The organism is Helicobacter sp. L8 (assembly GCF_003660355.1).
GTDB lineage: Bacteria > Campylobacterota > Campylobacteria > Campylobacterales > Helicobacteraceae > Helicobacter > Helicobacter labacensis.
In genome coordinates this window covers 1-56367 of the sequence record NZ_QXQR01000009.1, presented here as the reverse complement: position 1 = coordinate 56367, position 56367 = coordinate 1, and the positions used below count along the sequence as shown (strand labels likewise).

Here is a 56367-nt window from a genome sequence, read left to right as displayed (position 1 = left end):
TCCTTTTTGGGTGCTAGCTGGCGCGCTCATGCCCTCTGTGCTCATTGAGATCGGGTATAATTCCAACCCCGCTGAATCCAAGCGCATCCAAAACAAAGCCTACCAACAGAATTTGGCTAAGGGGATCGCCAATGGCATCGATAGTTTCGTAAGCAAGAATTTTTAATGCTTTCTAAAAAAACCAACCCCTATAAGGTCTTTGTGGCGTCTGTGTTCTTTGTGTTGGCTGTATGCAACGCCCTCTCTTTGTTATTCGCGCGCTTTAACCACGACTTTTCCCAATTGTTCGCGCTGTTGAACGCGCGTTTTTACCCCCTATTAGTGCAGGCGATGTACATTGTGGGTGCGCTAGGTTCACTCTTTTACTTTGTGCGCGCTTGTGCGCACAATGTGCTAGCCCCCAAGCTTGCCGCCTTGGGGTGTTGTGTGGGCTTTATCTATTTGAGCTTGCTAGGCGCGCATGGGTTTTATCTTTGGGGGGGGTATGCTTTGGTGGCAGGCACGCTTATAGGGCTGTGGACTCGTTATGCGCGTGTGGGGGTGTTTTTGCGCTTTGCGCCTTCTTTTAACACCTGTCTTATTTGGGTCTTTGCATGCGCTTTTCAAAGCTATCTATACCCCCAATGTGTGGGGTTGGATTTTGGCTTTTTTGTTGGCGCGCTCTTAGGGCTTGTGGGGTTGGTTATGCGGCGCAAGGAATACTTGGGCTCTTATGAATACGCCAATTTGCTCGTGCTGTGCGCGGGGTTGGTGATCTTCATGCTGTGCGCGCCCGTCATTGTAGAACAGGCAAGCGCGCGTGCGGCGTTCTTTTGGTTGGGGGTGTTAGCGTGGGTAGGAGAGTGGATGCATGAGAGTGTGCGCACGCTTTTTGCCTAATCACTGGCAATGGTGGCACTCTAGGGAGCGATCCAGCACGCTCTTGTCCTCTAAACTAGGGCTTTGGGTGCGTAGATAATAGGTAGATTTTAAACCTAATTGCCATGCCAAGCGGTAAATTTCATGCAAAAGCTTCCCATGGGCTTGTTCGATGCGCAAAAAGAGATTCAAGCTCTGCCCTTGGTCGATCCAACGCTGGCGCACAGCGGCTAATTCTATGATCTTTTTGGGATCAATATCGTAAGCCGAAGTGTAATACTTCCAAGTGTCCAAACTCAAATGGGGCACAACCACAGGGATAAACCCGCTTAAATTCTCTTCCACCCATTTCTTTTTGTAGATGGGCTCGATGGTTTGGGTCGTGCCCACCAAAATAGAGATTGAACTCGTGGGCGCGATCGCCATTAAGTAGCCATTGCGCAAACCGTATTGCTTGACGCGTGTTTTTAAATCCTCCCAATCGCAACTAGGCGCGGGGAAATTTCCGCGCGCATGATCCATAGGAAAGACCCCACAACTCCACGCTGAACCCTTAAACAAGCTATAAGCCCCGCGTTCTTGGGCTAGAACACAACTAGCGCTAATGGCTTCAAAACTAATTTTCTCCATCACATGGTTGATTTTTTGCACATGTTCTGCACTCCCCCATGCAATGTGCGCGCAAGCCAACATCTGTGCTTCCCCCATCACGCCCAAGCCCACCGCACGGCTTTTCAAATTGGCGTGTTTGGCTTTGGCGATGGGATAGAAGTTCAGATCGATAATATTATCTAGCATGCGCATCGCAATGGGCACCACGCGCGCGATGTCGCTATCGCTATGCACCTTGCTAAGATTAATGCTTGCCAAATTGCACACCGCCACATCGCCCCCCAGCGCGCTCTTTTGAGTCATAAAAATTTTTCTACCCCCTAAAGAGTCATTACTGCAGAGTTTATTCGCCTTTTTTGTAATGCCCGCGTCCGTGCAGACTCGATCCTCCTCTTCAAAAAACGCCACGCTTTGATCTTCAAAGCGCACCTCTACGCGGTAATGGCTACTGGCGGTGTTTTGGTAAATTTCCGTGCAGAGGTTAGAAGAGCGGATAATGCCCGCATGGGCGTTGGGGTTAGCCCGATTCGCGTTGTCTTTAAAGCCCAAGAAAGGTAACCCGCTCTCAAAGTAGTTGGTTAAAATCTTACGCCAAAGATCTTTAGCTCTGATTTTATCTTGGGGAATCTCTGGATTGGCTTCATAGGCTAGGTATTTTTGGTTAAACTCCTCTCCATAACACTGCGTGAGATCCGCGCATACATAGGGGTCAAGTAGCGTCCACATCCCATCTTGTTCTAAACGCTCCATAAAGAGATCGCAAATCCACAGCGCGGGGAAGAGATCATGCCCACGGCGGCGCTCATCCCCGCTATTTTTGCGCAAATCGATGAATTCGAGCACATCTTTATGCCAAATTTCCAAATAGACCGCAATCGCCCCCTTGCGTGTGCCCAGCTGATCCACGGCGATTGCCACATCGTTGACAATCTTTAAAAAGGGGATCACCCCCGCGCTCGCGCTCTTATGCCCATCAATATAGCTCCCCAAACAGCGCACTTGGCTAAAATCCCAGCCAATCCCCCCCCCGTATTTGGAGAGCAAAGCCATGTCCTTGTAGCTTTCAAAAATGCCCTCAATATTATCAGGGGTGCTCCCCACATAGCAAGAGCTCAGTTGGTGGTTGGGGGTGCGCGCGTTTGCCAGCGTGGGCGTGGCGCACATCATCTCAAACTTGCTCAACACCTCGTAAAACTCTAGGGCGCGCGCGTCCGGGTCGTTTTCATTTTGGGCTAAAAACATCGCGATCGCCATGAACATGTGTTGGGGTAATTCAATGGGCTGTCCCTGTGTGTCCTTGAGTAAGTAGCGATCGTAAAGCGTTTTAATGCCCAGATAGTTGAATTGCAGATCACGCGTGGGCACGATGGCTTTATCGAGCAAATGCAAATCAAATTTCTCTTTAAAGCCCGCCACAATGCGCCCGGCTCCTTCGCCCTTTTGAAAATAGCTTTGCAGGCTTTGATAGTGCATGCACCCATTGACGCGGTGGTAGAGATCATAAAGAAACAAGCGCGCGGCGACAAAGCTCCAGTTAGGCGCGTGGGTGTCGATCTTATCTAGTGCCTTGTGAATCAAAGCCTTGACAATATCCTTAGTCTTCATCTTATCTGTAAAGAGATGTGTTTCTAATTCCAACTGCGCGCCATCGATCCCCTCTAAATCTTGGGTCGCGCTTTGGATGCATTTGTGGATTTTGCGCGTGTCTAAGGGTTCAACACGCCCATCGCGCTTGGTAACCATCTTGATTTTCATGTGTGTTCCTACAAGATTCATTTTTTGGCGCGCCGCCGCGCAGTGGGGTCTAGCACCTTTTTACGGATTCGCAAACTCGAAGGTGTAACTTCTAAAATTTCATCGTCTTCAATCCACTCTAGCGCGCGCTCTAAAGCCATATTTCTAGGAGGGGTGAGTTTGATAGCCTCATCTGAACCACTAGCGCGCATATTGGTTAAGTGCTTGGATTTAATGGGATTGACCTCCAAATCATTATCTCGGCTATGCTCTCCAATCACCATGCCCACATAGACCTTTGTCTGGGGCACAATAAAGAGCGCGCCACGCTCTTGGATATTAAAAAGCGAAAACGCGGTCGCTTCGCCATTTTCCATGCTCACCAACGCGCCATTTTTGCGCGCCTCCACACTCCCGCTAAAGGGGCGAAATTCTAAAAAAGAATGATTCATCACTCCCTCGCCCTTAGTGTCGCTTAAAAACTCGCCTCGATACCCAATGAGCCCGCGCGCAGGGATTTCAAATTCCAAGCGGGTATACCCATCTCCTATGGGATTCATCGCCTTCATTTCTGCCTTGCGCTTGCCCAGTCTTTCAATCACCACGCCCCCAAAATCCTCAGGCGCGTCAACCACTAGGTGCTCAAAGGGCTCTAATCTCATGCCATTTTCTACTTTAACAATCACCTCAGGGCGGGATATACTAAACTCAAAGCCCTCGCGGCGTAAATTTTCAGCTAAGATCGTGATTTGCAATTCCCCACGCCCGCTGACCTTAAATTTGCCCTCTCCCATTTCTTCGCATTTCATGGCGATATTGGTTTGCATTTCTTTGAGCAGGCGATCTTTGAGTTTATTGGCAGTAACATGCTTACCCTCCAAGCCAGCCAAAGGCGAATCGTTAATGCTAAAATACACGCTCATGGTGGGTTCTTCTAAATGCATGGGGTCTAGGGGTTGGGGGTTATTGGGATCTACCACGCTATCGCCCACATCCACAGCATTAAAACCAGCAAGCGCTACAATATCCCCCACGCGCGCCTCTTCAATCTCCATACGCGCCAAGCCTAAAAAACCGATGAGCTTAGTGATCTTGCCCATTTCTTTTGACCCATCGCTCTTTACCAGTAACACACTTTCCCCCTTGCGCACCCGCCCGTTAAAAACGCGCACAATACCAATTTTCCCCACATAATTATCATAATCTAAAGTGAAAACCTGCATTTGTAGGGGGTCTTCTAAGGAGCCACTGGGAGCATGTACATGGGATAAAATGGTTTCAAAGAGGGGTTCTAGATTTTTCTTTTCTGCGCTTAGGTCTGTGATCGCATAGCCTTCACGCGCAGCAGCATAGACCACAGGGAAGTCTAATTGCGCATCGCTAGCTCCCATCGCCACAAAGAGATCGAATACTTCGTCCACTACCCTATCTGGTTGTGCGGCCGGTTTGTCGATCTTATTGACCACCACAATAGGGCACAATCCAAAGCCCAACGCTTTTTTAACCACAAATTTTGTCTGGGGCATCACGCCCTCTTGGGCATCTACAAGTAGCAACACTCCATCAACCATTTTTAACACCCGCTCCACTTCGCCTCCAAAATCGGCGTGTCCGGGGGTGTCAATGATATTAATTTTAACCCCCTTGTAGTGGATTGCCGTGTTTTTAGAAAGAATAGTGATCCCGCGCTCTCTCTCTAGGGCGTTGCTATCCATCATGCGCTCATCTAATTTATCACGATCGCTAAAAGTACCCGACTGGGTGAGCAAACCATCCACCAAAGTGGTTTTTCCATGATCAACATGCGCAATAACGGCGATGTTTCTAATCTCTTGCATTAAAAATCCTTCATTGAAAGGCGGAGTATAACCAAAAATTACTTAAAAGGGTGAGCGAAAAAATCTCGAAAGAGCGAGGGTTTTTGAATCTGAGCGGTAGTCCAACACCCGATGCTAAGGTCGGTTGAGAAGCGTGCTTTAGACATAGCGTTATCTAAATTTGGCTAATTTAATCAACCGCATCATCCGCCCTACCTCCACCTACACAGGCGCGCCCAAACGCCCCTTTGTGCGCGTTTAATCCCCCTTCACTGCCTCAAAAACCCAAACCCCCGCACTTTGGGGGCAATTTGTGTTCCAAGGTTTGTTAAGCTCTCTTGCAACGCGCTATAGAGTCCCTTCAAAAATGCGTACCCAATCGCGCTTAAAACCTATGTGCTTAAGCAGGGTTGTACATTCTAAGGGCGGGGGACTTTTAAGGCTGAATTTTAAGGCATTAGGGGGGATTGGGGTTATTTGGGTGAGTTGGGAGCCATGGGGTTGCCAAGTAAAGCAGTGCGCGCCTTGTGTATCGCGCGCGATCAAATTACCCCGCGCGTTGAGTTCCCAAGTATAGTTATTCTCAAGTGGTTTAATTTCTTGTTCAAACAAGAGAAAGTTTTTTAAGTCCAAAGAGCGCACTAAGACTATTTGCCTTAATTGCGTGCAGGCGTGCAAAGCGATCTTAATGCGCGTATTGTAGATATTTAATAGAGCTTGCCCCGTTTGGGCTAAATTTTCTTGCTAAGGCATTTGGTAAGAATAGGGGGCTAGCCCTTCCAATGATCAAACGTGCGCTTTTTAGCGCAAAGGGGGCTTTAGTTTTAATTGTTTTCGCGCTATAGCCTACCTTACCATTTTGCAAGTCTAGCAAACCCAAAGGACTAAAATGTACGGGGACTTTAAAAGCCTCGCCCAAAGCGCGTACAAAATCATCGCCACTAATTTCTCCCTTAAGCGCGATCCAATAGATCAAATGCCCCGCTAAATCCACAATGAAAGCTTTAGAAAAGACATTGAGCCCCCTAAGAGGGCGATTGTCCCTTAACTTAGGCGCATTGGGCATACAAGAGACTTACTAGGCGTTGCGCTAGGGATTTAACGATGGGCACACAAACAGAGTTGCCACATTGGGCGCGCAAATGCCTAGGACTTACCACGATTTTAAAGTCTTTGGGGAAACCCATTAAGTTTAAGAGTTCTCTAGGGGTAAAATGGCGCACACCATTGACCAATTGGTAATTATGCGAAGCGTTTGCCCTTAGCGCGCAGGCGTGATCTAAAATACTCACATTCCCGCTTTTGTTTTCATGCCATACAGAGGGGCTAAACACCCTTTTATGTTGCACGCTAGCCATTCTTTTAGCGCGGATATACTCTGAGGCTAGGCTAGAGATCGGGGGGTTTGATTCTAGCGCATTGTTTAAATCATAGGGGATTTTAGGGAAGTCAAAGCTAAAGGCGTTAGCTAAATGGGGGTTTAAAAAGCCCACCAAGAACAGCCGCTCGCGCTTTTGGGGGATACCAAAATCTAGGGCGTTGAGCACACCATAGCGCACGCTATAGCCTAGGCTTGTCAGAGTGTCTAAGATGGTTTTTAAGGTGTGTCCTTGTTGGTGGGTGCAAAGTTGCTTGACATTTTCTAGCAAGAAGGCTAGGGGTTTGTGGTGGGCTAGAATGCGCACAATTTCAAAGAATAGCGCGCCTCTGTCATCTTCTAACCCCCCTTGTGCGCCCATAATGCTAAAGGATTGGCAGGGAAAGCCCGCACAAAGAATATCAAAAGTAGGGATGTCTGTGGCTTGAATCTGAGTAATGTCGCCCGCGGGGCTACCTTTAAAATTAGCCTTGTAGGTTTGGCAGGCTAAAGGATTAATCTCACTAGAAAAGACACAGCGCGCCCCGGCTTGTTCAAAGGCCAATCTAAACCCCCCAATACCGGCAAATAAATCTACAAACGCCAACATAGCACTATTATAATTGATTAATGTATTTGCTTTCAAGAGCTAGGCACTGGTATCATCGATATTTAGGACAATGTGTTGCGCGCCTCTCATACTACTTACTGCCCCTCATTTTCATCAAACCAATTACGCTGGCTGATGGGCTTACTCAAACTACGACACAGACTATCTAGGGAGCTCAAGGGGCGCACTTGCTGGGGCATTTGCCCAGAATCTAAAACCACGCATGGTGTCCCTCTAATGCTTATCATCCTATACCTATCTAAATAGGTTTTCAAAGCAGCCACATCGTAATTTTGCTTGGCAAACATAGCCACGCATTGTGCTTGGGTGCTGGAGCGCAGATATTCAGGGTGCAAACACGCGCTAGGGTGTTTAGGCAAGTAAAACACGCTATCCTCAGCGTTTTGATCCATTAAAACCACCTCCAAGCCCTCTAAGAATTGGGCGATGCGCTGGAGGGCAAAAAACTTTAGCTCGCCCGATGGACTTCTTTGCTCAAAGAATCTAGCAAGACTTGCAGCCGAGAGGTCTAGGGGACCTACATGCCCTGCTTGAAACTCTAAAGAGATGGACTCTTTAAAGGCTGTGGCTAAATCCCAACTTAGTACATCCGTGGGGATTTCGCGCACCATTTGATAGGTTAGCAAAGCGATTTTATAATCTTGATAAAGCGCGTGGGCGCGTTTGCCATTGTAGCTGTTTTCTTCAAATTTATGCGCATCCATAAGGGGGGCTAAAATACGCGCCCATTGGGCTTGGGGTCTATCCTTGGCACGCTTGGCAAGAAAACTCACATATTCAGAGGCATCATAGACAGATAGCAGAGGTTGGTAACGCAGGGGTTTGTAGAGAAAGTCTAGCACACGCACCAAGGTTTGGGCGATCTCTTGGATAGAGAGGGGGTTTTGCTGGCACGGAGCAGAATTACCCTCCAAAAGGGCAAAGAGAAAGACGATCGCTTGGGTTTGCATGTGTTTTTTTAAGGCGACAGCTTCGCTTTCTCTGAGCTGTTTTAAGTTGGTAACATCGCTGTATTTATCGTATTTCTCTAGTGTAGTTTTAAAATGCGCAAATAGGGGTAGGGATTCTAGGGCATTTTGGGCTTGTTGTTCTAAGCTGGGGAGGAGGGGTTTAAGGGTGCGATTTTGCTTGCAGGGGGCATTTTGCAGGGCATGTCGAATCTGGGTGTGCATAGAATCTAGGTTTTGTAAGAATGTAGCGGGTAAAGTGGGCTCTTGGGGCGGGGTGTAGAGTGCCCAATCTTGCAGGGCAAGGCATGCGGGCTCTTTGGAGTCAAAACCGCTTAATTGTTCCTCAGCATCCAAATACAAGCAGGGGCTATTGCCTATGCTTAAAAGCCTAACACTTCTTATGTAATCCTTAAAATAGCGGGGGTTAAAATTCTGGGCTTTAAAGATATTTTGGCAATTTTGCACACTCTGTTCTCTCAAGTATTGGGGAGCAAAGCAGGGGGTGGGATTAGCGCGCAAACGCTCCCCTGAAATAAGCTCAGACCTTTGGATACTATCCATATAAAACTCTTGGTTGTATAAAAACGCTTCTACACGCCTCTTAGCGTGCAAATCCCATAATTGAAAGACTTCTTGGGTGTGTGTATCCATCCTTTTAAGCCATTGGCTAGCGATATCCCATTGGAGATCGTCCCACTCTATACAATAATCAGTAGAGTTACGATTGCAAGGCTTGGGGACTATTCTTTGGTGTAAAGCCAATTTTTGGGCTAAACCCATGCCCATTAAATCTTTAGGATACGCCCTAGAGGCAATATCAGGGGTGGGGTTACAGAGGTTTTTACAAGGTCTAGCTTGCAGGGGTTTAGAAACTTGCAAGGCTTTTAAATACAAGCTAGGATCAAGCCCTTGCTTTTTGGCTTGGAGCAAAGGGGGGTAGATCAAATCTAGCATGTGTAAATAGTCTTGTGCGATGAAGGTAGCGGGGCGTATGATGCGGTGGAGATCGCCACTTATCTCATTGACTTTGCGCATATAAGCTTGCAAGAGAGTTAAAAGCTGGGATTGTGTGTAATCTAGCAGGTGATCCCACTCTTTATTTTTAAGGGGGGCTAGTAGGGGGGTGGCTTGGATAATGGCTTGTAGATGTTGGCTTAGGGCGGGTTTGATCTGTGCAAGGGTAATCCCCTTATCCTCGTGATCATTGAAAGTTTGTATGAGAAAATCTTGGGCGTTTTGGAGGGCTTGTAGCAAACCCTTAGGCAAAGGCGCGCTGACATTGGGGAGGTTGTCCTTGAGGATTTGGCAAAGGGGTTCTTTGGAGGGGAAGGTTTGGATTGTGTTTTGGGGAGTGAGATAGAGGCAGGGTTGCTTGAAAGCAATTAAGCGAAAATTATGCAAAAAATCTTGTACCATTGTGGGTAAGCTATATTCGAGCATGGGACTTATCTCCCAGCTACCTCCAGTGATCCCCTCTAGGCGCGCGTGGATAGCAAAGAGATAGGCATGGCTTAAAGATCGCATGCTGGATAAGGACAGACCTAAAGGCTGATTAATTTCAGAATAATAACTATCTCTCTCATACCTACCTAAGCCCCCTACACTCCCATAGCCATCCCATGAATTTTGTTCTCCGTTAAAGAGGTAAGCCCGCGTGCTAAATTGCAAAGCTTGCAAATGTGCGCTAAAAGTGCCCTTTTGGGGCGCATCTATTTTATTTTTCTTTAAATATGCGTCCAAATCGTTTAAAAAAGCGGGCATGCCAGACTTTTCGCCCAAAAAGCGCAGATACGCCTTTAAATCTAAGTCCTGTTTGAACGCCTGTATGAGTAGGAGATAGACCACCTCCAAACTGGTAGAAAAATTTTCTAAAAAGGTTTCTGTGTGGAGGGGTTGGATTTGAGGATCTCCAATTATCGTGTAAAAACTAGGATCTTCATAGCAATTCATGTTGGGCAATTTGTAGCGCATGAGCGCAATAGCATGCAAAATCTCAAAACTTCTAATCTCTTGGGCTAGAGATGGGGGCAACTGCGCTTGGATGGCTTTGATCGTGGGGAGCGCATCTACCATGCTACTAGCTAGATTAATCCAAGTGGGGGCATATTTTTTAACCATATCCACGGAGTAGATGTCTGGATCAAAGCCCTTAGGGCATAGCATCCCCTTAGTGGTTTCTTTAAACGCCCCCAACATGGAGTTATAAAGCTCTTGTGAGGCGTTTAAAAACACGCCTCTATCCAAGCTCCATTTAGGGGACTGGGGAGGGCTAGCAGGGGTGCGCGTGATGAGCCATATACCTAGCACAAAGGCTAGTAATAACAATGCCAAAAGCGCGCGTGTCAGGGTTTTATGCATGAGGAGAGATGAAATCTTAGGATTGTGCTGCTTGTTCGCATGTGCTTTTTGTGTGGTAATCCATATACTTTAAAGGGAAGACTTGGGCGCATTCTTTGGGGAAGTGTTGCAAACACAGATCTAAAAAAACTTTTTCTAAAAAGACATCGCCACACAGATAGACTTTATCTAAGTTAAATTTAATATGCGCTTCATAAATCACATTGCCTAAAAACTCCGCTAAAGAATCCAAAATCCCAAAACCCATAGTGGGCGCGTCCGTGCCTCCTAGCGTGTAACTGAGCGCGCTTCTGAGTGTGGGGGTGGGGTTGAGATTGGGGGGGTCTTTGGTGAGCTTGAAGTCAATATGAGGACCCTTAGGGCGCAAGAAAGCCTTAGCGTGGGTAAAAAGCGCGCGCGTGTCATGCGTGCTACTTAGCCCTAAGAGCTGGGCTAATCCAGCTAAAAAGTCTAGCAAATTCGCACTAGAGGTAGAGATGGGGGGTTCTTGCTCCAAGCGCGCGCATAACTCCGGGTAGGCTTTTTGGTAGTTAGCATAGAGTTTGCGCCCCTTAGCATTGCTTTGGACTTGCTTGATGAGCGCGCTAGGGCAAGTTGGCAAACTAAGGCGCATAAGCTCCTTATAATTCTCATCATACACCCAAAAACAGTTAGGACGCTCAAAACTCAAATACAAAAGCAAATGGGGTTCTTTGGGGGCTTCTTGGCTGACAAATTCTAAAGTGGGGCTCATTTGGGTGCGCGTGTGGGGCAATAAAAGCCCATTTTTAGCCACGCTAAAAGTGCGCTCAGGGGCACTAGCCAGCGTGCAGGTGTAGCTTAAATCGCTTTGATCGCTTTGGCTATCTTGGCAGAAGAGATAAGAAATCTCCTTGTTGAGCAAGTGGCGTGCCAAGAGGGCTAGCCCAAAATCATAGGGCAGACACGCACAAATTTCTAAACTCTTAAACTCTGAGACAAACACCTCTTTAAGCGTGGCGATGATGCTGGGCTTTTCAAAGGTGCATAGGGCTTGCGCGCCTTTGGTGTCCATGCGTGTTAGAGAAAGCACACTGGCTAAGTCTAAAAACAAAACCTTAGCCCCCTCTATGTATTTGCAAGAGAGGGTTTTAAGCCCCCTAGAGGTCTGCACGCTAAGAGCCCCCCCCTCTTGCAAGATACGCCCCATGTCCTCTAAGGCGGCTTGCACTTGGGTGGGGGTAGCGCATTCTTGATTGTGGTAGATGAAGGCACTAAGATAGGGTTCTATGCTTCCCTGCTCTAAAGCCTTGCTCTCTTCTAGCACACCAATGGGCGCGCAAGCCCTATCTTGATTTTGCCACTCCACACCCTCTTGGCTAATGCGCACACCCACAAAGCGCAAACTCAAAGAGAGGGGGAGGCGATTGCTTAAAATTTGGGCAAAATCCTTAGCTTGCTCTGGAGTTGCCTCTATATAGAAATGTTCTAAAGAAGTAGCATAGGACAAGTTAAGCGCATGGGCATGGTGGGCTAGAAAGTCCATAAATAACGCGCTCATACGCGCGCCAAACTCCCCTACCAACTCAAAATCAAACACAAAAACCATCACAAAGCCTTCTTATAAGAATGGTGCGCAATCTCTTGTAAATCCTGCGCTTGGGCTTTGAGGGTGGCGCGCACGCCCCACTCAGATAAGAGTTTAAGCGCGTGTTCTTTGGCGCGCTGTGCGCCCTCCAACATGCCAACACTGAGCTCAAAGGTTGTTTGCTCTTGCACAATGGAGGGCACAAGCCCAATAATGCTAGTAGGGGGCAAATCGCCCATTAAGGCGGTGAGTCTTAGAGTTTGTAACATCTCCACCTCATGCGCGCTCCCTGCCCAAGTAATTTGCGGGGGGATATTTTCAAATTCAAAGCAAAACACTTCGCCCACGCGCGCGCCTACTACACTCACACAATCTAAAATCAAGAGGCGATCGTATTGCACAATCCAAGGGATCAAGGCTTGGGCGAGCGTGCCCCCGTCCATAAACTCCAATTTATGCGGATAGGTAAAATCGTAATTATGGGCTAATTGGTGGCATAAATGCACCCCCACGCCCTCATCGCCTAGCAAGATATTGCCCACCCCCAGCACCAAAATATCCACGCTAGCCTTTCAAATAACGCCGTCCGCTGATCATCACATCCGCGCCCCCATCGGGGAATTTGAGCGAATGGAAGACCACCATGTAAATGTGCACCGGGATAAATAAACAGATCCCCCAAGTGGCTAGGTGGTGGATGTAGCGCACATTAGAAAGCCCCCCGCAAAGCACTTCAAACCACTTAAAATAGGGTTCTAAAAATCCCCCCAATCCGCGGTGGTAGACATTGTAGTAAAGCACGATCCCGCTCAAGGCAATGACAATGAGCAACATGCACAAAGAAAAGTAAGCCACAAACTGCAAGGGGTTATAAACCCCCTTGATCTCAGGGCGATTGCCCACAAGAAAATAAACCTTGAGTTGCCTAATCCACGCATGGATGCTAAAAACCCCCTTAATAGACACGCGCTCCGCACGGCTTTTTTTGTCAAAGAAAAAGAGATAAGCCCGAAACAAAGATATGGCAATCAAAATCAAGCCTAGCATGACATGCGCGCTGCGGATATAGGCTTGCAAAAAATACATGCTATGGTAGACGCTTGAGCGGGGCTCTAAAAAGGGGTAGGCGATGTAAAAGCCCGTGAGCATCAAAGCAAAAATGGCTAACGCGCGCACCCAGTGGAACAAGCGCACCCAACCTGAATATTCTTTATGGGGGTGGTAGTAGGCACTATTGGGGGTAAGCATGGCACACCTCCTCTTTTTTAGCCCTATCAAAGCGCGCAAAACTAGGATCCACTCTAAACTCCCCAAAATCGCGCCCCTTGATGTCCATCACATGCACCGAGCAGGCAATACAGGGATCAAAAGAGTGAATGGTGCGGATGATCTCTAAGGGCTGGGTCAAGTCAGCTAGCTTCGTGCCAATCAAACTCATCTCATAGGGTCCTCCCTGTCCCTTTTCATCGCGCGCCCCGGCATTCCAAGTAGAGGGCACAACCGCTTGGTAATTCTCCACCACCCCATTTTTAATGCGCACCCAGTGGCTTAACATCCCTCTTGGCACTTGCCCGATGTAGCGTCCCTTATACTCCTTATTTTTGTCAATCTCATAGGGCGCGCAGGTGCTTTGATCGGATTTGAGGTTTTCAATTAAAGATTCTAGGGTAGTCAAACCATTTTCTACTAAGATTTTAGCCTCCAAACAGCGCGCGGCTGTGCGCCCTAAGGTGCTAAAGATCGCCTCTATAGGTAGCCCCGTGTCTTTTAAAAACTGGGTGGCAACTTTAGTTGTGTGGGGGTTTTTAGCCGCCAAGCCCACAGCTAAAGAGGCTAAAGGTCCTACCTCCATGGGCATGCCATTGTAGCGCGGGGCTTTAATCCAAGAGTATTTGCCCTGCGTGTCTAGCACCTTGCTAGGTTCTAACTTGCCACTTAAGCCCACACTCTGCCCATCTTTAAAGCCGGTGTAATGGGGTGTGGTTTGCCCATCATAGGGATGTAACTGCGCCTCTTTTGTGCTGTATTGGTACCAAGAGTGTGTCACATCTTCTTTGATCCAATCCTCATTAATGGGGTGCAAAGTGGAGAGATCGCCATTGAGCACCACGCCTGAGCTCAATAAATATTTGCCCCGACTAAGCAAAATCTCCTCATGGGCGATGAAATTTTTCACCCCGCAACCATGCAAAACGCTCTGTTCATCTTTAAACATTTTAGCTGCCATCACCAGATCCGGATAATACGCGCGCTCCACAAAGTTTTTCACGGTCTCAAACTTGCTTTTCCACTCGGCTAGACGGGTTGGATCGAGCACATCTCTTACAGAGGTGATCCCCCCCACGGTGAGGCTTTGGGGGTGGGGTTGTTTGGCTCCAAAGATGGCTGTCATCTTTGCTGCCTCTCTTTGGATGGCTAAGAGATTGAGGTAGTGCGAGAGCACGATCAAATTTTGCTCCGGGCTCAAGTGGTAGGTTTTATGCCCATAATAGCCATTGGCAAAGGGACCTAGCGCGCCCTGTTTGGCAAAGTCGCCCACGCGCTTTTGCACCGCCTTGAGCGCGTCCTCACCCGTGTCCAAGGGGTAATCGCAATATTTAAAGGCAATTTGGCTTGCTTTTTTAGGATCGGCTTTGAGCGCGCTTAACAGATCGCACCAATCTAGCCCATGCAAGGTGTAGAAATGCACCACATGGTCATGCAAAATCAGCGCGATATTCATTAGTGATCGCACCAATTGGGCGTTTAAGGGGGGGGTGATCCCTAGCGCGTCCTCCACTGCGCTAATGCCCGCCTTGTAATGCGAATAGGTGCATACCCCACAAATTCTCTGCGCAATAAAGCCCGCATCGCGCGGATCGCGATGCTTGATGATGGTCTCTAACCCCCTAAAGAGGGTAGAGCAAGAATGCGCGTCCGTGATGACATTATTTTCATCCACCACCACCTCAATGCGCAAATGCCCCTCAATGCGGGTAATGGGATCCACAATGATTTTTTTAGGCATGGGTATCTCCTTGATCATCTTTTTTCAGCCCGGCTAAGAGCGCGTGCATGGCAATGCCAATCCCAGCCACGCTTAGGGCGATCACCCCTACGCTATCTGCTACTCTGTCCGCTCCTGCCCCTCCAAAGGCACTTGTGATAGGCACGATCAAGCGGTTAGAAATGGGCTCTTCAAAGGGGCTCATGGTGTCCCAAAAATTAGGCTCAGAGCACCCAATGCAACCATGCCCGGCTTGGATGGGCCAGCTGGTGTGGGAGTTAAAGCGCAGGGTGGAGCAATTATTAAAAGTATAAGGTCCTTTACAGCCCACTTTGTAAAGACAAAAGCCCTCTTTGGCGTTTTCATCCCCAAAATGCTGCACAAATTCGCCCGCATCAAAATGCCCGCGTCTTTCGCATAGATCATGGATTCTGCGCCCATACGCCCAAGTGGGGCGGTTGTAAGCATCAAGCCGGGGCAGTGCATCAAACATCAAAAAGTAGATGATATTGCCCACGATGTTTTTTTCACTAGGGGGGCAACCGGGCACATTGATAATAGGCTGTGAGATGATTTTACTTAGAGCCTGCGCGTTAGAGGGGTTGGGGTAAGCTGCCTGCACGCCTCCAAAGCTTGAGCATGTCCCAATGGCAAAGATGGCTTTGGCATGTTTGGCGGCATGGATACACTCTTGTGCGCCCGTGCGCCCTTGTGCGCCCATGGTTAAAAAGTATTCTGTGCCCTGAGGGATCCCCCCCTCCACCATTAAAATGTAATTGCCTTTGTGCTTTTCAATCGCCTGTTCTAAACTCAAATCCGCTTGGTGTCCGCTAGCCACCATGATGGTTTCATGGTATTCTAAATTGATGTAATCAAAGATGATGCTATCAATGCTAGGGTCTTCACTCCTAAGCAAGCTCTCACTACAGCCCGTGCATTCAGCCATGTGCAACCAAATCACAGGCAAGCGGTTAGCCATCTCCACAGCTTGGGCGACAAGGGGGGTAAAGCTAGCCGGTAGGGCTAAAGTCGCGCTCATCGTCCCCACCCATTTCATAAAGTCGCGCCGATCCACGCCTTTTTTTTTCTAGCTCTGTGTGGATATTTTTGTCCGCATTGTGCGCGCGCAAACCCTTTAGGGCTTCAAGCCGTTTTGAGATTTGATCAAAAAGGACATTGTTGTCATCTGCCATGCTAATCCTTGCTCGATAGAGTTTTTTATTTTAGCCTAATTGTGATTTACCAACGATTTAAATAGCCTATTGCGCTATTTGGTTAAAATACGCGGTGATTTTAAAGCAAGGTTGCTTATGGACCTATCCCTCATTCTAGCTATCCACTTTATCGCCTTGCTCACCCCCGGACCAGATTTATTTTTGGTGAGCACTTATGCGCTTAAAAGTAATTTCAAACACGCTTTTAAGGCGGTGTTAGGGATCAGCGCGGGGGTGTTGGTCTGGATCGTGCTGTGTTTATTTGGGCTCAAACTCTTTTTTGAGAGTTTTAGTTTTATGCGCACCCTCATCGCGCTTTTAGGCGCGCTCTATTTGTTCTACCTAGCCTTTAGTTGCCTTAAATCCCTGAATAAAAGCTTAGAGTGGCAAAATAGCGCGCCTAGGGGGGCTTTTTTAAGTGGGTTTTTGACTAATTTGCTCAACCCTAAAGCAGCTCTTTATTTTGGGAGCATTTTCTCTAGCCTAGATTTTGCTTCTGGCTTGTTATGGGTGATTCTAGCCATCAGTGTAGAAACCTGCTTGTTTTTCAGCGCGATCGCTTTATTATTTTCTAAAGACTCTATGAAAAAAGCCTACACGCGCTATTACAAAGCTATTGACATCACTTGTGCTATCCTCTTTAGCGCATTTGGGGGCTTGATCTTATTTAGGGTATTTGGGCTAAAATAGCGCGATGATACCCCTAGCACACCTAGCAGAAGAACCGCTCAAGCACGCCATAAAAGAGCGTTATTTTAAAGAATTTGTATTGAGTGGGGGCAAGATCGATTTTCAAATTTACCTCCCAAGCGATCAGCTCCCCTACCCCCTGCTGTGGGCAGAGGCTAAGGCGGGGGCTAATAACGATCTATGCGCTGCTTTCACGCAATTAGTACTCAGCATTTTACAAGAATCACAAGAGGACTTGCCCCCCTTTTTAGGGGCTTTTGATGGCGCGCGTTTTAGCGTAGTAGAGAGTGAAAAATTGCAAGGCGTGTTAGAGGAGCTAGCAAGCAAACGCTACGCGTTTGCGCCTAGTAACCACAACGCCCCGGGTTTTAAAGAGGCTGCCCAGCTTTTAGCCCCGCTTTTACAAGAACACGCCACCACTTTTGCCTACGCTACCCAAGAGGAGGAACTGCAAAACTTCATCGCCTCTTTGCATGGCAAACCCCGCCTTAAAACCAAAATCACAAGGCAGAATTTTAGAAAAGTGTATGATAAATGGCTTGTTGCTGTAAAACCCTCTATCCAAATGGCATGGGAAGAGGCAGAAAAAATCCAAGTCCTAGAGGCGGATTTTTACCTAGCCGACCTGATCAGTAAAAACGACCTCACCCTCAAAGACATCAATATCCGCCTTGTGGGCGATCACTATGTCTTTAATGAAAAATTAAACCAACTCACCAAGTCTTGTAATTGTGAGAAAACGGGCTTTAAGGATGGTCAACGCGCGCATAAAGAGTTTTGGAAACTCTACCAACGCCCCCCTACTAAGTCTGAGCAAAAATACATCCTCGATCGGCGGGATTTGCTCATGTCCAAGCGGGAGTATCGGGGCGCGTTTTACACCCCCAAGATTTGGGCACATAAGTCTAAAGAATATTTAGCCCAGATTTTAGGCAGCAACTACCAAGATGACTACTTTCTTTGGGACTTAGCAGCAGGCACGGGCAATTTATTAGTGGGGCTAGAAAACCCCTACCATGTTTTTGCTAGCACCATTGATATAAATGATGTCAAAATCATCAAAGAGCGCGCCCAAGACTCCAGCGACAGCCTACGCATTGCCCACGAACATATCTTTGAATTTGACTTTTTAGAAGACCCCTTTAGCCAACTCCCCCAAAATCTGCAAGAGATTTTAAACACCCCTGCCAAACTCTCTAAATTGGTGATCTACATCAACCCGCCCTATGCTGAAGCGGGGAGTAAGAGTCAAATAGCAGGTACGGGCAAGAATAAGGAGGGCGTAGCAAAAAGCAAGAAGACAACAGAGCAAGAAACACCAGAAACGCTTGTGGTGCAAAAATACGCCCAAGAGCTAGGCAAGGCAAGAAACGAAATCTTTGCGCAATTTTTTATGCGCATTGTCAAAGAGATTGCCCCTTTAGAAGCAAAGACCCAAGTTAAGGAGACCCCCCCAACAAGGGGGGAGAGCTCTTATGAGCGTTGGTACCACACAAATTTAAGCCCGCAAAAGCAGAACTTAATGTATAATACCCGCTTAGAGCCCTTACCATGTTTTTTGGACATGGATGGCTCCTTTCTTGGTTTTGCCCCCTTACAGGGGCAGGGTGATTCTACCCAATCCCCGCTTAAAATCGTAGGTCCTATTTTAGCCAGTTTCTCCACACTCAAATACCTTAACTCCTCTAATTTTAAAACCTTTAGAGCGCACTTTAAGGCGCGCTTTTTGGGGGGCTTTATGTGTCCGGGCAACACCTTTGATCATGTCAAGGGGAGCTTTCCTATCGGGTTTTTGGTGTGGGATTTGGGCGCGCCCCCCTCTAGCCAACCCATCATCCTAGACATCTATGACTCTAAGGCTAACTTCTTGGGGGTCAAAGAGTTTAGAGCTATTGAGGGGGTGGCAAGTATTAATGAGTGGATAGCAGGTTTTAAAGTTAAAGAAGGTTGGGCGGCTATCAAACAAGGGCGAGGCGACTTTCAAAATACAAACCTAGTTGCCCTGCTCAATACAATCACAGAACACACCCGCCCCCTTTACATTAATGCCACTAATCTACATACCCTAAGCGTGTATTTCAGCGTGCAACATTGCATTAAACCCACATGGATCAACGATCGCGATCAGTTTTACGCCCCCTATGATGATTCTTGGCAGAGCGATAGCGACTTTTTAGGCGATTGTTTAATCTTTATGTTGTTTCACTCCCAAAACCGCATTTCTTGCCAATTAGGGGCTAATCATTTTATCCCCTTTAAAGAGGTAGAGGTTAATCCCAAAGCGCGCTACACCCACCACACCTTGCTAGAGTTTTTGGCAGGCAAAAGCGTAGTTTGTGCTTCCAAAAGCCCAAGAGGGCTTTTTAAAGACAATGCCCCTCAAGGCTTGTGCCCCACTTTTAGCCCCACCGCCCAAGCACTCTTACAAGCGGGCAAAAAGCTCTATGCCTATTACCACGCACAAGAGGGTTCTAAGCCTAATGCGAGTTTTTATGACATCAAAGAGTTTTTTGCTGGGGCAATGCCAAAGGCAAACTCAACCCCCCAAGCAAGGCTACAGACGCGCATTACAAAGAGCTTTACAGCGCGTTGCAAGAGAGCTTAACAAGCCTTGGAGCACAAATTGCCCCCAAAGTGCGGGGGTTTGGGTTTTTGAGGCAGTGAGGCTTAAAGTTTTGGTGTATAAGAAGTCTTGAAGGGTCTCCCCTTCAAGGGGGGGCTTTTGCTTTGCGCTTTGGGGCTCTACTTTGGCAATCTCCTTTACAATGCGCATAAAAAATTGCGCAAAGATTTCGTTTCTCGCCTTGCCTAGCTCTTGGGCGTATTTTTGCGCGCTTTGAAAATCCTTAGCCACGCCCTCCTTATTCTTGCCCGTGCCTGCTATTTGACTCTTGCTCCCCGCTTCAGCATAAGGGGGGTTGATGTAAATGAGCAATTTAGAGCGCGTTTTAGGGTTATTTAAAATGGCTTGTAGCGCGTCTGGGAGTTTGTCTAAAGAGTCGTTTAAAAAGTCAAATTGGAAGATATGCTCCTCTTTAAGGGCTAGTCGCCCTTCTTTTGCGCGCTCTTTGATGATGGCGACATCGTTTTTATCTAAAGTGCTTGCAAAGATGTGGTAGGGGTTAGAAAGTCCGGTCAATAAATTGCCCGTGCCTGCTGCACAATCCCAAATAAAATATTCCTCTTGGAAATTGCCCCCTAGATAATGGGCTAAGTACTCTTGGGATTTGATCGCCCATTTCAAAGGAGTGTAAAACGCCCCCTTGCGTTCTCTAACATCGGGTGGCACGAGCAGATCGCGCCGTGTGATGATGGGGTCGCGAAACTGCTCTGCCGGCGGGCGTTTGTAGGCGCGCCAAAAGGCTTTATGTGCCTCTTGGTTGTCCTTAAAAACCGCGCTCTTGGTGTTAAAAAGCTCTAAATTGTCGATCTCTTGATCAAACTCATAATGATCGCCCACTAGGCGGGTGTTTAAACCGGGGATGGTCTTGTTGTTTTCGCTCAAAAGGTCGGCTAGATAAAAGTTAGCATCTAAAATGTTCGCCTTTTTAGCCACCTTCCAATCAATGCGGATTGTGGGCTTGACCTTTTCAATCCAAGCGTGGTAGACATGCACGAAGTTGTCTTGATTGATGGGGATTTGGGGCTGGGGGATGTGCTGTAGGCTTATGATGAAGTTTTTCAACTCTTGCTCTTGGGTTTCAAACTCAAAGCTGATCAAATGCTGGTCTAAAAGGGGGCTTAAAAGTCTATAGACTTCTTGAAACTCGCTAGATTGGGTATTGCTAGGCGCAAACGCGTAGCTTTTGCTAGAGAGTTCGCTAAGCAAGTCTTTTAATTCTTTGGTTTCTACTACACTAAAACGGCAGGCATCAAATGCGCCTAAAAAGGGAGGCAAGCACGCTTGTGGGTGTTTTAACAGCGTTAAAACTAATTGGGTTAAAGCCTTTTTGGGCTCATAAATGCCCGCCTTAGCTTCTACCCAGAGTAGGGGGCGGGGGAGTTGCTCTTTAGGGGCGTAGACTTGAAAGTCGATCCACTCCGCCTTAAAGACAAAATCTTTAAAATAACGCTCTTTAATGGCATATTTTAGAGTTTCTTCGCTCAGGGTGCTCAAGTCCATAAAAGTCCTTAAGTTTTGAAAGTATTTTACCCTAAAGAGATGTTAACCAACAACCCCAATAACCCCCCTACTTAAGGGCTTTCATTGCCATGCAAGTAGAGATTGTCCCCATTCTATCCCCACAAATCTTTAAAAAGCACATCACAACACCACCCCCCCAATGCTAAAGCTCTTGGTGTAGAAGCTCATCTTATTCTGCGCCACCAATACCCAATCTTTCATGCTAGTGCTAAACTTATCAATGAGGATTTTTTGCGTGCGTGCGCTCTCTAGGGTAGAAAATCTTAAGGGTTTTCTCGCCTCAATCTTAGCCACTAGCCCCTCAAAATCCTCAATCTGCTCTAAATAGAGAGTCGCGGTAAAACTAATGCGCTTTTCATTGTCCCCTAGTTTCAAATAGAAATTTTTAGAGAGAGTCTCTACCTTTTGGATACCTAAGCTGTATTCAAAGTCCAAACTAGGGATGTTGTGATCCACCTTGAAGGTGAAGCTATCAATTTTGATGATTTTGCCTATATCAGCCATGTAGAGCCTTTAGTATGCATGCCATCCAAAACACCCAAAAAGGCACAACCAGCGCATAGTGATGGCGCAAACAAAATAGCACAACTAAAAATAAAGCCAAACCAACAAAAGCCCACACGGGCAAGCTAATTAGGCTTAACACCACGATGCAGGTTAGCCAAATTAGACACAACGCCACAAACTCAAGCATCTTAGCCATTCATCGCGCTCTCAAAGTTCAAATTCATCACCCAGCCACTCTTATCTAGGCTGTGTTGCACTTGGGTGATGAGATGAATTTCTTTGCTCTTGCCCTTAGTGAGTTCTAGCAGTCCGCCCGCAAAAAGCACCTGCCCTAGAGCTCTAAGTGAACCCTTAGTCTTGGCTGTGTTGGCTTCTTTGAGGCGGGTTTTACCTATGATCAAAGCCTCTTGTTTGGTGCTCGCGTGCGTTAGAATACGCTTTTTTGGCTGTTGTCCTGATCCGATGATTAATGTTTGCTCTTGTCCTTCTTTGTCCATGAACACCACCTCCGCGCTTTTGAAGTGCTTGGTAACTAGATAGTCAATCTCTAAACTGATGCAATCATCGGCGTTAATTTGGTAGCGCGGGCGTTGGTATTGCTTGATGTTGCGATCAATGAACACCAAATAATCATTTTTTAGCCCAAAAGAACAGCCATACTCCTCAGCCAAACGCGCACACAGCGCGCTATCACTCTCATCCACTTGCTCTAACACGCTGAGCACTGAGCTAGAGTGCTCAAAAGAAATCTTGCTTTTCAAGCCATTTTCTCTGGCAATGGCGCGCAAAATATCCCCCACACTCTTGTTTTTAAAGGAGCGATTCTTAACCTCTTTGATCTCTTTGCTATGATTGAGGCTAGTGGCATCCACGCTAAAGCCCTTCTTGTAGTTCTCCTTGATCGCGCTCACATAGAACGCCCCAAAGAAGTAGAGCTTTTCCCAGCCCAAAAAGAGTTCTAATCTGTCGCCAAATTTAGGTAATTGAGAATTAGGCGCAAGCTTGAGATTTAGCGTATCCGGGTTATCTCTCTCATAATCGCTATAATTTAAAGACTCTACCAACACCTCCGCGCCCTTAATGCGCCACTTGGGGGCTAGATAAGTTTGCATCACTCCTCCCAAATAGGGGTGATGTCTGAGGCGATCTCTTCTGCCTCAAACACGGGTAATTTCACACGCTCCCCGCCTTTAAACACATCAATGTCTAAAAGTTCAATGTTAGCCAGCAAAAAGGCGTTATAGCCACTCTTATAGCCATTTTGCACAATCTCCCCATAGTGCTTAAAATAGAGAGTGTCCCATCTCTCGCCCTGAATAGCAACACACTCATTCACGCGCCAACTCCTGGGCAAATATTTCATGCGCTTTGACTAAAAGGCGCGTATTTTGCTCTTGGGCGATGAGATTGAAAGGCTTAGTTCTAAAATAAAACACCTGCGAGCCTCTAGGACTTCTTTGGCGACTATGGCTATAGAGTGTGCTTGAACTGGTGGTGATCCCAGCAAAACTTTGGGCGCGTCTTGTAGCTAAAAAGCCCTTATTGCGTACCTTTGTCTCCCCCCTTTTTGCCCCCAAAAAGCCCCCCTGAATAAAGAGATGATCTCTAGGTCCTAATTTCACTAACACCCCCGTGCGCTTTTGGAGGCGTTTGAAACGATTCAAACTGAGCTTGTAAATGGCGTTTCTAATGGTAACTTCTAGGGTGTCTATTTTAGATTTTTTGATCTTGGTGAAGCGTCTTATCGTCTTATTAGAGAGATTGTAGCGTGTTCTTATAAGCTCTCTTTGCACTTTAGTAGTCTTAGTAAGAGTGCGATTGAGCGCGTTATTGCAAAAGCGCGCCATATCGTTATAAAAATCCATGCTAATCCTTATCGTCTTTGTAAGAGTATTGCCCAATACCCGCCTGCTTGATCGCGCTCACTATGCTATTAGGATCGCCTTGGGTGTAGATGTTGATGGTTTGGGTGTTGTTAGAATTGATCGAGCGATTATCTGTGCTATTAGCCCCGCTCTTTTGGGGATTGAGCGCGCTATAATCAAAGCTGCCTAGCACGGGCAGGGCTGTTTGTTTGTCCTGCCCGGGTGTTTGTAGGGTGGGCAAAGTGAGTTTAGAAGTGTCGGTCAAAATATTCTTTTCCTCATCCCCAAACCCCAAAAACCCTGCCACCTTGCCTAGCACGCCCCCAAAGAGTTTTTTATACCACTCATAGACTTTTGCAAAAAAACTCCAACACCGGCTTAAACACTTCCCCCATACTCCCCACACTCACCCCAAAGAGATTTAAAAGCTTGACAATGCCACTCCCTAAAAGCTCAAAAAACCAAGAAAACACAGAAACCACAGGACTTAGCACTGATCCAATCGCGCCAAATACCCACACCAATCCCTCCCAAAAACTAGCCATCTTGGCTTTTAATCCCTCCCAAGTTTGAAATAAGAAGGTTTTCACCACCTCCCAGTTGGTTACCAAAGCATACACCCCCGCCCCCAAGCCCGCTATTAAAACCCCCACAATGGAGGTCATAAAGGCTAATCTAATCAGTTTCATCGCCCCGCTAAAGAGATTAGCCCCTAGCAAAGAGGCAAGCCCAAAGGCGCGCGTAGCTACACTGCTTAAAGTAATTTGCCCGGTTAAGAGTCTATACGCTCCGCTGAGTAACAAAAGCGGGGCGCGCAGGGCTAGAGAAATCGCCGCGCTAGACAAACTAACCGCGCGATGCCATAAAAGCGCGCTAATATTGCCTAGCACACTATAACGCATTAAAGTCCACGCCCTCAAAAGCGGAGTGAAAACCACCATTGCCAAAGGTCTCAAAAGACTCAAACTCAAAATCGCCGCCTTTAAGCCTATGATACCCCCAATGGTAAGCATAATCGCCCTTGTGGCACTCTTGTGTTCTTTGGCAAAATTGGCAATAGGAGCTAGCATAGATTGAAACGCGCCAATGAAATTATTCACCACAGGCAAAAGCGCATCGCCTAGATGAATATAGAGCACCTCCATCTGTGCTCCCAAGCGTTTTAATTGGTGCGCAGTGGTGTTAGCTTTTGCGCTAAACTCCTCATCCATACTCCCTGTAGAGTCTTTAAGAGCTTCGCCCATCACCTCTTTGTATTTGCCCATCGCCCCTACTAGGGTTTTCATCTTGCCCAAGTGTTCTAGCCCAAACATGTCTTTGAGGGCTTTAGTTTGTTGCACCTTGTCCATCTTAGAGAGACTCTCTAAGAACATATCTAGGGCTTCTTTAGGCTTTTGGGCGCGCATAGCTAACCAGCTATCCATATCTAGTCCCATTTTAGAAAACCAATCCCCAAAGACTTTATCCAAGCCCTTTGCCTTCCCCTCGGCTTTATCAAAACTCCCCAGCTTGTTCATCACGGCTTGCAAAGAAGTCCCGGCTACTTCGCTAGTCATCCCCAAGGCTAACATAGAACTGCCTAGCCCGGCAATTTCTTTAGCAGAGAGCCCAAAGCTTTTACCTGTCCCAGCGATGCGCTTCATAATGTCAATGATGTCGCTTGCGCGCGCCGTGGAGTTATTAGAGATGTTATTGATGGTGTCCCCCAATACCCTTAAGTCCTTCATCTCTAAACCTAGAATGCTTTGAATGTCAGCCATGCTCTTGCCCGCATCTTCTGCACTCATATCAAAGGCTACAGACATCTTGGTTACCAGCTCGGTAAAGTCGGCAATATTCTTAGAGCCACCAATGCCCATCTGTCCGGCACTCTCGGCGATCTTATTCAAGTCTGCCGTGCTACTCCCCAAAGCCACGGACAAATCTAAAAGTTTGCGCTTTAATTCTTTGGGGTCGGTGAATTTTTTCCCATCCACTTCCCAATCCAAGATGAGCTTATCCTTGCTCACCCCCTCGTTTAACACCTTTTTCACACTTGAAAAGGTGTCTTCAAAGTCAATAGCCGCCTTTAAAGGCTTGCCTAGGGTGGCTTTAGCCGCCCCAAAAGTAGCCACCACCGCCCCCACACTCTCTTTAAGCGCATTCATACTTTGGTTAAATCTTTGGGTAATGATGGCGGTATTGACTTGGCGCAATTCTGCATTAATCGCGCGCACCTGCTCACTAGCCACCTCTCTTAAGCGCATGCTAGAGCGCAAAGAGGCTCTAAGTTGATCCATAGAGGCGCGCACTCCCTCCACCACGCCATTGCTAGTTTGCAAAGACAACGCCCGCCGTGCCGCTTGCATACTGGCTCTAAACGCCTCCAATTGGGGTCTAATGCGGACACTTAATTCAGTTTGCATCAATTAATCCTCTAAAGGGTGGGCAGGCTAGGGCGCGGGCTAGATTAGCCTTTGCAATTTGGGCATACTCCTTAGACTTCTCCACCCCAATAAAATGAAGCCCTAAATCTACGCAAGCCACCCCCGTGCTCCCACTCCCGGCGAAACAATCTAGCACCACTCCCCCTGTGGGCACAATACTCAAACAATGGCGCAAGACTTCTAGGGGCTTTTGGGTAGCATGTTGCTTTTTGCTAGCATGCAAATAGGCTTGGATATAGCCATAGTGATACTGCGCTTCTGTGCGTCTCTCATAGTCGGGCAGTTCGCCCTTAGTGCCCCATACAATAAATTCACATTGTTGCTTAAAGCCATTAGCAAAGGGTCTAGCAGATCGCCCCTTATCCCAAACGATCACACCCCGCCATGCTAAATCTGCCAATTGCACCGCGTCGCTTAGGGCTGGCAACATCCGCCAGTCAATGAAACTAAAAAAGTAAGCACTAGGCTTTAACACGCGCTCAAACTCAATCCCTAAGAAAGTCATCCAAGTTACCCAGCTCCTTTGGTCTTTGCCATCCCCTAAAAATTCGGGGTATTTATAGCCATTTTGATTGAACAAATACTTATCATTGGTGTTTTTTTGTCTTTGGCGCAAATTGAGCGCCCCCCCCACTACAATAAGGCGGATCAATCAACACACAATCAATGCTATTATCAGGCAACTTGCCCATAAACTCCAGCGCATCGGCGTGGTGGATTTGAGTGAAATCTTGTCTTTGTGAAAAATAACATGACTATGCATCATCTAATCCCACAACTCTTTTCTAAAATCTCTTGGGCAATTTGGGTGTAGGCTAGAAACTCGCTAAGTTGCATGCGCATCACCTCTAAATAGCCAAAGTGCAGGGCATAGCCTAGCAAAGCTACACCCCTTCTGAGTTTTTTTCATCCACCCCCCTAAACTTAGCCACCACTTGGGCTAAACGCTCAAATTCGCCTAGAGGCAAACTATTGAGAAAAGTCTCATCAATTTCGCCCATCGAACAATCAAACAAAAGGCTTTTAATTTGGGCTAAATCATCGCCCGCATTCATCGCCTTTTGCAACTGAAAAAGAGTAGGCTCGCTAATTTCTACCCCCTGCCCGTCTCTAAATTGAAATATCTCGCGCTTTAATTTGATAGGTTTTAGCGGCATGTCTATCCTTCACACGCGGCCGACCACCTTAAAAAGAGGGAGGGGTGTAGCCCTTTATGGCCGGTTTTCAATGATGTAATTTTTGCCCTATCTACACCTAGGACAAATCCAAAGCACTCAAAAAAGTGCTCTGTGTTTGTCCTAAGAGATATTGCGCGCGATGGCGGCAAACTGGTTCTCTCCATCCACACTAAAGACCGCGTTAGCCTTATCATAGCTAATCATCTCTTCGCGATCCACCACATACTTAAATGCCACCAAGCTAATCTCTAGGCTAATTTCTACTTCTTTGCCCATCTCAGCCTTGGGCAATTCAGCCGCCTTAATAGAGCCCTCCATCGTGGACTCTACTTGTATCTCTTTGGGGATGCCATTTTCATCCGCCCCGCTCACATTGTTTTTAATGACAATCTTAGCGACTTTAGATTTAGAGAGCGCGCTAAAAATCTCCCTGCTCATGGCTTGAAAGGTGATTTTCGCACTCAAGGGCTTAATGATGGGCAAAGCGCGCTCGTATTTGCCAATGCTCGCATTCGCCTCTAGGGTTTCAAATTCAATCTTAGGAGGCTCAAAATCTTTGAGCACCCCGGCGTAGCCATTCCCCTCAATAAAAACATTGCCTCCAGTGAAGGCTTGGGGTTCGATTCTTCTCATGCAGACTCTCCTTTGACTTGTTTGATGAGCTCTGTGCCATAGGTGCTCACCCGGTAAATCTTATTGACCACGCGCCCAATTAAAGGCATTTCTTGGACTTCTTGCTGCACATACAGCTCCCCATTCATAATCGCCTCATTAGTGTTTAAATCTGGGGGCAGGCTGATAGAATAGCCCACCACCACGCTATTAGCCACTAAGCGGCGATAAAAGGCTTCTAAACTATCGGTAACCTCTTTGAGCGCGTCGTTAAGCTGTAAATCTATGGCGCGCTTTTGGCTAGCTAGTATGCTCTCAATGATGGTATCAAAGATCACAACAGAGTGCAAACTATCAATGCCCAAATCTCTATCGCGAGTGTGTCGCCCCCACGCCCTGATCCCATCATCCACAAAACACACAGACAAGCCCAAAGCTCTCAATCTATCCGCCTCGCAATCCTGCCCATTGATGTATTCAATGCTATCCACAATGCCTACCACGCCATCAATGGCGCGGTTAGAATAGGTCTTAGCAAAGCCAAATTCACTCTCGCCCATCACTTTTGCATAGAGAGCGATTAAAAACGCGCTTAAAGGTCTTTCCTCCCCATCCAAACGGCGCACCCTTTGGAAAGACAAGATCGCGCGATGCGTGGTGATAGCTTGCACTTCTTGTTTGACTGCTTGCTCGTCCTTGCCCTCTAGAGTCAGCGCATACACACCTCTAAATTGCTCGGCGACCACCTTCAAAGCCTCTCCTAATCCGGGGCTATCACAGCCGGGGGCTAGAAAAAACTTAGGCTTGATTTGGTGTTCTTGCTCCACCTTTTTTAAAGCAAGGACACTAGCTAGGGCGGCTTTGCTATTTTGTGCCTCATCGTTATCTTTAACAAAGGCACTTAACACAAACTGGCTCTCAAGCCCTGTCGCCTCAATGTCTTTTAGGGTTTGCTTAATGCTGCCCTCTTGCACCAACTTAAACGCCTCTTCTAAATTGTTAACCACATGCACGCCTTCAAGCTGGCTATCATCCCCAATGATGGCAATGGGTTTAGAGTTTTGGATGCGCATGGGGGTGGGGGCTAGGTTTTTAAACTCAATGTTAATGCCGTATTTAGATTGACTCATTGACTTCTCCTTGTTGTTGGATTGACTCTAAAAACTCTTTTAGAGTCTCTAGTGCAGACCACGCGGCAAAATGTGCGCCTACGATGCTGATGTTTTTGAATTCTTGGGCTTTTTCCTGATTCAAGTGCGCAAACATTTCAGAGACCTCAATCTCAGAGCATAAGGACTTCACACTGAGCCAATTTTCCTCAGCCTCTCCAATCAACTCACCTAGTCGATCGATCAAGTCTGCTAAATTGTCCACATCTAGCTTTTCCGTGTAGAAATGATAAGCCACTACTTGCCCCCCTCTCTGCAAAATTCTAAATCTTTTTCTAAAAGCTCGGTATAAATGAGCAAGGCTTTGATGTTTTCAGAAACAAGCGGGCTAGCTAAAGGGGGGCGCTCTAACTTGGGGATTTTGCACTTAGTGGGAATGTAGACGGGCTTATAGACGCGCACACAGCCACATAAGAATAGAGAGAAAAAAGCACCTAGAAAGGTGGCAGGCTGATTCAGGCAAAAGGTGCCCCCTAGCGGGGGCGATCCCATGTTATCTCTTTTGAATTTTGAGACTAAATTTAAGCCCCAAGAAAGAGAATTTAAGGCAAAATGCCCACATAGGATCACGATCATGGTTGGACATGACCGCTCCTTTCTGCCCGGGGTTGGTATTGGAGACCCGGGCTCCACTATTCTATAGAATTTAGAACAAAAACGCAAACTATTTTTCATTTTTGAACACCTCCAAGCCGTGCTTAATGGCGTTTAGCTCGTGCTCGCATGAGAGGGGGCGTTGGGCTAGAGTGTTGTATTTCTTAGTGATGGCATCCTTTTGAAATTGCAATTTGCTCACATAGTCATTGACTTCTATGTTCTGCTCTAAGATGGCTTGATTTTGTTGTTCTAAACCTACCTTGCAAGTTTCACGCTCTATGATGAGCTTGTAGATCGCGTGCGCGCCATAAGCCAACGCTCCGCCCCCTAGCAAAATCGCTAAACCAATAGCAATGATCTTAGTTTCAAGCATCTTTCTTGTCCTTGTCCACGCCTAGTTTCTTAGCGATCGCCTTCAAACCCAATTCGCCCACCACTTCAGCCCCCATGTAGCCAATCCCTCCGCTTATGGCGGTGGCTAGCCCTAAAGGCAATTTGAAGTAATAATTAATCACCTCAAAGCTCACCCAAGTAGCCAACATAGAGCTACCCACTCCCCAGACAATGTAGCGCACGCGATCTCCCCAGCCCTTCAACTCCTCATTTTTGATCGTGCGCAAGACAAAGAGTCCGCCCACACAAAAGCCCACCGCCAACACCACAAAATAGGGCATCAAAACTCTAAGCTCCACGCCCAAGATGGCTATGTCTTGCGCATTCAATGCAAAGAGCCCTCCATCTTATGCTCCAACGCATCTATGTGGTTTTCTATTTGGTTGATGCGATCCAAATTGCGCGCGATGTTCTCTTGCACTTTCTCAGTCTGAATCAGCAAAATCACACTGATAACCACATTGAGCGCGGTGGTAAAAATGAAAAAAAGCCCCAAACGCCCCAAGCGTTCGATCTGCTTGAAACGGCTAGATTCATCCATCATTTTCAACCTTGTGCGGATAAAACATCTTATTGTAATTGCGCGCCTCAAAACATGGGCAGTCCTTATTGGGCTCAAAATCGCGATGCCCGTAAATAAGCGCGTCAGGGAACATGTGGGTGAGATAGCCTAGTAGATTGAAAAGCGCGTCTATTTGCTCAGGGCTACGCGTGTCTTTGCTCTTGCCATTGGCATCTAGTCCCCCAATGTAACAAATCCCCACACTATCGCTATTGTGCCCCTTGGCATGCGCGCCCACTTCCTCTAACATGCGCCCCCTCTCCACCTCCCCATTAATGCCAATGACATAGTGGTAGCCGATTTTTTGAAACCCGCGCTCCTTGTGCCATCTATCAATATCACCCGCGCTAAAAGCCTTGCCCTCCTTAGTGGCACTACAATGAATGATGATTTTCTTAACTTCTCTGCTCACTTTTTCCAAGCACACTCCTTGAATATGGACTTCACGCGCACGCATGCATAGAGCGTATACGCCCAAAAGCGCGCACTCTTGCTCTCCAACATAGCCTCTAAAAATACCTTGTGGGCGTAGGTGTGGCTAATCTCCCCGCTCCTAGCGCGCTCACATAGATAGGCATGCAAGATCGCACACTTTCTAGGTCCTAATCCCAAACGCGCCCTAAAACCATCGGGGACTTCTATGCTCTCTATCACCACAAAATCCACTCTCTGCTCATAGACAAAGCCCTCAACCACTCTAAAAGTGCCATCCTCAAAGATTTCGCACAAAAGTGGCTGGGTAAAGCTACGCACTAATTTTCCTTGAACTCTTCAACCACAAAAGCCTCTAGCTCTTTCAAGCCTACTAGGGATTCTAATTGCGCCTTTTGCGCGCCATAGAAGTTCAAAACGCGCGCCTTATAGGCTAAACCTTCTTTAAAGACTTGGGCTAATTGTTCCTTAGTGTGGCTTTTATAGCCTTTTAAAGACGCGCCCACTTCTTGGCATCTAAAATCTGACTCTAAGCCAGCCACCACCAGTCCTACTAAATTCATCTGATCCTCTAGGCGCAAATCGTAGCGATGGGGCGCGCCTAGCGCCTCGCACACAAAGCCCTTAGAGAGGGCGATGTCGGTGAGCTGGTTGATCTTAGCTAGCAACTCTTGTCTTTTTTGAAGGGCTAGGTTTTGATTCATCGCCCACAACACCGCCTCAATCTGGCGCGCGTTAATGCGCTTGTCAGTCTGAATTTCCATGTCGCCATACTCAGTGCCCACCACGCGCACGCCTTCAGGCCATGTATCCTTGCTAGGGCGCGCGTTGAGAATCTGCTCTTGAGTAATAGGGAGTGTGAGTTTCATGGGGTAACCTTCTTAGGTGATGGCATAGCAAGCGTATGCAGGATATGTATTATTAGAATCAAGAGAGGGGGCAGACACTAGCTCTATAGCCCGCTCCTCAGAACTAGAATTCACAAAACATTGTGTGAAGTTGGAGTAGACATAATGAGCAATACCGGGATAGCTAGTGCCATATACGAAAGTTCCTTGCTGATACCGAAAAAGAGCTATAATAAAAGAGTGTGCAGGAGCGTTACACCAAGTGGAATTTCTGCCATTCTTGTAGGCATTGTATATGCGGAGAGTTTGCCCTTTTACCCCCTTTTCTGCAAAAACGCGTTTCAGCTCCTCTAATGCGCGGCTCAAATCCCCTATCTTGCCCTGTATTTGCGTGTCTACTTGGTTCTTGAATGCGTCTAAACCGCTCTTGTAGTCTGCTAACGCCTGCTCTAGTTTTGCTTGTTTGGGCGTGAAAAGAGTGTTAATGCGCGCATCTAGCACTTCAAAGACTTTATTTTCTACGCGCGTTTGCACCTCTGTTTGCACAGAATCTGGGGCGAGCGTGTCTAGCACCTCTTGGCGGTTTTGGGCAATTTGGGTGCTTAAGTCGTGGCGATAGACTTGCAAATCGCTCTCAAATTTCTCTTTCATCGCCTGCAAGGCGGCGATTTTAGCATCAAAGGCGTTCAAGATGCTCGTCTTGTTGCGCTCAAACTGCGCCATCTTGTCTAAAAAGTCGCTATTGAAAGTCTTTTTGAATACATCCCACTCCGCACGGCTGGGGAAGTCGCGGTTTAAAAAGATAATTTCGCCCGGCTTGCGCCCCTTAATGGCAAACTTGATAGTAAGCACCCCGCCTACTTCTGCGCTCAAAATAATTTTAGGCAAAGGGATCACGGCTAGCACTGCATCATCTGCGCCCAAAATCAAGCACCCAAATAAGTATTTATCTGTGTTCAAATTGCCTAAATTGATCTCAAAGGTCAAGGCTTTCACTTCGTCATAGTAGGCGATGTCAATGTCCCCGCGATGATAGACATAACTCTCTACCGCGCTATACTCTAAATCGCTGGTGTAGGCTTCTTGCCCGCTGGCTGGTCGCGACCACTAGGGTGTCTAAGTCCTCTTGGGTGGGAGTGGGCGCACCCACAAGCGCGTAGGTCTGTGCGCTGGTTTTAAACTCCGAGTTAAGGACTTCTAAGCCCTTGTCAGTGGGGATGCCATAGATCATACACGCTCCTGTTTTTGTGGTCTATTTTCAAGGTAGCGCACCACCCCGCTTGCCACACACTCAATGAAGATTTGGTTAGGCTCTGTGGAAAGAAACCCGCGCGCCTGCAATTCTGCCTTAATGAGATTTGCCAAGACTTCAGCCTGCGCATTCATTCGCGATTCCTTGTTTTGAGATTCAAAGAGAGATGATGGGCGACCACCACACTTAGGGGGGCGGGGGTGATCATGTGAGAAACGCGCTTTTGCACAGACAACTCTAAGCGCCCCCGGCTTTGCCAGCAAAGGGGCGGGGTTATCGTGCGGCTAAACTTCAAGCGATCGTTAAAGCCCGCTCGCAATTGCGCCCCGCTTAAAAAGCGCATAGAAAAATCTACTTGGGGAAAGTCTATCAAAATGCGCTTGAATCGATCCCGGGCGGGCTGGATTTGCTTAATGGTGGCAATGACTCGTTTGGCATTGATGGTGCTTTTAACAGAGGGCTCAATGCGCACTTGATACTCAAAGGGTTTTAAGCGCGTCTTGGTCTTAGAGGCTTGTGGGTGGGTGTCTTGGTTAGCATAGCTAATCACATCTACAGGACCAAAGACCTTAGCACACGCCTCCTCAATGCCCCTCTCTGTGCCCAAATGAATTTTCTTTAAAAGCGGGGCTTCTAGCTGGGCTTTTTGCTGATAAAGAGGCATGTTAGTGTCTAAATCCACCCCAAACGAGCGCGCTAGAGGGATTAGATGTGGGTTGTCTGCGGGGTCGTAGAAATGATGAAAAGGCATAGTAAAATGTGCCTCTATGAGGCGTTTGAATGCCTCATCTAAAGCGCGCACTTCTTGGCTAAAGATGTTAGGCAACACGCTCATAACTGCTCCCTAATGCTAACCTGCACGCCCTCTAAAAATAACCATTCATTGCGCTCTACCGGATCTAAAGCATTCACTACACAATCTTTGACGGCTTTATCCACAAAAGCCAAAGAGGCAAGCTTGCTCACGCTCACCCCCTGCCCGATCTCTAGGCGTTTAAAAAGGCTAAAAGCGCGCGTCTTTATAGCCTCTATGATCTCTTTTTGCTCCAAATTGTCATGCAAGCAGATCGCATACTCTAAAGAAATAGGGCGTTTAATGGCTTGTTCAATGAAGACTTTATCGGTGAGGGGAGTGTGCTTTTCTAGGTTATCTCTAATGAGTTTGGGCGCATCTAAATTGTCCGCACTATAGTAAATAGTAACCTCCCCGGCATTCAAGCTCTCTACCTTGATTTTACCCACGCCCTTCACATTTGCAAAGTGCGTATAAGAGAGCACACTCCCAGCCGTGCTAAAGCTAGCCAGCGCGCTCAAATACCGCTTTTTAAGCGCATCGTCATCTTCGTAATCTTGCATATTCACAAAGGGGCTTAAAACTTCAATGTTTAAAATGAGCGGGTTGGCATTTTCTAAAATGGTGGTCTGCCAATCCCCCTCTTTGTCCCCCACCACCTGAATCACACTCTCCCCCTTAGGCAAATTGCTATCTACTAAGCTATACGCCACCGCCCCATCCATACTAGCAAACTTGGTATTCTTGGGTAAGAATAATGCCGTCTTGGTGGTGATTTTAAGGCGCGCGGTGGGCATCTCTTGTTGGCGACGCTCTAAGCCCAAAAGCTTGACCAATGCGTCCAAATACGCCCCGCTAGAGTATTCTAAATAGTTATTAGCATGGGTATAATTGATTTTATCTATCTGTTTGCCTAGATAATAAAGCACACTGCTAATAAGACACTGGATGTCATCACTAATGAGGGGCGCATAATCGCGCCCCGTGCGCTCCTTGTAGGCTTGGGCAAAGTGGGTAGTTAATTCTGCGCGCGCACTCTCAAAGTCTAGGGGGGTTAAAAAGGTGGGCATAGTGATCATAGCGCGATCTTTATGGGCGCGTCTGTGGTGTGGATGCTCAAGCACACTCCGCGCGCCTCTTGTTCAATGCGCAAATCTTGGGCACGCACTCTGGGCTCAAAGTTTTCAAGGTTTTCTAGCACTTCGTCTTTAAGGTCTAAGATGAGTTCATCTTGCACAACGCGATCCATGAAAATGGGGCTTAAGCCCACATGGGGAGCTAGAATAAGAGTGTTTTTAGTGGTTCTTAGGATTCTATCTATGTGTTTTTCTACACTTAACAAATACATGCTCAACTCCTAAAACTAGGCGTGAAAAAGATGATCTCCATCTCTAGCACCAAGCTATAGAGCGGAGTAGAGGCGATCTCTACCTTTTCTACCTTGATTCCTTTAGGGTTTTTGTGCGCGGCAAAAATCTCTAGCTCTTCTAAAACTTGTTCTAACAAGTGATCTGCCATTTCTTTGTCGTGTGCCAAAATCTCAAATTCTAGCTCCATGGTGTGCTTCCATGAATCATTGCTAGGCGCGCTAATCTGTGTGTCTGTGGTGCGAATGACTAAAAAGGGGGCTTTGTTGGCATCCAAAGTCAAAATATCATCCACGATCACATTAGGGATTTTGATCTTGCGCGCTAACACGCTTTGCAAGCCTAACAAGACTTCATTACGCTTAAGCACAGCTATCCCTATATTCTTGTAAAAACACGCGCATGATCGCCCGCGCTCTTTCAATATGCACAATACGCCATGTGGTTTTATTGTAGGTGAGTGCCACGCCTGCTTCTAGGTCGCTATTATCTTGTAACAACACAATCAAGCACAGCTTATAGCTAATGACGCGATCCTCGCCTAACAAATAGGGATCGCTTGAGCTCAAACACGCGCGCGTGCGCCCATAGGCGTTAAATCTCTCTGCAAGTAGTCCTGCTAAATCCGCACGCACAATCTCTTTTAATCCCATAGAGTGCGCTCCTGTTTGAATTCTAAATTAGAAAATAGCCACTCTACGCCCATCTTGCCCTTGCTAGAGCCATAACGCCAACACAACTCCAAACTAGGACAGCCTGTATAAAGGCTTTTAATGTGCTCATGGGTATCGTAACTACACAACCACACGCCCACTCTAGCCTTTAGATACTGGGCTAAATTGTCATGTTGTTTAGCCGTGCAAAATGCGCCATAAAAGTCTCTGCCCATGAGATAATAAGGCGGATCACAATAGATCACCACAGAAGAATCTAGGCGCTCCATAAATTCTAACGCGTCTAAATTAGAGATACTAATGTCTTTAACATGCGCGCCAATGCGTCTAATTTTGGCGATTAGATCATCGCGCTTGAAGTGGTAGTTGATGAGCCACTTGCCTTTTTGGGCGCGCCGCCTATAGGTCCTGCTTCTAGCAAACCGCTAAAATTAGCGCGATTGACATAAAAGCTCGCAAATCCTAGTTCAAACCCCGGGCTAGCCGTGCGCATAATGTGCTTTTGTCTATCATATTCTGCTAGGCTCACTTCAATGTGGGACAGCTTGTCTATAAAGTCGCCATTGCACTTTAAGAGAGCTTGCCAAAAAGAATACAAGCGCGCGTCCAAGTCGTTTAGGTGGAGTTTAGAGATTACGCCATTGAAAAGCAAAGACAAGCCCAAGCCCGCTCCCCCTGCAAAGCTCTCAGCAAATTCGCAGCCTAAGAGTTTGTGTTGCACTAAAAAGCCTTTTACCAACAAGCCTAACACGCTTTTTCCACCGGGGTATCTAAGTGGGCTAGGGGTTTTAACCACCCCCTTGGCAATCTGCTTAAGAGCGCTCATGATAGCGATCCTTAATGAGTCTCTTGCCCCCACACAAATAGGTGTCATCGTGGTAATCCACACAAGGATAAGACTCCTGAGTGGGCAAGGACTCAATGATCTTAGAGGCGCGCAAATACTCTACATAGTCCGGGCTAACATCTTTAGGAAAGTGCACCACCTGCCCCGCACAAAAAAACCTTTTGCCCACTTGGACATCCACTAGCGCGTAATACATCATTCCTCTTGTTTAGGTGGTGCGACTTCGCCTACAATGTTTCTATCCAACAAGTAAGAAAGCAGAACCGCATCGGTCTTACTAGGCTCAAACTCCTCCCCTTTAAGGTAAACCTCTCCCTCAATCAAGGTGTCGTATTGCACAAAATAAGCCATGTTGCCTCCTAGATCACATCACTATTGCGCTTGGTGATCACAAGTCTTTTAGGGTCTTTAAAACCAATAGCTACATCATAAAAGCCCGTGAACACCACATCGCCCTCATCATTTTTCAAAGCCTGCACCTGCAAATTTCCCCAAGTGCCTAAGATGATGTTAGAAAAGTCCCCAAAGACTCCCTGATAATCTCTTAGGCGGTTATTGAGCAAGAATTTATAGCCACACAAGAGATCGCCCGCCTCGTTGAGCAAGTAGCGATCGCTGCGCCCTGTGGTGTCGTAACGGCTGGTTTGCAATTTGGCTTTAGAGAGCGCGTTGGCAACAAACACCACCTTATCGGTGTTGAGATTTTGGGCGGTGAGCTTGCTCCCAAAAGAGATGGTTTTTTCAAAATTGGGCGAAGTTAGATACTCTGGAATTACATTCACGCCAGTGGTAGCAAAACATCCTCTAAAAGGACATCTAGCATCGCCTTTGCCATAGAGCAAATCGGTTTCTAAGCGTCCCTTAATCTCCTCTTTGATGCGCTGGATGATGTGGGTTTCTAGGGCAATGGGAGTCATGTTGAACATCTGACGCGTTACTTGCACCTTGCACTTAATGGTCTTGGGAGTTAGGGTGATCTTGCTTGCCCCTAGTTTGCTCGTTGTGGTTGTGCCTCCTTCAGCCACCCAATACGCCTCCAGCTTGCCAGTTTCTGCAGGGATTTCTACCACCCCGCTTAAGCCCGTCATCTTGTCGCACAGACTTAAAATGTTGCTTTCTTGGAAGACTTGCTGGATGAATTTATCAGCGCGATAGACATTGGGCACAAAACCCGCATTCTTGGGATCAATGCTAGTCATCGCATCAAAGCGCGCCATGTAATTGTCATCAATTTCTAAGCCATTGACCCCCATGCTCAACTCTACCGGGCGCGTGGCACTCCCACTGGCGACATTAAGGGCGTAATTAGCCAAAGAAAACACGGGGCTAAACTCTTGTCTTTCTGGGGACTTTTGGGCTAGGTGCTGGCTAGAAATGAGAGAAAAGCTAAAATCTTGGTAAGACTTGCCCTCCCTGATCGCCTCTAAAGCCTCTTTCTCCTTGCCCATCGCGCTGCCTAGTTGCAAGATTTGGGCGTTATTCGCTTCTTTTTCTTGGAACTGAACTAACTGGGCTTGCAAGTCCTCTAGTCCTACACTAGGGGCGCTAAGTTCACTCATGGGGTTTTCTCCTTTGAATTGTTGGGCAAATTGGGTTAGTTTGGCTTTTTTATCCGCTCCACGCCACACTGCGCTAAGCTCCACCACCTCCCCGCTAGTCATTTTCTTTAGGGGTAGCCCTTCATGGGTTTCTTTGGTGTTTTCAATCTTTTGATTAATGATACCCACACTCACGCTTTCGCACAAACCATTTTTAAAGCGCTTAAAAGCCTCCAAACTCTCTGGCACATCCTCAAAAAATCGCACCTTGACTTTGTGCCCTTGATCGTCTAGTTTATGCTCTTGGATCACTCCAATCGCGTTTTCAAAAGAAAGCTGGTGGTTCTTGTAGAGGTGTGTAGCGTTGAAGGTGAGCCCATCGGTGAGCACATCTAGGTAGTAGTGCCTGATCTTGAGATTCTCCCAGTCAAAACAAGACTGCTTGATTCTAGGATTTTTGCTCATGGCAAGAAAGCTAATGGTTTTTTCTGCCTCATTAATGCCCGCCTGCACAGACATTTCTAAATTGATAGGCTTTTGCTCTAAAGCACCTTGAATCTCTACCACTCGTCTGCTCCCTCTAGTTTGCCCCTATTATAACATTTTTTCTAAAAAAAGTAGCTGATTTTTTATAAAATACGCTATACTTCTAAAACCCGCTAGCTATTGCGCCCCCTAACCCCCTCCTCTCTTTCACATCAAGGACTCCTAAGATTAACACAGGGCGCAAGGCATAGGGGGAGCTCTTGCGCCTCTACTCCGCTAGACTCTAGACGCGATCTCTTTTTGCGCATCTCATCTGCCCATGCATCTTTCTTGCGCATCTCATCCACCCATGCATCATATTGCCTACACTCCTCATCTAAGTCTACAAACATCTTTAAGAGGCGCGCGCCTAGCACCTGCCCATCGCGCACAATAACCCTCAAGCTAGTTTGCAAATAGCGACAATCATCATTATAATGCAAAAACTCGTCTAGCTCATCTAAAGCCTTTTGCTCGCTACTTGAATCAAAGACTAGCGCATAGCATTGATTTCCATAGCCTAAAACATCCTCTGTAGACTGCAACCTAGCGCGCAATACTTGATCATTGAAGACAAATTCAGCCGGCGCATTAGCCACGCTTAGATCGATCTCTGCCCATTTGACATCCACGCCCGCCACATTGAGACTAGATTGAAAAGCTGGGCAGAGTGTCCAAAAGCCATTAGAGGTATAATAGATGCTCCATTCTGGGCACACCTCTACACTGGTAGCGCCCTTTTCTTGGACTTCTTGGACTTCTTGGACTTCTTGGACTTCTTGGACTTCTTGGACTTCTTGGACTTCTTGGACTTCTTGGGAGGAGGCAAAGCCTCCTTCTTTGCGCACAAGTTTATAGCACAACAAGCCATCTACACTAAGAAACTCCACCACTTGCGCACTTTGCACATCCACTATTGCGCGCACATAGAGGCTAAAAGCTTTGTCTTGGAATTGCACGCCCAAGTTATCCACCTTATTAGGATGGAAGGTTACGCGATAAGAATTGCCGCTCAAATCAAAATAACCAACCTTGTGCGCACAGCGATCGTATAAATGAACGCTTTCTTTGCGTTGTTGTGCCTTGAATTGCGCCCTGAATAAAGCTTTGGAGGCTTTGATGCCCTCTAATTTTTGCCCATCATCTGCACAGCCTGCACCTTTAAGCGCGTCCAATTTCAAATAAAACCCGCTATCCCCATAAAAATCACTCACCTCAAACACCCCCTCAAACTCTACATTCATTTTGACTAACTTAGCCATGTTGACTCCTTTTGTTTTTGTAGCCCTATTATATAGTAAAAAATAGTATTTGTCAAGTATTTATAGTAAAAATTTGTTATTTTGTGCTAAAATCCTACAAAAGGATATTACATGGATTGTTCAAAACCCCTCATCTGGCCCGGTGGCAAGTTCTATCTAACCAAGACGCTTTTAGAGAAACTCCCCATTAGAAAATATTTTTGCGAAGTCTTTGCCGGTGGGCTTTCTTTGTTGTTTGCCAAGCAAAAAGAGCGTTTTGAAATTGTCAATGACAATAATAAAGAACTCATCAACTTTTATCTATGCGCACGCAATTGCCCCCAAAGTCTAGCCCAAGCCTACCACGCCCTCCCCATTGAGCGCGGCACCTTCATGCAAATTGCCAAAGAGCAAAGAGAGGGGGTGTTGCCTAATAATAAGATTGAGCGCGCCGCGCGCTTTTTCTATGTCAATCAGTGGTCTTATAGGGGGCAGGGCAATGGATTTAGAGGGGGGGGGGGATGCCCACAAGAGCCCAGCAAAAGGACTTACTTTAGAGCAATAGCGCGCCTAACCCACAAGGATTTCACCAAGCAAGCCCAAAGACTACAACGAGTCATCTTTGCATGCCAAGACTTTGAGGACTTTATTAAGACTTATGACAATCCACAGACCTTTTTTTATTGCGATCCCCCCTATATTGCCAGTGCAGATGTTTATGAGGACTTAGCCGGCAACAAAGCCTTTAGCCTAGATGATCACATCCGCTTAAGCGCGTGCCTTAAAAACATTCAGGGCAAGTTCTTGCTAAGTTTGGACAACCACCCCCTAGCCCTAGAACTCTATGCGGGCTTTAATATTGAAGTGGTGCAAACCACTTATAGCATGCGTGCAGGGCGGAGCGAAATGGGCGCGCAAGAGTTGCTAATTTCTAATTATGGCAAGAAGTGGAGTTTATTTTAAGAACTCTTAGAATAATAGGCTTGATCGCCAAAGCGGGCAAAATGCTCTTCAATGGCTAAAACCATCTTGCGCGGATCGTAACTAACCCCCCAGACAGACTCAGGGAGTTGCTGGTAGGGATTTATTTTTTTTAGATCGGGCACGATGTGCATGTAGGGCAGATTTTGCAAAGTGCAAAAACGCTCGATCAAATCTGCATGTGTGGCGATGTTAAAAACCCGTGTGGTTTGGTTTTTGCCTATTAGGGCGCGCGCCTCAGCACGCCAATACTTAGCCCAATAACTCCTCCCAATTCTCAAAGCGCACTCCTGCACATCGGGCAATATATCGCCCGCTTGCTCCCACAATGTGAATAATCGGGCATAGAGATCGCTCTCGATTAGGGCTATTTGGTGAGGTGTTTTAGGCTTACCAGCCATCATGTCATTATAAGTTTGGGCATTACACTCAAAAGTAAAATACTTGCTATCAAAATAGGGACTAATTTGCTCCATATACTCCGGATGCACCAAAAGCGCGCGCAATAATAAATCCTCTATGAGACTGCCTTCAATCTTTTCAGGGGCTTTTGTGTCTTGTTGTGGCTTGCGCTCAAAGCCATATTCTTTTTTAATCCACGCCTCATAAGCCTTGATCCCATTAGGATCATCTATAAGCCTATCTAGGGCTTTAAAGCACGCACGGGAGGCATGCATAAAATCTAGCGGGTTTTGCAAATCATATCCTAATAACGCACGCCCTAAGCTGTATTCAATGAAAGGCACGGGTTTATCAAGGGCATCTTTTAATTGTTGGGCTTTGCCCTGTGCCACCATATCTGCTACATCTAGCCCGCTCTCCAATTCCACCACGCCCCCGTATTTGAGGTTTTGGCTTAAAAGCTCAATGGCGCGCGTGGTCGCCTCTTGTCCGGCATTGTCTGCATCATAAGCCATGATGATGGGCGATCGCTCTTTGAGGATATTTAAAAGGGGCAAATGTTCGGGGCTTAAAGCCGTGCCTAGAGTAGCGACTGCGATTTTAATGCCCACTTGGTGGGCTAAAATCACATCAATATACCCCTCTGTTAAAAGAATCTTTTGTTCCTTAAGAATGCTGAGGCGGGCTTGGGGGTAGCCATACAGCGTTTTAGACTTGCTAAAAGCCGCGCTGGTAGCGGAGTTAATGTATTTGATCGGATCCGCCCCTAAAGCCCGTCCCCCAAAGGCGACAATCTTGCCATTAGAATTTTGAATCGGGAAGATAATGCGATTAAACAGCGAGGCGTATTCCTTGCCCTCTTGGGTGAAAGCCAAAACGCCCAAATGGTGCAACGCCTCTTTATCTAGCTGGTATTGATGGATAAAATCAAACACCGCACGGCTATCGCAATAACCTAGCTGGAAGTCTGCCATTGATTGATCGCTTATGCCCCGCCCCTTCAAATACTCTAGGGCGTGTGGAGTGCGTTTTAGAGTCTCTTGGTAGCACAGGCTGATCTGATCTAACAGAGAGCTCAACCCCTTTTGTTCCTCATAGGCTTTTTGGTTAGTCCGTTCTAAGGCAATGTTATAGCGAATCGCCAGCTTTTCAACCGCCTCTTGGAAGCCTATTTTTTCATAGGCGATCACAAAGTCAATCGCATTCCCCCACTTGCCACACCCATAACAATGAAAATTATTCTTGGCGGGATTGACCTTAAAACTAGCCGTCCTTTCGTTATGAAAGGGGCAAATGGCTTTAAAGCCCGCTCCATCTCTTTCAATCTCAATGTAGCTCCCCACCACATCTACAATATCCACCACCGCTTTCAATTGCTCTAAACTCGCATCTTTGATCATGTTGCCATGTTAGTCAAAATATCTTAAAATATAGTTAGCACTTGGTTAGGAGCGATCCGCATGTAGGAAATTTGGCAAAAGACAGGCAAAATCCCACAGAGAAGTCTATCTTGCTTGCCTTGATAGGATGCTGGCTGTGCGGGGGCTGTGCGCCTCAGAAACCCAAGTTGTTAGGGTAACCATTCCCGTTAGCCTTTTTGCCTTTAAACAAAAATAGGACGCGTCGCCGCTAGCGGTTTGCCTTTTTGGCTCTTTTGAGCTGTGATCTTTGAAAAGAACCAATGAGCTGATTTAACTTAAGTGGCTTGTTGTTGTTTTTTTTGCTTTAAAAATGTTACGCACTTCTCTAGCGTTTTTTTCAGAGAACAAAAATACAGGGGGTTTTACGCCCAAAAATCTTTGCTTAAATATTGCTTAAATAATAAACACTCTCATATTAAGATTGGGGCGCATTTTGCTTAAAAAATGGGGCGCATAAAAAAAAAAAGAAATGCAGAATAAAAAATTTTTTATGTATTTCTTTTAACCCCCTTGAATGCGCGCTTTAAAAGAGATGCGCGCACACATTTTAAGCTAGTTTTAAGGCGCTTAAACAAATTTTAAGCGTTCAAAGTTATAATGCGCGCTGAGCTTGTCCTCGCTCGAGCTATGAAGCGATGGCTGTTGTGCTTGCGCGTGCGCGCCTGCAAGCGCGCCACGCAGCACAGCCACATAAGCGGGGCAACTCAAGTGGTCGGCGCGCGCATTATAAAATTTTTCTTAAAAAAAATTTTTTTTAATTTTTGCGTTTAAGGTTTATGTCCCCTAAAAGCCCTAAAAATGGGTTCATGCTAAAATGCGGGCATGGAAATACAGGCATCAGACGAATTTGAAAAGTGGCTAGACAAGCTCAAAGACGATAGAGGCTATGCGGCGATCGCACGGCGCATCGACATGCTAGAGAATGATGGGCACTTTGGCGATCACAAGCACATAGGGGGCGCGCTTTTTGAGTTGCGCATCCATGCGGGACCGGGCTATCGCCTCTATATTGCCAAACGGGGCGATATGCTGGTGATTTTGTTGTGCGGGGGCGACAAAAGCACGCAACAAAAGGATATAATCAAAGCGCAAAGAATCTTAAAAGAGGAGTTTTGAGATGGCTTTTAAACCTTTTTCTATCCCCAAAACGCTCAACACAGAGGGGCGGCGTTTAGCCTATCTCAATGCCGTTTTAGAGGATGGCGACATGGCAGAACTCAAGCGGGCTTTTAAGCATGTCGCTGAGGCTAAGGGAGTAAAGTTGGGGGCTTTAGAGGGAGAGTGTTGGATGCTAGAGGCTTTAAGGGCATTGGGCTTTAGATTGTGCGCTTTAGAATCCCCCAAAAGCCACACGGCTAAAACTTTAGCGGGGCTTTTTGCGAGCAGATAGAATGTCATAGACTTCTTTCTCTTTTTTAAGCTCAGCGATGTGAGAGTCTAGCTCTTTGCCTTGTTCGCGCAAGATTTGGCTTAAAGACTTTTGCCCACTTTCTAGGGCGACTTTATTGGCATTCATTTCTTTAAGCGGATCGATGTATTCCCAGCCTTGTGGCTTGAAGGCAAAGTTGCTTAAGATGAGATCGCGCACTTCTAGGGCGATTGTCCCGCGCTTGATCTCATTGTCTAGCCACGCCTTAAAGATTTTGTTGTGCAAGTGGCGGATGAGGAAATTTTGCAAGCCTCTAAATTGACGGCGTTGTTCGCTGGCTCCGTGCCGTATAGAGGAATAATTAACCTCGTTGAGATCACCCGTGAGGGTGCTGTAGCTGACCCCAAGAGCCTTGGCGATCTCTTTGTCGGTTTGTTTGATAAAGAATTCAATGTTGGTGGCGTTGTGGCTCTCAGTGAAATAGGGCTTGAGATTCTTCTCAATATAGGTCATCTTGCCCACTTCTACGCGCTCACTCACACTGCTAGCAGGCTTAGTGGAGGCATCGCCTCCGTCTAAATCATCAATGATCCCGGGCATGATCTCATGCTCTTCCCCCGCCACAAAAAAGCCCGTGATCTCGCTTTGCAAGCGTGCTCTTTTGAGTTCAGCGCTTTTAAATTTTTCTTTTTGAAACAGCGGGTGGATGATGCTAGCTAGATGGGTTACTCCACGGGTTTGCAAGCCATTGAGGCGTTTGAAGATGTGGAGAATGTGTTGGGCTTCTATGCGCTTTAGCCCCTCCTGTGTGAGAATGTGATAGGCTAGGGGATTGTGCAGGCTATCTAACTCCACCCCCTTAAAAAGGCTGTGATCGTCATCCACACTTTCATCTACATTTTGGGGGTCAATGAGGGCTAGGCTTAAGCCTTGTGGAGTCTCATTGAGATAGACAAAGGCTTCTCCATCGCGCTTATAATGCAAGAGTACAAGGCTTTCAACCTCCCAAAAACTCAAAGGACAGGCGGGGATGGCATGTTTCCAGCCCAAAAAGGCTTTTTCCACTTGGGTGTTGAGCTGGGCATTAGGGGTGTAGAGGTCTAAAGAGATTCCATTGTCTCCAAAGATTTCTTTATCTAAAGTATCAAAATACCCCGCTAGTAACGCGCTAGTGGTGCTTAAACTCCTAGCTTGAGCTCTTAGCGCACTAAAATTAGCATCTACTCGGGTGTTACCTAGCAGGCGGGCTAAATCGTCTCTTTCAAGCTCACTAGGGGCTAAAGAGGGGGGAGCAGGGTGGTAAAAGCGCGTCTTGTTGGGCTTGGGGGACTTTTTTTTGAATAGATCAAAGGGCCACATCGCAACTCCTAAAACTTGTATTGCAAATAGCGGGGCAAAGGCTTGGCACTCAAGCGCATTTTCAAGCGTTCTAACTGGTTAATGAGCTCTAGGGGCGAGCGTTTTTCTACTCTAATGCCATCAATTTCGTATTTAGAGATTTCTATGCCCTTGGCTAGATTGTCTAAGATGTCTTGAATGGCGGACTCAATTTTGGCGACCCTTAAGAGATTGCCCGAACATGGGGGGATTTGGGGGGTTTTTGGGGGTGTGGGCTTAGGGGTGCTAGGCAAATCCTCAAAAAGCCCCATAGCGGGGTCTTTGGGTAAATCCGCTTGTTCAGGGCGCGCATTGGAGCGGGCTTTTTTTAGCGGGTCTAAATTGGCGGGCAAATTGACGCTTTCAATGGGGTTATCCATGTGTGCCTCCTATGGGGGTGGTGTCAAGCACTTTGAGCAGTTTAGCGCATGCTAAATTGAGCACGAATAAATCTAGGGCTTCATTGCGCTCTCTAATTTTCACCCAGCGCAAAGACTCATAACCCCGGGTATTGATGTTTTTTTCTAGCTTTTCGGCGGTGAGTTGTTGAAAATACTCCAACGGGTAGTCTTGGGGGAAATGACAATACCCCGCCCCAATGTCCTCCACGCCTAAAAATCTAAAAATCTCACTCTTAGCCTTATAAGTGCCGATGTTACAAAACTTAACACCTTTAGAGAGTAATTTGGGCTTTTCAATGATAGGTTTTTTGCCACTCTGCTCGCTATGCCCCTTGCTCGCCATAAAACGGGGGTCTTTTTTCACAAAGCTATAGACAATCTCGGCATTAAAGCCGCTATCAATCAAATTCAAAGAACTAATGAGCCTGCGCCCACTAATGGTGTAAAAAATCTGTTTGAGCTGTTGGTAGAGATGCCCCCACACCTGTGCATCGCTGGTTTTGCCTTTAAGCACTAGATGTTTCACGCCCCAGTTCTCATAACCCGCGCCCCAGCCTTTAAACTCCACTTCTAGGCGATCAGCTTGCACATCCACTCCGGCGGTGATAAACTTAATCTCATCGGGCAGATTAGTGGCGCTATAGTCCTCACGGCGTGAAAATAACGCTTGCTCCCCAAAGACAATGCTAGGGGGCTCATAAGGTAATGCCTCCTGTGTGTTGGTGAAAACTTGCATGCTAGAGGGGTTGCCTAGGGCGTTATGATAATCTTTGATGATCTCTGCCATTGAAACAAAAGGACTATAAAGCGCATTGAGAAAAAAACCCGCCTTCTCTTGGGTGTGCTCGTTGGCATTGGTGGCGACCCATTTGCCCTTAGCGACCGCTTGTTGTTTTTGGCTTTCGCTCCAATTAGACCCGCATTCAATGCATTGATACGCAATAGTCTTATAAATGGGCTTATTTTTATCATCTAAGTCATACACCACCCCGCTTAAAGTGAGGGTTTGCTCAAAGCCACAATGCGGGCAGGGCACAAAGTAAAAGCGTTTATCACTGCTTTCAAATTCTCTTTCTATGTAGCTATGCCCTTTAAGCGTGGGCGTGCTTACCTTGATGATTTTTTTATCAAAATAGGTCGCGGTGCGCTTTTGGGCTAGGGCGATGCTATGCCCCTCTTTGGTGTTCATGCACCGATCGCATTCATCTACAATTAGCACTTTAATGGGCTTAGAAGAGAGTTTAGAGGGGCTATTGCTCCCCACTAAAGCTAAGTTCCCGCCCTTGAAGTTTTTGGTTAGAATGGTGTTGTTGGCTTCTTTGTCATCAATGAGTTCTTGGAGTTCGGGGATGTCTCTAAACATGGGGGCAAGACGGCGTTTAGAGTAGTCTTGGGCTAAATCCTCAGTGGGCAATAAAAAAAGGATTGTGCTGGGATCTTGGTGGATAAAATAGCCTATAGCGTTATTTAGAATTTCACTCTTGCCTAGCTGTGCCCCCCACATTAACACCACTTCGGTGATAGCAGGATCGCTAATAGCCTGCATGGGCTCTTTTTGATAGCTCAAGGCGTTGAATTTGCCAAAGAGTGCGCTAGATTCTTTGCTTAGCACGCGGTAAGCCTGCGCCCACTCTAGTAAGTCTAAATGCGGTTTGATGAAGATAGCCTTAGCAAAAGCCTCTTTGAGGCGGGTGATTTGGTGGGGAGGATTGGTGCGCACTCTAAAAGGTTTGGCGGTGTTTCTAGGGGCGCGTTTAGTCTTTGGCATGCAATTCTCCATCAAAGCCAGCGCGCATGCTCGTGTTTAGCTTTTCTAATTCTAGGGCTTGCTTGGCTTGTTCTTGCACTTCTTGGCTGGCTTGTTCATAGACTTGGGGGTCTTGCAGTTCGCACAAAATGGCTTCAATTTGCGCATTCAAATCTTGCATGAGTGCAGATTCTAGGCGGTGTTTGCGTTTGAGCAGATGAGGGAGGCTGTAGAGTTTGTTAGAGATAGTAATGGCGATGTCTTGGAGGGCTTTAGCGATGGTGTCAAAGGTCAAAAGCTCGCCAACTCTCTCTTTATAGGAGAGTTCTTTGAGCTTGGCATCGGCTAATTCTTTGCGTGCGCGCGCGACGCCCAACTCTGTTTCCTCATTTTGGAGCTTGTAGGTGATGAAGTTTTTAAGCGATTCGCTTAGATTCCAGTTATCATAATCAATTTTGACAAACACCCCGGCCTGATCTAATTGATAAATGCGCGCCTTAGTTAGCCCTAGAATTTGGCTAAGAGTGTGGGTGTTAATGACATTGGGATCGGGCTCTTTTTTGGCGCGTAAGTGTTTGATGTAGCTTTGCACGCTCTGCTTGAAGTCCCAAGACTTGTAGGTGCTTTTGATACACACACCTATTTGGGTGAGATAAAAAATGTCCTCTCTATCTAGCCCAAAAATTTCAGCTAGTTGCTCAGAAGTTTTAACCTCTAGGGCTCTGTTTTGCTCTAAGAGGGAGGTTACTTGAGCCTTTAGGTCTCGGTTTTCTTGATCATAAGTGGCGCGAATCTCTGCAAGTCCGGCGATGCGCTCTTTTTGGGCGTGGATGCGCTGATCTTGGCGTTTTAGAGATTTTAGCGCGCGTTGTAGCTCATTAATGATCTTGCCCTGCTTTTGTACCTTTTCAAGGGTGGGACTTAAATGTTTGGTGTAGGCAAGAATGTTGAGGCGGGTGTTGTATTTAAAAGTGGCGCACACAATGGGTTTATTCTGTTCGTCTGTGTAGAATACCACGCACTTTGTGGGCTCAAACACGCCTTTTTGCTCTAGGTTTTTGAATTGGTAGGGGGTTAGCCCTAGCAGTTCTTGTAACTCTGTTGCGCTACACATCTCGCGCATGAAGTCATTGATTTTTGGGGTGAGTTGGATTTTATCTAGGATTTGGGTCATTTCATCGCCTTAACCTTGCTAGAAAACATGGGGTGGGGTGCTCCGGTGAAGGCACAATTGCACTCGCCCGTTACCACGCCTGCTGTGGGGCTTGCCATTGATCCGCCTAATGTAATATCTTGGGCATCAATGGAGGCACTGCTAGCCTTGATCTTTGCGCTCCCCTTAGCCTCTATCTTTGCCTCTTGGCACTCTATCTTGGCTTCTTGTTGGGCGTTGATGTGGGCTTGTTGGCACTCAATTTTAAGCTCTTTAAGGCTTTCAATTTTGAGCACTCCCTCGCTATAGGTGATGATTGTGCCATCGGCGTATTGGATTTTTTGGGTGTCTTGCTCTTGTTGGTCTTCGATCTCTTGGGGCAGGATGGAAGTGCCTAGCACAATGCCAAAATGCCCCATTTTGAGATAAAGGGCGGTTTCATTGATGGTGGGGGGGCTGTAGGCGGTTTTAAAGGTGTTATGCACTTGGGTGTAGGGCACAAAATCGCTAATAATGTTGTTGTAGCGCACTTTTACGCTGCTTTTTTGCACCTCTATGATGGTGGCTAGGTAGATTTTGAGATCGCCATACATGGCAAGCCTTTTTTAGCGCAAGTTAGCTTGTTTGTTGTCTGATCTAACATCTGGGTATTTTAGCATATTTTAAGGTTTTTTTAGCGTGGTGGTGGATGAAAAAAGGGGGGGGAATTGGGGTTAATGGGGCTGTGGGGGGGGGTTTGAGCGTGAAAATGTGGGGAATTGGAGCATTTAAGGCGCGCACAAAAGGGGGCGCTTAGGGGGGTGTGCTTTAGCAAAATTGGGGCATAATGGTAAGTGATTTAAGGTTTGAGCGCGCTGGGGGGGGCGTATTTTTGGGCTTTTGGGGTGAGTGTAAGGGGGTAAAACTTAAATAAAAAAATACAAAAAACGGGGTCTTGCCCGACCGCGTTTTAAAAAAGAGCTGGAAAGGACCCGCGCACACACCGCTAAAGCTTGTGCTAGCGCGCTTAAAAAATCTTAATCCTGCCCCGCACGATGCCTATCATCTTAAACTTCTCATCTACCCCCGCTGGGAGCTCAAAGTCTGGGCTCTCTTTGTTCTTAGAAAAGAATTTAATCCCCCCCGTTATGGGGTTTTTCTCTATGAGCTTGACAAACACCTCGCCCCCGTATTCAAAGATGATCATCTCCCCGCTAATTAACTCCACTCTATTTTCTATAAGCACGAAGTCCCCCGCCTCTAAAAGCGGGCTCATCTTGTTATCCTTTAGGCGCGCAATTAGCATTTCATCTTGGGTGATGCCCAAAATAGAAAGGGCATTTTTAGGGTATCTAGTGCGCAATTCTAGGTTAATCATGGGGGCTTTGAGCGCGCCATAAGAGACAATACTATTAAGATTTTCATACACCTTGACCAAGACATCGGCATGTTCTCTTTTGCGCTCTATTGTCTGCAACTCTAGGGGCGCACCCTGTGCTAACACCGCCCCCACATCGGCTAATTTAGCCAGCTTAGAGAGAAAGTCCAAAGAGGGCACGCCCTGTGTCTTGCCACAAGAATACGCCCTAAGCGTGCCCGCTGGCACCCCCATGGCTAATCCCATTTGCGTCCAATTTTTAAAGCCATGTGCGCGCCGTGTATCATGCAAAATCTGGGCGATCTGATTAGCACGCGCACGCGCCTCTGACTTGCTCCTACTCCTCACCCACTCCCACTCAGATATGGGGGGGGGGGGGGTGTAGTATCCTTTTGCAAGGAGGCAAAAAGCCCCTCTTGTGTGGGGGCTTGCTGGCGTAATTCGTGAAATTTCTTAACAATGTGATCGGGGAATTTCTTAAAGTTGCTCCAATTAGATGCGCTTGTAGCAGATAGCCCCAACTTTTCAGCCACTTCTTTAAGCGAACCTACTTCAAAAAACTCTTTCATCTCGCGCGCTAGTTGCTTAAAATCTGCATGCTTTTCTTCTTTGGGTGGGGGTGGGGGTGTGCCCTTAGCGCGCAACTGGTAGTATTTCACCAAAGCCCTATCAGAAAAACGCTGTTTAGCACACCACGCATTGCTAGCACCACGCGAAAACCCCAAAGCCGCGCCCACTTGGTCCAAAGAGCCCACTTTGAAAAACGCCTTCATCTCGCGAGCCAGTTGCTTAAAATCTTGTCCTGTTTGCATCTTTTAATTCTAGTTAATTGTATCTTAACTTACTCTTTACTATTTAATATTACGCTTTTTAATAAAAAACTAAGTTAAAATTACATATTATAGTAATTAAAGTTTTTAAAGGAGACTAATGAAAATCACACTCAACACCCCTAAAATTGTTGAAAATTTTGGTAATTTGAGCCTCTTTGCCAAAGCTTATAGTATTAAAGTCTCTATACTAAATTATCACCAGCGCAATGACAAAGCCTCCCACTTTAGAAAAAAAGAGGTGTTTCAAGCTTTTAAACAAATGCAAGCCGATGGCTATCTCACCATTGAGTATCACAATGACAACTAGCTACCAGCAACAACTCATCATCGCCATCACCCAAAGCATTATTGCCAAATACGGCGCGATTTTAGACCTTGAGGACTTGGGCGCGATCTTCAAGCTCACCCCCCAAACACTCAAAAATAAATTTGTGCAGGGCGCACAAGATGTCCCCCGCTACACCCAGCTACAAGGCAAGCGCGTGGTGATGGCTCAAGACCTAGCCGAGTTTATGGTTACTTTTTCTAATAAGTTTTAGCCATGGATTTGCAAGAGTTGGCTAGATATGAGCGCACCATCTTGGCGGCTTTGATTAAAGCCACTAACCCAAGGGAGTTTTTACAAGAAAACCCCCTTGAACCCCAAGACTTTAGTATCCCCATTCATCAAAGCATTTTTTCAATAGCCTATCAAATCTTAACAACGCATGTTATACTAAGCCAAGAGCTTATAGAGCACTGCCACAAACAAAAGGACATGGGGTTAAAAACTGAACTAGAGGTCATTATGAACACCGACATCCCCCCTAATCTCGCTCATATGTTAGCCCTCCTCAAAGAAGAATCCCACCGCCGTGCCTTGCAAGAAATGAGCCAAGAAGTGCAAAAAGAGTGCGACTCCATTGCGCGCCCCAAAGACATCCACGCCCATGCCCTACAAAGCTTAGAGCACATCTCAGCCACCCACGCCCCCTGCACAGATTTTATCAACGATAGCGCGCGCGATGATGGCGAGCTGGCAGAGAATATTGAGCTATATGAAAAAGGCGATCTCAACATCATCAAAAGCGGGTATAAAAACCTAGATTTTTTAAGCGGGGGTTTTAAGCCCGGTGATCAGATCATCATCGGGGCTAGCACAAGCATGGGCAAAACCGCCTTTGCGCTCAATCTCTGCCTACAAGTCCCCCTGCAAAACCCTAATAATGGCGTGTTGTTTTGTAGCCTAGAGATGACACGCACGGCTATTAGTTTGCGTCTAGTGAGTTTGCTAGAGGGTATTCCCGTTAAAGAGCTCAAAGATTTAAGCCAGCTAGGACCTAAGCGCAAAGAGGCGATCGCCAATGCGATGGCTAAGCGCAAAAACCTCCCCCTTTACACCTATGCAGGTCCAAGAGACATCCAAACCATCACCACTGCCATCACCACCGCCGCACAACACAAGGGGGTTAAACTTGCCATTGTAGATTATATCCAGCTGGTAGAAACCAAAGAAGAAGAGTTGAACTTACATGCCAAACTCTCTAAAATCTCCTCTAAACTCAAAGCCTGCGCCACCCAAAATAACATCACCATCATCGCTTTAAGCCAAGTCAAGCGCGCTGTGCAAGATAGAGAGGATCGCCGCCCCTTGCTTTCAGACCTAAAAGAAAGCGGGAGCATTGAACAAGATGCCGACATGGTGATTTTCTTGCACAGAGAGTTTAAGCACGCTAGAGAGCGCATTTTTGCAGAGGCAGCACGGCGTTTTGGGAGTATCAAAATTGACAAAAACAACAATGTCAGCTCCAACAAACACGAGCGCGACAAATTCACCCAAGAGGCTTTAGCTAGATTAGAAGACGATCACATCAATGGTTGCCACGAGGCAGAGCTCATTGTCGCTAAAAACAGAGATGGGGAGATAGGCACGGCTAAAACTTGGTTCTATCCCCCCTTTATGCGCTTTAGCGACGACCCGAACAATCTCACCATCACCCCCCCCACCCCTCACCTAACCCCCCAACAACTCCAAGAGTTTGATAAGATATTCTAACTCCACAGCCCCAAAACAAACTCCTTGCCACTGCTAGGCAATAAGTGCGCATAGCGCATTGTTTGCTTAATATCGCGGTGGTTGAGCAACTTAGAGATGATCTGTATAGGCGTGCCTTGTATGGCTAAATGGCTTGCAAAAGTGTGGCGCAAAGTGTGCACCACCACCTTTTGAGGGCGGGTGTTTTAGGCGTGTTGAACAAACCATTAAAGAGCTTTAGCAATTTGGCGCGCACACGCGCACACGCACGCGCCTCAAAAACCCCCTCTAAATTCTCCAACCCCTCTAAATGTCTTTGCAATAACGCTACACATTCACTATTTAAAAACCCCACATACACACTATTACTCTTAAAATCCTTCAGGCGCACACTCTGGGTGCTCAAATCAATATCTACTTTCTTAATCGCACACACCCCATTAGCCCGTGCCCCCGTGCTCAAAGAGAGGGCTACAAATAATTCTAACTCCAAATCCCCCTTAATCACTTCTTTCAAGCGCGCAATCTCCTCTATGCTCAAAAAACGCTCTCTTTTATCATCAATCTTAGGCGGGCAGATATTCTCCATCACTTCTATATTATCCACCCCAAAATGACTCCTAGCTAGCTTTAGCCCCGCCTTGAGCAACATATACAAAAACGCCCTCAAGCGCGCGCTTTTGTCATTAAATCCCTGCAAAAAGGACTCCAGCATTAGCGGTGTGATGTGTTTAATGGGCACATCCCCCAAGTGTTGCACGATCTGATCTGTGTAAAGAGTGTAAATATTAAGGGTTTTAGGGCGCACTTGTTGGGATTTAGCAGAGAGAAAAATAGGGTAAACTTGAGCCAAAGTAGCAGAACTTTGCGGGCTAGCATTGAGCCATTGTGCGCGCGCCAAACTTGCTTTTTTCTCATTCCACCCCCCCGCTTTAGTGCCTACCTTAAGCTCCACCCTCCTGCCCTGCTTGTTCACATAGCGCACAAAATAGGCTATGTCCCCATCCCCTAATAGCTTAGATCTCACCCCCCGGTAACGCTTAGAGGTGCTTCTCTCTCCTATTTTTTCTAGCCCCATTTTAGCCCCCTTTATTTCTATTTTGCAGTGCTTAATTAGTATTTAAAATACCATTTTATTATCAAAATATAGTTAACACAACACCCAAAAACCCCCTAAATACCGCATTCACCCCCCCAAACACCGCTAAATAATAAAAAATATTTTCTAAGTTGTTAAAGAGATGTTAAAAATAAAAAGAGAAATTGGAGAATAAAAACTCAAGCGGGGACAAAAGAAGCCCCACATCCCCTCACCTTTCGCACCCTTAAAAGGGTGTAGTTCTACCCCCTTACCACCCCTTGCCCTTATGCTCCTGCGCTTTAGCCTCGTTTTGCTTTTGGGATTTGTATTGGTATTGCCATCTTAAAATGCTCTAGCCCCCACATGGAATAGATAGCTTTTTTAGAATTTGTTTAAAATTTTCAACGCAATTCTCATTACTCTTAAGCTCTAAGAACTCAATCCCCCAAGCCCCTAGTTGTCTTTTATTTTGTTCGCTCAAAGTATCAGCAATAAAAATATCCGATTCTCTAGCCATTACAGCGTCCGCGCATTCGGGATTACCCTTACCCATGAGTTTAACTTCCACTCTGTATTCTTTGCTTTTGTCAGTATTATAGAGTCTAAAATCCACTTCTCGATCATAGACCAACCTTTTGTCTTTACTAAAAGTTTTGGCGTTATAAAACTCTTTTTTCACCCCACATTTTTGACACAGAGCCAGCATTAAAGGTTTTTCTATTTTTTTGCCTACACTACTCCACGCGCCCCCGCGCAAGGCAATTTTTTTGGTAGCTAGAGCGTTGATCACCAACAAAGACTCGTTTAAATTGAGCTCTACGCTGACATTTTTATAGGTGATTTTAAGACAAAGCCCAATGTCCGCACTCTCACCTAAAGCGTCTAACAACTTTTCAAGATAATCAATATTACCCTGTGCCACTTCTAAAACAATTTCTCTTGTTTCGCTCCCATAAATATTACAAATGGTCTTTTTATTAATCCCCGCATAAATGGCTATGTCTTTGGAATTCAAGTCTTGACTGAGAATAAAATGTTTTTATACCACTCCAAGTTGAGTTCCTGATCTTGCATCTTAGCTTCTAAAATTTGCCTAAAGAAATCTAGGGCGAAGTCTAAAAACGCGATATTAATGGCGTTTATAATCTCTTCTCTGTAATCTGACCCTTTTAAAAGCTTGTGTATAATCCGATCTAAAATTACTTTACTTAAGTTCAAAAAATCCCTCTTGTTTTAAACGCGTAGCATATTTTTCATTTTGCTCGCACAAAAGCGGGATGCGTCCCATTTTCTGCGCCACTTTGCCAAAAGTCCCGCTTCCTGCAAAAGGGTCACACACAATATCGCCTTCAAAAGAATAATATTTGAGCACCCTAGCACAGAGTTCCTCAGGAAATACTGCCGGGTGATCCTTGCTCGACTTGGGAGCAATATACCAGCAATTCGTGCTGTCTGTGCCTCCCTTGTTTTTAGGGGATTTATCGTATTTTTTCAGGTTTTTATCCAACAAAAAGGGCGTGTTTTTGCGATAAACCAGTAGACTCTCCGTAATGCAATTAGGTTTATAGCTCAAAGGTTTTTTGCTCTGCAAGTAGCCAGCAATGCGATTGGGCACAGAGTATTCAGGCTTAATCCAAATGATCTCATCAATGAAATAAAATCCGCTTTGGCTTAAAATCGTATGAAAATCAAAATGGATTGGGTAACGCCTACTCTCAAACTCGCGCCCAGCACGCTTAACAATTACGGGGGAGACATTGATCACAATAAAACGCCCATCTTCTAAGATCCTAAAACATTGTATCAAGCTCTCTTGCATATGCTTTAAGTATTCTTTGTAATTAGTGTAATCGCTATACACTCTGGCGTTGTAATAGGGTGGAGAGGTAAAAATGAGCTGGATTTGTTGGTCTTGGATGTGTTGCAGGGTTAGACGATTATCTCCTATTAACAAACTTGGCTTTGTGATTTGCTCTGCTTGTTTTTTAGCAATTCTCTTATTTTGTCTGTATTGATAAAATTCAAGCATTTTATACATCACTTCATTATCGTAATGCTCTAAGATTTTATCCCTTAGTATTGCAAAACGACTATCGTCCTTAGCCTTATACAAGCAGGTGCGTAGCATCTGATAAATGACTTCCATAAAATGCGCTTTAAAGGCTTCTTGGCTTAAAAAGGCTAAAATGCGTTCATTATCTTTTTGCCGCCCAATGGAAGAAACAATTTCGCGCTTTAAATCAATATCTAAATCTTGGTGGAATAACTCTAATAAAGTGCAGAGATTAGTAGCAGATTTTTGTGCTCCCAATTTTTTAATAGAGGTAATACTAAGAGTTATGGTGGCAAAAAGGTTTTCGTTTTTAATTTTAATATTATTAACCATCGCACGGATTATAGCATACAACCCCCCCGCATCACCCTACTTTCCCACCCTTGCAAAGGGCAGTATCATCGGCGTTAGAGAGCTTGACTTCCAGGTTCGGGATGGGGCTGGGTATTTCCTCT

At 46.5% G+C, this 56367-nt stretch carries 62 protein-coding genes, 1 rRNA gene and 3 pseudogenes (1 of these 66 only partly in view); 10 read left to right on the top strand and 56 right to left on the bottom strand.

Translation table 11 applies throughout. The annotated features are described in order from the left end of the window. Both EAO37_RS05805 and EAO37_RS05800 read left to right on the top strand, forming a co-directional pair. Positions 1–166: pseudogene (locus EAO37_RS05805) on the top strand (N-acetylmuramoyl-L-alanine amidase); its annotated part reaches 537 nt to the left of the window's first position; the annotation flags it as partial. Beyond that, complete coding sequence (locus tag EAO37_RS05800) at positions 166–879, top strand: hypothetical protein (protein WP_120946109.1); 714 nt, start codon at positions 166–168, stop codon at positions 877–879. The pseudogene EAO37_RS05805 and the gene EAO37_RS05800, both read left to right, overlap by 1 nt. On the opposite strand, the gene EAO37_RS05795 is transcribed toward EAO37_RS05800, so the two are convergent. From EAO37_RS05795 to EAO37_RS05750, 10 genes and pseudogenes are all read right to left on the bottom strand, one after another. Next, positions 880–3219 (bottom strand): ribonucleoside-diphosphate reductase subunit alpha, encoded by a 2340-nt coding sequence (locus tag EAO37_RS05795; protein ID WP_205589533.1) that lies wholly within the window; start codon positions 3217–3219, stop codon positions 880–882. It lies immediately after the preceding gene. 23 nt (positions 3220–3242) lie between these two features. Then, the gene (typA, locus tag EAO37_RS05790) at positions 3243–5042 is read right to left on the bottom strand and encodes a translational GTPase TypA (RefSeq protein WP_120952301.1); all 1800 of its coding nucleotides are present in this window, start codon (positions 5040–5042) and stop codon (positions 3243–3245) included. Between the two features lie 664 nt (positions 5043–5706). Next, the gene (locus tag EAO37_RS09275) at positions 5707–6087 is read right to left on the bottom strand and encodes a hypothetical protein (protein ID WP_162982971.1); all 381 of its coding nucleotides are present in this window, start codon (positions 6085–6087) and stop codon (positions 5707–5709) included. Beyond that, the gene (dcm, locus tag EAO37_RS05780; RefSeq protein ID WP_120952298.1) at positions 6071–6988 is read right to left on the bottom strand and encodes a DNA (cytosine-5-)-methyltransferase; all 918 of its coding nucleotides are present in this window, start codon (positions 6986–6988) and stop codon (positions 6071–6073) included. The genes EAO37_RS09275 and dcm overlap by 17 nt, the downstream gene beginning before the upstream one ends. Positions 6989–7083: 95 nt before the next feature. After that, entirely contained in the window at positions 7084–10317 is a 3234-nt protein-coding gene (locus tag EAO37_RS05775) for a hypothetical protein (protein WP_120952295.1), read from the bottom strand. 16 nt (positions 10318–10333) lie between these two features. Further along, positions 10334–11884, bottom strand: a complete 1551-nt coding sequence (locus EAO37_RS05770; RefSeq protein WP_240451744.1) for a protein hydE — start codon at positions 11882–11884, stop codon at positions 10334–10336. Next, complete coding sequence (locus EAO37_RS05765; RefSeq protein WP_120952289.1) at positions 11884–12426, bottom strand: HyaD/HybD family hydrogenase maturation endopeptidase; 543 nt, start codon at positions 12424–12426, stop codon at positions 11884–11886. Before EAO37_RS05765 ends, EAO37_RS05770 begins: the two co-directional genes overlap by 1 nt. 1 nt (position 12427) lies before the next feature. Next, positions 12428–13111 (bottom strand): Ni/Fe-hydrogenase, b-type cytochrome subunit, encoded by a 684-nt coding sequence (cybH, locus tag EAO37_RS05760; RefSeq protein ID WP_120952286.1) that lies wholly within the window; start codon positions 13109–13111, stop codon positions 12428–12430. After that, positions 13095–14870 carry a nickel-dependent hydrogenase large subunit gene (locus EAO37_RS05755; protein WP_120952283.1) on the bottom strand — a complete coding sequence of 592 codons (1776 nt, stop codon included), beginning with the start codon at positions 14868–14870 and terminating at the stop codon, positions 13095–13097. Before EAO37_RS05755 ends, cybH begins: the two co-directional genes overlap by 17 nt. After that, a pseudogene (locus tag EAO37_RS05750) lies at positions 14863–16042 on the bottom strand (hydrogenase small subunit). Before EAO37_RS05750 ends, EAO37_RS05755 begins: the two are co-directional and overlap by 8 nt. A gap of 117 nt (positions 16043–16159) precedes the next feature. Between EAO37_RS05750 and EAO37_RS05745 the strand changes: the two are divergent. Both EAO37_RS05745 and EAO37_RS05740 read left to right on the top strand, forming a co-directional pair. Further along, positions 16160–16753 (top strand): LysE family transporter, encoded by a 594-nt coding sequence (locus EAO37_RS05745; protein ID WP_120952280.1) that lies wholly within the window; start codon positions 16160–16162, stop codon positions 16751–16753. A 4-nt stretch (positions 16754–16757) separates the two neighbouring features. Further along, positions 16758–19358, top strand: a complete 2601-nt coding sequence (locus EAO37_RS05740) for a hypothetical protein (RefSeq protein ID WP_205589753.1) — start codon at positions 16758–16760, stop codon at positions 19356–19358. Here the strand turns inward: EAO37_RS05740 and EAO37_RS05735 are convergent. The 33 genes from EAO37_RS05735 to EAO37_RS09255 form a co-directional block, all read right to left on the bottom strand. After that, complete coding sequence (locus tag EAO37_RS05735) at positions 19308–20876, bottom strand: hypothetical protein (RefSeq protein WP_120952277.1); 1569 nt, start codon at positions 20874–20876, stop codon at positions 19308–19310. The genes EAO37_RS05740 and EAO37_RS05735 overlap by 51 nt on opposite strands. A 141-nt stretch (positions 20877–21017) precedes the next feature. Next, positions 21018–21401 (bottom strand): hypothetical protein, encoded by a 384-nt coding sequence (locus EAO37_RS05730; RefSeq protein ID WP_120952274.1) that lies wholly within the window; start codon positions 21399–21401, stop codon positions 21018–21020. 191 nt (positions 21402–21592) lie between these two features. After that, positions 21593–22516, bottom strand: coding sequence for a contractile injection system protein, VgrG/Pvc8 family (locus EAO37_RS05720; protein ID WP_120952271.1), 924 nt, complete (start codon positions 22514–22516; stop codon positions 21593–21595). Continuing rightward, positions 22516–22740: a tail protein X gene (locus tag EAO37_RS05715; protein ID WP_162982976.1), complete on the bottom strand. Its 225-nt coding sequence runs from the start codon at positions 22738–22740 to the stop codon at positions 22516–22518. Before EAO37_RS05715 ends, EAO37_RS05720 begins: the two co-directional genes overlap by 1 nt. Continuing rightward, on the bottom strand, positions 22733–23269 hold the full coding sequence (locus EAO37_RS05710) for a hypothetical protein (protein WP_120952265.1): 537 nt from the start codon (positions 23267–23269) through the stop codon (positions 22733–22735). The genes EAO37_RS05715 and EAO37_RS05710 overlap by 8 nt, the downstream gene beginning before the upstream one ends. A 1-nt stretch (position 23270) precedes the next feature. Next, the gene (locus EAO37_RS05705) at positions 23271–23588 is read right to left on the bottom strand and encodes a hypothetical protein (RefSeq protein WP_120952262.1); all 318 of its coding nucleotides are present in this window, start codon (positions 23586–23588) and stop codon (positions 23271–23273) included. A gap of 25 nt (positions 23589–23613) precedes the next feature. Further along, positions 23614–25674 (bottom strand): phage tail tape measure protein, encoded by a 2061-nt coding sequence (locus tag EAO37_RS05700; RefSeq protein WP_120952260.1) that lies wholly within the window; start codon positions 25672–25674, stop codon positions 23614–23616. Then, on the bottom strand, positions 25664–26347 hold the full coding sequence (locus EAO37_RS05695) for a site-specific DNA-methyltransferase (RefSeq protein WP_240451743.1): 684 nt from the start codon (positions 26345–26347) through the stop codon (positions 25664–25666). Before EAO37_RS05695 ends, EAO37_RS05700 begins: the two co-directional genes overlap by 11 nt. Before the next feature lie 232 nt (positions 26348–26579). Further along, positions 26580–26852 carry a hypothetical protein gene (locus EAO37_RS05690; protein WP_120952257.1) on the bottom strand — a complete coding sequence of 91 codons (273 nt, stop codon included), beginning with the start codon at positions 26850–26852 and terminating at the stop codon, positions 26580–26582. A gap of 141 nt (positions 26853–26993) precedes the next feature. Further along, on the bottom strand, positions 26994–27506 hold the full coding sequence (locus EAO37_RS05685) for a phage major tail tube protein (protein WP_120952254.1): 513 nt from the start codon (positions 27504–27506) through the stop codon (positions 26994–26996). Next, positions 27503–28615, bottom strand: a complete 1113-nt coding sequence (locus EAO37_RS05680; protein ID WP_240451742.1) for a phage tail protein — start codon at positions 28613–28615, stop codon at positions 27503–27505. The genes EAO37_RS05685 and EAO37_RS05680 overlap by 4 nt, the downstream gene beginning before the upstream one ends. Then, positions 28602–28892 (bottom strand): hypothetical protein, encoded by a 291-nt coding sequence (locus EAO37_RS05675; protein ID WP_120952251.1) that lies wholly within the window; start codon positions 28890–28892, stop codon positions 28602–28604. Before EAO37_RS05675 ends, EAO37_RS05680 begins: the two co-directional genes overlap by 14 nt. Next, on the bottom strand, positions 28892–29146 hold the full coding sequence (locus EAO37_RS05670; RefSeq protein WP_162982970.1) for a hypothetical protein: 255 nt from the start codon (positions 29144–29146) through the stop codon (positions 28892–28894). The genes EAO37_RS05675 and EAO37_RS05670 overlap by 1 nt, the downstream gene beginning before the upstream one ends. Before the next feature lie 172 nt (positions 29147–29318). Further along, positions 29319–29624: a hypothetical protein gene (locus EAO37_RS05665; protein ID WP_120952245.1), complete on the bottom strand. Its 306-nt coding sequence runs from the start codon at positions 29622–29624 to the stop codon at positions 29319–29321. Continuing rightward, positions 29617–29973, bottom strand: a complete 357-nt coding sequence (locus EAO37_RS05660) for a holin (RefSeq protein WP_120952242.1) — start codon at positions 29971–29973, stop codon at positions 29617–29619. The genes EAO37_RS05665 and EAO37_RS05660 overlap by 8 nt, the downstream gene beginning before the upstream one ends. Then, entirely contained in the window at positions 29970–30188 is a 219-nt protein-coding gene (locus EAO37_RS05655; RefSeq protein WP_120952239.1) for a hypothetical protein, read from the bottom strand. The genes EAO37_RS05660 and EAO37_RS05655 overlap by 4 nt, the downstream gene beginning before the upstream one ends. Beyond that, complete coding sequence (locus EAO37_RS05650; RefSeq protein WP_240451745.1) at positions 30178–30618, bottom strand: N-acetylmuramoyl-L-alanine amidase; 441 nt, start codon at positions 30616–30618, stop codon at positions 30178–30180. The genes EAO37_RS05655 and EAO37_RS05650 overlap by 11 nt, the downstream gene beginning before the upstream one ends. Further along, complete coding sequence (locus EAO37_RS05645) at positions 30615–30959, bottom strand: DUF1353 domain-containing protein (RefSeq protein WP_120952233.1); 345 nt, start codon at positions 30957–30959, stop codon at positions 30615–30617. The genes EAO37_RS05650 and EAO37_RS05645 overlap by 4 nt, the downstream gene beginning before the upstream one ends. After that, on the bottom strand, positions 30959–31507 hold the full coding sequence (locus EAO37_RS05640) for a hypothetical protein (RefSeq protein WP_120952230.1): 549 nt from the start codon (positions 31505–31507) through the stop codon (positions 30959–30961). Before EAO37_RS05640 ends, EAO37_RS05645 begins: the two co-directional genes overlap by 1 nt. 12 nt (positions 31508–31519) lie before the next feature. After that, positions 31520–32473 carry a hypothetical protein gene (locus EAO37_RS05635; protein WP_162982975.1) on the bottom strand — a complete coding sequence of 318 codons (954 nt, stop codon included), beginning with the start codon at positions 32471–32473 and terminating at the stop codon, positions 31520–31522. Positions 32474–32540: 67 nt separating this feature from the next. Continuing rightward, positions 32541–32717: a hypothetical protein gene (locus EAO37_RS09270; RefSeq protein WP_162982974.1), complete on the bottom strand. Its 177-nt coding sequence runs from the start codon at positions 32715–32717 to the stop codon at positions 32541–32543. Next, complete coding sequence (locus EAO37_RS09265) at positions 32714–32872, bottom strand: hypothetical protein (protein WP_162982973.1); 159 nt, start codon at positions 32870–32872, stop codon at positions 32714–32716. The genes EAO37_RS09270 and EAO37_RS09265 overlap by 4 nt, the downstream gene beginning before the upstream one ends. After that, a complete protein-coding gene (locus tag EAO37_RS05630) occupies positions 32869–33573 on the bottom strand; it encodes a phage tail protein (protein ID WP_120952224.1) in 705 nt (234 codons plus the stop codon). Before EAO37_RS05630 ends, EAO37_RS09265 begins: the two co-directional genes overlap by 4 nt. Beyond that, positions 33570–34610 (bottom strand): baseplate J/gp47 family protein, encoded by a 1041-nt coding sequence (locus EAO37_RS05625; RefSeq protein ID WP_120952221.1) that lies wholly within the window; start codon positions 34608–34610, stop codon positions 33570–33572. Before EAO37_RS05625 ends, EAO37_RS05630 begins: the two co-directional genes overlap by 4 nt. Continuing rightward, a complete protein-coding gene (locus EAO37_RS05620) occupies positions 34607–34879 on the bottom strand; it encodes a GPW/gp25 family protein (protein WP_120952219.1) in 273 nt (90 codons plus the stop codon). Before EAO37_RS05620 ends, EAO37_RS05625 begins: the two co-directional genes overlap by 4 nt. A 2-nt stretch (positions 34880–34881) precedes the next feature. Continuing rightward, positions 34882–35268 carry a hypothetical protein gene (locus EAO37_RS05615; RefSeq protein WP_120952216.1) on the bottom strand — a complete coding sequence of 129 codons (387 nt, stop codon included), beginning with the start codon at positions 35266–35268 and terminating at the stop codon, positions 34882–34884. Next, a complete protein-coding gene (locus tag EAO37_RS05610) occupies positions 35261–35551 on the bottom strand; it encodes a hypothetical protein (RefSeq protein ID WP_120952213.1) in 291 nt (96 codons plus the stop codon). The genes EAO37_RS05615 and EAO37_RS05610 overlap by 8 nt, the downstream gene beginning before the upstream one ends. Further along, on the bottom strand, positions 35542–35904 hold the full coding sequence (locus EAO37_RS05605; protein WP_346427016.1) for a hypothetical protein: 363 nt from the start codon (positions 35902–35904) through the stop codon (positions 35542–35544). The genes EAO37_RS05610 and EAO37_RS05605 overlap by 10 nt, the downstream gene beginning before the upstream one ends. Before the next feature lie 8 nt (positions 35905–35912). Further along, a complete protein-coding gene (locus tag EAO37_RS05600; RefSeq protein WP_120952208.1) occupies positions 35913–36398 on the bottom strand; it encodes a hypothetical protein in 486 nt (161 codons plus the stop codon). After that, positions 36385–36615 (bottom strand): hypothetical protein, encoded by a 231-nt coding sequence (locus tag EAO37_RS05595; protein WP_120952205.1) that lies wholly within the window; start codon positions 36613–36615, stop codon positions 36385–36387. Before EAO37_RS05595 ends, EAO37_RS05600 begins: the two co-directional genes overlap by 14 nt. Next, positions 36615–36770, bottom strand: coding sequence for a hypothetical protein (locus EAO37_RS09260; protein WP_162982972.1), 156 nt, complete (start codon positions 36768–36770; stop codon positions 36615–36617). The genes EAO37_RS05595 and EAO37_RS09260 overlap by 1 nt, the downstream gene beginning before the upstream one ends. Before the next feature lie 8 nt (positions 36771–36778). Then, positions 36779–38524, bottom strand: a complete 1746-nt coding sequence (locus EAO37_RS05590) for a phage major capsid protein (protein WP_120952202.1) — start codon at positions 38522–38524, stop codon at positions 36779–36781. Between the two features lie 131 nt (positions 38525–38655). Then, positions 38656–39744 carry a hypothetical protein gene (locus EAO37_RS09255; RefSeq protein ID WP_162982969.1) on the bottom strand — a complete coding sequence of 363 codons (1089 nt, stop codon included), beginning with the start codon at positions 39742–39744 and terminating at the stop codon, positions 38656–38658. A 111-nt stretch (positions 39745–39855) separates the two neighbouring features. Between EAO37_RS09255 and EAO37_RS05575 the strand changes: the two genes are divergently transcribed. Beyond that, positions 39856–40686, top strand: a complete 831-nt coding sequence (locus EAO37_RS05575; RefSeq protein WP_120952193.1) for a DNA adenine methylase — start codon at positions 39856–39858, stop codon at positions 40684–40686. On the opposite strand, the gene dnaG is transcribed toward EAO37_RS05575, so the two are convergent. Then, positions 40683–42506: a DNA primase gene (dnaG, locus tag EAO37_RS05570; protein WP_120952190.1), complete on the bottom strand. Its 1824-nt coding sequence runs from the start codon at positions 42504–42506 to the stop codon at positions 40683–40685. The two genes, EAO37_RS05575 and dnaG, sit on opposite strands and share 4 nt — an antisense overlap. Before the next feature lie 843 nt (positions 42507–43349). Here dnaG and EAO37_RS05565 point away from each other — a divergent pair. Both EAO37_RS05565 and EAO37_RS05560 read left to right on the top strand, forming a co-directional pair. Further along, complete coding sequence (locus tag EAO37_RS05565; protein WP_120952188.1) at positions 43350–43643, top strand: type II toxin-antitoxin system RelE/ParE family toxin; 294 nt, start codon at positions 43350–43352, stop codon at positions 43641–43643. A 1-nt stretch (position 43644) separates the two neighbouring features. After that, positions 43645–43917: a hypothetical protein gene (locus EAO37_RS05560; protein ID WP_120952185.1), complete on the top strand. Its 273-nt coding sequence runs from the start codon at positions 43645–43647 to the stop codon at positions 43915–43917. On the opposite strand, the gene EAO37_RS05555 is transcribed toward EAO37_RS05560, so the two are convergent. From EAO37_RS05555 to EAO37_RS05525, 7 genes are all read right to left on the bottom strand, one after another. Next, positions 43891–45255 (bottom strand): phage portal protein, encoded by a 1365-nt coding sequence (locus EAO37_RS05555; RefSeq protein WP_120952182.1) that lies wholly within the window; start codon positions 45253–45255, stop codon positions 43891–43893. The two genes, EAO37_RS05560 and EAO37_RS05555, sit on opposite strands and share 27 nt — an antisense overlap. An 8-nt stretch (positions 45256–45263) precedes the next feature. After that, on the bottom strand, positions 45264–45653 hold the full coding sequence (locus tag EAO37_RS05550; protein ID WP_120952179.1) for a hypothetical protein: 390 nt from the start codon (positions 45651–45653) through the stop codon (positions 45264–45266). After that, positions 45646–47442 carry a terminase gpA endonuclease subunit gene (locus EAO37_RS05545; protein WP_120952175.1) on the bottom strand — a complete coding sequence of 599 codons (1797 nt, stop codon included), beginning with the start codon at positions 47440–47442 and terminating at the stop codon, positions 45646–45648. The genes EAO37_RS05550 and EAO37_RS05545 overlap by 8 nt, the downstream gene beginning before the upstream one ends. After that, a complete protein-coding gene (locus EAO37_RS05540; RefSeq protein WP_120952171.1) occupies positions 47429–48595 on the bottom strand; it encodes a hypothetical protein in 1167 nt (388 codons plus the stop codon). The genes EAO37_RS05545 and EAO37_RS05540 overlap by 14 nt, the downstream gene beginning before the upstream one ends. Next, positions 48592–49167 carry a phage baseplate assembly protein V gene (locus EAO37_RS05535; RefSeq protein ID WP_120952168.1) on the bottom strand — a complete coding sequence of 192 codons (576 nt, stop codon included), beginning with the start codon at positions 49165–49167 and terminating at the stop codon, positions 48592–48594. Before EAO37_RS05535 ends, EAO37_RS05540 begins: the two co-directional genes overlap by 4 nt. Before the next feature lie 413 nt (positions 49168–49580). Next, on the bottom strand, positions 49581–50279 hold the full coding sequence (locus tag EAO37_RS05530; RefSeq protein WP_120952166.1) for a S24 family peptidase: 699 nt from the start codon (positions 50277–50279) through the stop codon (positions 49581–49583). Continuing rightward, positions 50276–50743 carry a hypothetical protein gene (locus EAO37_RS05525; protein ID WP_120952163.1) on the bottom strand — a complete coding sequence of 156 codons (468 nt, stop codon included), beginning with the start codon at positions 50741–50743 and terminating at the stop codon, positions 50276–50278. The genes EAO37_RS05530 and EAO37_RS05525 overlap by 4 nt, the downstream gene beginning before the upstream one ends. Before the next feature lie 118 nt (positions 50744–50861). Here EAO37_RS05525 and EAO37_RS05520 point away from each other — a divergent pair, with 118 nt between their 5' ends. From EAO37_RS05520 to EAO37_RS05510, 3 genes are read left to right on the top strand one after another with little or no spacing between them, the layout of a single operon-like run. Then, positions 50862–51071, top strand: a complete 210-nt coding sequence (locus EAO37_RS05520; RefSeq protein WP_120952160.1) for a hypothetical protein — start codon at positions 50862–50864, stop codon at positions 51069–51071. Then, positions 51061–51303 (top strand): hypothetical protein, encoded by a 243-nt coding sequence (locus tag EAO37_RS05515; RefSeq protein WP_120952157.1) that lies wholly within the window; start codon positions 51061–51063, stop codon positions 51301–51303. The genes EAO37_RS05520 and EAO37_RS05515 overlap by 11 nt, the downstream gene beginning before the upstream one ends. Before the next feature lie 2 nt (positions 51304–51305). Next, complete coding sequence (locus EAO37_RS05510) at positions 51306–52799, top strand: DnaB-like helicase C-terminal domain-containing protein (protein WP_120952154.1); 1494 nt, start codon at positions 51306–51308, stop codon at positions 52797–52799. Here EAO37_RS05510 and EAO37_RS05505 read toward each other — a convergent pair. The 5 genes and pseudogenes from EAO37_RS05505 to rrf form a co-directional block, all read right to left on the bottom strand. Next, positions 52796–52951, bottom strand: coding sequence for a tyrosine-type recombinase/integrase (locus EAO37_RS05505; protein ID WP_205589752.1), 156 nt, complete (start codon positions 52949–52951; stop codon positions 52796–52798). The two genes, EAO37_RS05510 and EAO37_RS05505, sit on opposite strands and share 4 nt — an antisense overlap. After that, positions 52924–53856 (bottom strand): tyrosine-type recombinase/integrase, encoded by a 933-nt coding sequence (locus tag EAO37_RS05500; protein WP_120952148.1) that lies wholly within the window; start codon positions 53854–53856, stop codon positions 52924–52926. The genes EAO37_RS05505 and EAO37_RS05500 overlap by 28 nt, the downstream gene beginning before the upstream one ends. 355 nt (positions 53857–54211) lie before the next feature. Continuing rightward, positions 54212–55077, bottom strand: a pseudogene (locus EAO37_RS05495) (CfrBI family restriction endonuclease). After that, positions 55064–56245, bottom strand: a complete 1182-nt coding sequence (locus tag EAO37_RS05490; protein ID WP_120946347.1) for a site-specific DNA-methyltransferase — start codon at positions 56243–56245, stop codon at positions 55064–55066. The pseudogene EAO37_RS05495 and the gene EAO37_RS05490 overlap by 14 nt, the downstream one beginning before the upstream one ends. 23 nt (positions 56246–56268) lie before the next feature. Beyond that, positions 56269–56367 (bottom strand): 5S ribosomal RNA (gene rrf, locus EAO37_RS05485); the annotation flags it as partial.

Coding starts and splice junctions, on each gene's coding strand:
- EAO37_RS05800 (WP_120946109.1), top strand. CDS start 166: ATGCTTTCTAAAAAAACCAACCCCTATAAGGTCTTTGTGGCGTCTGTG.
- typA (WP_120952301.1), bottom strand. CDS start 5,042: ATGCAAGAGATTAGAAACATCGCCGTTATTGCGCATGTTGATCATGGA.
- EAO37_RS09275 (WP_162982971.1), bottom strand. CDS start 6,087: ATGCCCAATGCGCCTAAGTTAAGGGACAATCGCCCTCTTAGGGGGCTC.
- dcm (WP_120952298.1), bottom strand. CDS start 6,988: ATGTTGGCGTTTGTAGATTTATTTGCCGGTATTGGGGGGTTTAGATTG.
- EAO37_RS05775 (WP_120952295.1), bottom strand. CDS start 10,317: ATGCATAAAACCCTGACACGCGCGCTTTTGGCATTGTTATTACTAGCC.
- EAO37_RS05770 (WP_240451744.1), bottom strand. CDS start 11,884: ATGGTTTTTGTGTTTGATTTTGAGTTGGTAGGGGAGTTTGGCGCGCGT.
- cybH (WP_120952286.1), bottom strand. CDS start 13,111: ATGCTTACCCCCAATAGTGCCTACTACCACCCCCATAAAGAATATTCA.
- EAO37_RS05755 (WP_120952283.1), bottom strand. CDS start 14,870: ATGCCTAAAAAAATCATTGTGGATCCCATTACCCGCATTGAGGGGCAT.
- EAO37_RS05745 (WP_120952280.1), top strand. CDS start 16,160: ATGGACCTATCCCTCATTCTAGCTATCCACTTTATCGCCTTGCTCACC.
- EAO37_RS05740 (WP_205589753.1), top strand. CDS start 16,758: ATGATACCCCTAGCACACCTAGCAGAAGAACCGCTCAAGCACGCCATA.
- EAO37_RS05735 (WP_120952277.1), bottom strand. CDS start 20,876: ATGGACTTGAGCACCCTGAGCGAAGAAACTCTAAAATATGCCATTAAA.
- EAO37_RS05730 (WP_120952274.1), bottom strand. CDS start 21,401: ATGGCTGATATAGGCAAAATCATCAAAATTGATAGCTTCACCTTCAAG.
- EAO37_RS05720 (WP_120952271.1), bottom strand. CDS start 22,516: ATGCAAACTTATCTAGCCCCCAAGTGGCGCATTAAGGGCGCGGAGGTG.
- EAO37_RS05710 (WP_120952265.1), bottom strand. CDS start 23,269: ATGGATTTTTATAACGATATGGCGCGCTTTTGCAATAACGCGCTCAAT.
- EAO37_RS05700 (WP_120952260.1), bottom strand. CDS start 25,674: ATGCAAACTGAATTAAGTGTCCGCATTAGACCCCAATTGGAGGCGTTT.
- EAO37_RS05690 (WP_120952257.1), bottom strand. CDS start 26,852: ATGCCGCTAAAACCTATCAAATTAAAGCGCGAGATATTTCAATTTAGA.
- EAO37_RS05685 (WP_120952254.1), bottom strand. CDS start 27,506: ATGAGAAGAATCGAACCCCAAGCCTTCACTGGAGGCAATGTTTTTATT.
- EAO37_RS05680 (WP_240451742.1), bottom strand. CDS start 28,615: ATGAGTCAATCTAAATACGGCATTAACATTGAGTTTAAAAACCTAGCC.
- EAO37_RS05670 (WP_162982970.1), bottom strand. CDS start 29,146: ATGGGATCGCCCCCGCTAGGGGGCACCTTTTGCCTGAATCAGCCTGCC.
- EAO37_RS05665 (WP_120952245.1), bottom strand. CDS start 29,624: ATGCTTGAAACTAAGATCATTGCTATTGGTTTAGCGATTTTGCTAGGG.
- EAO37_RS05655 (WP_120952239.1), bottom strand. CDS start 30,188: ATGATGGATGAATCTAGCCGTTTCAAGCAGATCGAACGCTTGGGGCGT.
- EAO37_RS05640 (WP_120952230.1), bottom strand. CDS start 31,507: ATGAAACTCACACTCCCTATTACTCAAGAGCAGATTCTCAACGCGCGC.
- EAO37_RS09270 (WP_162982974.1), bottom strand. CDS start 32,717: ATGATCTATGGCATCCCCACTGACAAGGGCTTAGAAGTCCTTAACTCG.
- EAO37_RS09265 (WP_162982973.1), bottom strand. CDS start 32,872: ATGAATGCGCAGGCTGAAGTCTTGGCAAATCTCATTAAGGCAGAATTG.
- EAO37_RS05630 (WP_120952224.1), bottom strand. CDS start 33,573: ATGAGCGTGTTGCCTAACATCTTTAGCCAAGAAGTGCGCGCTTTAGAT.
- EAO37_RS05625 (WP_120952221.1), bottom strand. CDS start 34,610: ATGATCACTATGCCCACCTTTTTAACCCCCCTAGACTTTGAGAGTGCG.
- EAO37_RS05620 (WP_120952219.1), bottom strand. CDS start 34,879: ATGTATTTGTTAAGTGTAGAAAAACACATAGATAGAATCCTAAGAACC.
- EAO37_RS05610 (WP_120952213.1), bottom strand. CDS start 35,551: ATGGGATTAAAAGAGATTGTGCGTGCGGATTTAGCAGGACTACTTGCA.
- EAO37_RS05600 (WP_120952208.1), bottom strand. CDS start 36,398: ATGAGCGCTCTTAAGCAGATTGCCAAGGGGGTGGTTAAAACCCCTAGC.
- EAO37_RS05595 (WP_120952205.1), bottom strand. CDS start 36,615: ATGTATTACGCGCTAGTGGATGTCCAAGTGGGCAAAAGGTTTTTTTGT.
- EAO37_RS09260 (WP_162982972.1), bottom strand. CDS start 36,770: ATGGCTTATTTTGTGCAATACGACACCTTGATTGAGGGAGAGGTTTAC.
- EAO37_RS09255 (WP_162982969.1), bottom strand. CDS start 39,744: ATGGCTAAGTTAGTCAAAATGAATGTAGAGTTTGAGGGGGTGTTTGAG.
- EAO37_RS05575 (WP_120952193.1), top strand. CDS start 39,856: ATGGATTGTTCAAAACCCCTCATCTGGCCCGGTGGCAAGTTCTATCTA.
- dnaG (WP_120952190.1), bottom strand. CDS start 42,506: ATGATCAAAGATGCGAGTTTAGAGCAATTGAAAGCGGTGGTGGATATT.
- EAO37_RS05565 (WP_120952188.1), top strand. CDS start 43,350: ATGGAAATACAGGCATCAGACGAATTTGAAAAGTGGCTAGACAAGCTC.
- EAO37_RS05560 (WP_120952185.1), top strand. CDS start 43,645: ATGGCTTTTAAACCTTTTTCTATCCCCAAAACGCTCAACACAGAGGGG.
- EAO37_RS05555 (WP_120952182.1), bottom strand. CDS start 45,255: ATGTGGCCCTTTGATCTATTCAAAAAAAAGTCCCCCAAGCCCAACAAG.
- EAO37_RS05550 (WP_120952179.1), bottom strand. CDS start 45,653: ATGGATAACCCCATTGAAAGCGTCAATTTGCCCGCCAATTTAGACCCG.
- EAO37_RS05545 (WP_120952175.1), bottom strand. CDS start 47,442: ATGCCAAAGACTAAACGCGCCCCTAGAAACACCGCCAAACCTTTTAGA.
- EAO37_RS05540 (WP_120952171.1), bottom strand. CDS start 48,595: ATGACCCAAATCCTAGATAAAATCCAACTCACCCCAAAAATCAATGAC.
- EAO37_RS05535 (WP_120952168.1), bottom strand. CDS start 49,167: ATGTATGGCGATCTCAAAATCTACCTAGCCACCATCATAGAGGTGCAA.
- EAO37_RS05525 (WP_120952163.1), bottom strand. CDS start 50,743: ATGCAAACAGGACAAGATTTTAAGCAACTGGCTCGCGAGATGAAGGCG.
- EAO37_RS05520 (WP_120952160.1), top strand. CDS start 50,862: ATGAAAATCACACTCAACACCCCTAAAATTGTTGAAAATTTTGGTAAT.
- EAO37_RS05515 (WP_120952157.1), top strand. CDS start 51,061: ATGACAACTAGCTACCAGCAACAACTCATCATCGCCATCACCCAAAGC.
- EAO37_RS05510 (WP_120952154.1), top strand. CDS start 51,306: ATGGATTTGCAAGAGTTGGCTAGATATGAGCGCACCATCTTGGCGGCT.
- EAO37_RS05500 (WP_120952148.1), bottom strand. CDS start 53,856: ATGGGGCTAGAAAAAATAGGAGAGAGAAGCACCTCTAAGCGTTACCGG.
- EAO37_RS05490 (WP_120946347.1), bottom strand. CDS start 56,245: ATGGTTAATAATATTAAAATTAAAAACGAAAACCTTTTTGCCACCATA.